Below are 50373 nucleotides of genomic sequence, written 5' to 3'. Positions count from 1 at the left end.
CGTGTGAAAGTAGGTAATCGCCAGGCTCTCCCTTGAAACCCCCCAGTACGAAAGTACTGGGGGGTTTTGCTTTTGCGCGATCGAAATGCGCAGCGTATCAGCCAGTGTTGCTGGCTCCCGTCTCTCCAGGCCAACCTCCCTCTAAGCCGACGTTGCCTGAGCATGTGCCGGCCGACACCATCCGTGCCGGCACCGGGCATGGCGAAGCACGAAGCCGGTAGATTCAGACCAATTTCGTCGTAAACTCGATATAATTGAGAATTATTCGCATTTAATTCTCAGAGGCTTGACGCCAGATTGCTCGAACCATGTCAGCGCCCGAAACCCCGATCCAGCCAATCGAAGTCCTATACAGCGAGCACCATGGCTGGTTGCGGGGCTGGCTGCGCAAGAAACTGGGCAACGTCTTCGATTCGGCGGATCTTGCGCACGACACCTATGTGCGCGTCATGGCCTCGGGCAACACGCCGCAAGCGGATCAGTCACGCCGGCATCTGACCCAGATCGCGAATGGCCTGGTCATCGATTTGTACCGCCGCCGCCAGATCGAAGCGGCATATCTGGATGCCATCGCGCTGCTGCCGGAAGCGAAAGTGCCTTCAGAAGAGACCCGGGCTGTGGTGGTGGAGGCCCTCATCGAGATCGACGTTATCCTGCACGGCCTGCCAGGAAAGGCGCGCCTGGCCTTGCTGCTATGCAAAGTGGACGGACTGAGTTATCGGGAAATCGCCGAGCGTCTCCACGTTTCGGTGTCGTCGGTCGAAAAGTACATCGCTGCCGGACTACAGGTCTGCTACCAGGCAATGTATGAGCTTCCCAACTGACAAGATGCGGCGGGAGTCCGCCCAAGCCCCCGTCGATCCCACCATCATCCGACGGGCCGCCGAGTGGATGGCCCGCCTCTGGTCCGGGGATGCCACTGACGCCGACAAGGCAGCCTGCGCCCAATGGCGCGCCGCACATCCCGACCACGAGCGTGCATGGAATCGCCTGCAGGTCATGGAGGGCAAGCTCGATAGCGTGCCCCGCGAGATCGCGAGGCAAGCGCTGCTTAAACCGGCGGTCGCTGGGTCTAGGCGACGCCGGGTGTTGCAGGTACTGGGGTTGGTCGCCGCGGGTCGCCTAGCCTATTCGGTGCGCGAGTCCGACATCTGGCACGCCGCCGTCTCGGATCACAGTACACGGATTGGTGAAATCCGCGAAATCGAATTGCCCGACGGTACCCGCGTCGTTCTCAACACCGATACGGCCATCGACGTGCGCTATGACGGGCAGGAGCGCCGGGTAATCCTCTATGCGGGCGAGATCCTGGTCGCGACCGCTCGCGACACGGCGATGGTCCACCGCCCATTTCGGGTGCAAAGCCGGCAAGGCTGGGTCCAGGCGCTTGGCACCCGCTTCACGGTACGACAGGACACCGATGTCTCACGTGTGGCCGTGTTCGAAGGCGCTGTTGACGTACACCCCGCGCGCGCCACTGATGCCGTCAGGGTGAGTGCCGGGCAACGAACGGTGTTCTCCGCCGATCAGGCCAAACCTCCTGTTGCAGGGCAGGAGAGCGCTGCTGCATGGGCCAGCGGCACGCTGGTGGCGGACAACATGCTCGTCGCGGATTTCCTGGCTGAACTTGGCCGCTACCGGCCTGGCCTGCTGCACTGCGACCCGTCTATCGCCAGCCTTAGGGTGACCGGGGTGTTCTCGTTGCCTGATACCGACCGGGCGCTGCTCAACCTGACCTTGGGTTTACCGGTCGAGATTATCTACCGGACGCGCTACTGGGTGACCGTTCAGGCGAGGTAGGCACGCCGGCGCCTCGCGCCAGGCGGGCGAGGGCCATGGCCTGATGGCGCCCGGTTCGTCATTCCGCCTACTGTTACAAACTTTTTGGGGATTGGCATTGCGGGTTTTGCCTTCTCGTTCGGAAGACGTAATGAGCAACACAAATCTTCCGAACTGAAAGGCCTTCACCATGGCATGTCGCCAAAAACAGAATCAGGCTTCACAACCGGCACGCAGGGCTGGCCGCCGCGCCCCTGCGCTCCAGATAACGACCACCGCCACAGCGGTCCAGGCGGCACTCTTGTTGGGGCTGGCGCTTGGCGTCCAGGCTATCGCGGCCCCTTCAGCACATGCCCAGCCGACAGGTCAGCGCATGGCGGAACCCAAGCGCGTCTACAACATCCCGGCCGGCTCGCTGGGCCTGGCGCTGACAAGCTTTGCCAGAACGGCGGGCGTGGAATTGTCGGTGGACGCTGCGCTGATTCAAGGCAAAGCCAGCGGGGGCCTTGCAGGGAGCTTTACGGTACCAGATGGATTTGCAGAACTGTTGCGCGGGCAGGGACTGCAAGTCGTTCGCGGGGCCAACGGCACCTACTCTTTGCGGGCTGGCCCCGCAGCGGCTCCCACCGCGACCGAAGCGAACGCCTCGACATTGCCCGTGGTAACGGTGATGGCCAGTGCAGGGCAGGAGAGCGCCTGGGGGGCGGTGCACGGCTATGTTGCCAAGCGCAGCGCCACCGCCACCAAAACCGATGCGTCCTTGCTAGAGGATCCGCAGTCCACCTCCGTGATTACGGCCGATGAAATCGGGGACCGAAAAGCGGAGTCGCTGGATGAAACGCTGCGCTACACCGCAGGCGTCACCCCCAACCAACGATCCCTGGGCAGCGATGATTCCTCCTTGTTGCGCGGCTTCACGATTGAGGACACAGGGATCTTTCAGGACGGGCTTCGCAATTCAGGGCGCACCTTTGCTACCGCGATCGAGCCATACGGGCTTGAACGCGTGGAGGTGCTGCGCGGGCCGGCGTCTGTCCTATATGGACAAGTCCCCCCGGGCGGTCTGGTCAACGTCGTCAGCAAGCGCCCGACCGCGGAGACCATTCGCGAGATCGGCGTGGAGTACGGCAGCTATGACCGCAAGCAAATCAAGGGCGATTTCGGCGGCGCGATCGATGCCCGGGGTACCTGGACCTACCGGCTCACGATGCTGGGCAGGGAGTCGAACACCCGGCTGGACCATGACCAGGACAAGCGGCTGTACATCGCCCCTGCGTTGACCTGGCAGCCCAGTGCAGACACCAGGCTGACATTGCTGGCACGCTACCAGAAGGACAATCAGCAATACGCCTTCCCCAATCAACTGCAATCCCCGGGATCGCTGGGGCAGGTCAACCCAGGTGTCAACATCACCGGCTACGACAATCGTTTTGATCGTACCAACAAAACGATCGGCTACGAGTTCCATCACCGGTTCAATGACACCTGGTCGGTGCGGCAGAACCTGAGATACAACGATCTCAACAATGACCGGACGGACCTTTTCCCGACTGCCTTGCAGTCCGATGGAAGAACCATTGACCGTTACTTCTGGCCAGTCAAGACCCAATCCAAGAGCCTCTATGTGGATACGCAGGTGCAGGCACGCTTTAGCACCGGGCCCTTGGCGCACAGCGTACTGCTCGGGGTTGACTATGCCAGGATACGCAATACCGACAGCTATCCCTATGCTGTGGGATTCGTGGACCCCATCGATCTCTACAACCCTGTCTACGCCAGGCTGCCGCTGTTTCCCGCTGACAACCCGACCCGCCAAGACACGCCCTCGCGGCAGATCGGCCTGTACGCACAGGACCAGCTCAAATGGGATCGCTGGGTGGTGACCGCTGGATTGCGGCACGACAACGTGCAGCAATCCAGCAGCACGACCTCCCTGGACACCGGCGCGCGCACCGTCGGTTATGACCAGTCCGCGAATGCGATGACCGGGCGCTTGGGTGCCGTGTACCTCTTCGATTCCGGGTGGGCTCCCTATCTCAGCTATGCAACCTCATTTGCGCCGGAGATTGGTACGAGCGTCTCGGGTGCGCCGCTCACGCCCTCGCGCGGCAAGCAGGTCGAAGCAGGCGTGCGGTATCAGCCTGCCAACAAGAAGAGCATTTACACGCTGGCGCTGTTCGACCTGCTTCGGCAGAACGTGACGACCGCCGCGCCGGGAAATCCGGGCAGGGCGCTCCAGACGGGAGAAGTGTCATCGCGCGGCCTGGAGCTTGAGGCACGCACGGAGCTGACCCGCAATTTCAGCGTCATTGCGCAATACACGTATCTCGATACGGACATCACGAAGAGCAACAATGGCGACCAGGGATTGCCGCAAAAGGGAGCGCCCAAGCACAGCGCGTCTGCCTGGGGTAAGTACGCGTTCACGATCGGGGACTCGTTCCGGGCGTTCACGGCGCTGGGGGTTCGCTATCTCGGGAAAATGCGCTCCAATTCGGATGGCGGAAACAACAACCTCACGAATCCGAGCCTGACCCTTTGGGACGCGGCAGCGGGGGTTGAGCGCGGTCCCTGGCGCCTTACGTTCAACATCAACAACCTGCTGAACCGGCAGGCCTTGTATGACTGCGGCTATCTGCCGGGTGTTTGCTATCGCAGCGCGGAGCGCACTGTCAACGTCAGTGCAGCGTATCGGTTCTGATGCGGACGGCTCTGGTCGCGCTGCATCGCTACGTTGGCCTGGTGATGGCTGGCTTCCTGCTCATCGCCGGGCTGACCGGCAGCCTGCTGGCGTGGGAGCACCAGCTGGACGACATGATCAATCCAGCGCTGTTCCGCGCCGAGGCGCCGGCACCTGGCGCGGCACTGCTGGATCCTTTGGTGCTGCGCGAGCGGGTCATGCGGCAATATCCGGATGCCAGGATGCCATACGCGCCGCTTAAAGTGGAGGAGGGGCGGTCTGTCGCGTTCTTCCTGCAGGCAGCGCAGGCCGCGGAACTGCCGAACGACGAGGTCTTCGCCAACCCATATACGGGAGCCGTGCAGGGCGAGCGCAAATGGGGCGACATCCGCCAAGGCATGAAGAACGTCATGCCATTCATCGAGCGGCTTCACTACTCTCTTGCGCTGGGGACGGTGGGCACTTACGCCTTCGGCATCGTCGCGTTGCTGTGGTCCCTGGACTGCTTCGTGGGCGCCTTCCTGACCTTTCCCGCACGCATGCGCAGGCCTGCGGGCAGAGGCGTGAAGGCAAGCGGCACATCCTGGCTGGCCCGCTGGCACACGGCGTGGACCGTGCGCTGGCATGGTGGCAGCCACAAGCTGAATTTCGACCTGCATCGCGCAGCAGGCCTGTGGACTTGGGCCATGCTCTTTGTCCTCGCCTGGAGCGGCGTCTCGTTCAATCTCGTGGAGGTCTATGAGCCGGTGATGAAGGCCGTCTTCGCGCACCAGCCGGGCGATGAGATGCTGGTGACGCCTGCGAATGCCCGGTCCGAGCCGGGCCTTGCCTGGGACGAAGCCCGCGAGGTCGGCCAGCGCCTGATCGCGCAACTGGCTCGGGCGCAGGGCTTCACCGTGATCGAGGAAACCGGCTTGTTCCATGACAGTGCCTTGGGCGTCTACCGCTACACGGTGCGAAGCAGCCGGGACTTGCGCGAGGATGGCGGCCTGACGACCGTGGTGTTCGATGCCGGGACTGGCATGCAGGTGGGTTCCTGGCTGCCCACCGGCGCAGCCAGCGGCGACACGATCCGGAGCTGGATCTCCAGCCTGCACATGGCCACGCTCTGGGGGCGGCCGTTCAAGGCCTTCATGTGCGTCTTGGGATTGTTGGTAGCCATGCTCAGTGTCACTGGCACGGTGATCTGGGTGAGAAAGCGCCGCGCCAAAGCGAAGGTGAAAGCCAGACGTGCCTGAGGCCAAAGGCATTGCAGCCGGCAAATCGCGCCGGCTGCAATGCCCCGCGGTTCAGGCTCAGGCTCAAGCCTTCTTCAACTGCTCCCGGATCGGCAGTGCGCGGATGCGCTTGCCGGTTGCCGCAAAGATCGCATTGCACAGCGCGGGCGCAATGGTCGGCACGGCCGGCTCGCCAACCCCCCCGAGCGGTGCGTCGAACCTGCCCGGCACCAGGTGCACATGGATCTGGCGCGGCGCCGACGGCGCGCGCATCACCTCGTACTGGTGGAAGTTGTCCTGCTGGGCACGCCCGTCCTTGAAGGTGATCTCACCCGTGGTGGCCAGGCTGATGCCCATGATGCAGGCGCCTTCCACCTGCGAGCGGATGCGATCCGGGTTGACCTGCGCGCCGCAGTCCACCGCCATGTCGATACGCGGCACGCTGATGCTGCCGTCATCGGCCACCACCACCTCGATCACTGCCGCCACGTAGGTCACGAAGCTGTAGCAGACCGCCAGCCCCAGCCCGTGCCCCTTCGGTAGCGTCTTGCCCCAGCCGGCTTCGCGCGTGGCCAGTTCGATCACGCCGCGCAGGCGGCCGGTATCGAGCGGATACTGCTGCGGCGATTCGCCGTAGTTCCAGGTGTCGGACAGTTGCGTTGGATCGATGCGGCGGTCAGGGCCGAGCAGCGCCAGCAGGTAGTCTCGATGGTCGCGCCCGGCCGCCGTCGCCAGTTCGGCCGCGAACGACTGGACGGCGAAGGCGTGGGGGATGTTGGACACCGAGCGGAACCAGCCGATGCGGGTGTGGGCTTCCACCTCGGGGTTTTCCACGCGCACGTTGGGGATGTCGAACGGCATGTTCACCGCCGACATGCCGAGTTCGAACGCGGCTTCGTTCTTCGCGCCGGCCACGAAGGTCGACGTGATGGTGGAAGCCGCGGTGCGATGCAGCCACGCCTGCGTCTTGCCGTCGGCGCCGAGCATGGCTTCCATGTGCTCGACGGAGACGGTGTGGAAGTAGTCGTGATGCAGGTCGTCGTCGCGCGTCCACGTCACCTTGACCGGCTTGCCGCCCATGGCCTTGGACAGCAGCGCCGCCTCGGCGGCGAAGTCCGGCTTGGACTTGCGGCCGAAGCCGCCGCCCAGCAGCGTCACGTGTACCGTCACGTCCTCCGGCTTCAGGCCGAGATGCCCGGCCACGGTTTCGCGCGTGGCCTGCGGCGCTTGCACCGATGTCCAGACTTCGCACTTGCCATCGGCGATGCGTGCGGTGGCAACCGGCGGCTCCATTGTGGCGTGCGCGATATGCGGCAGGTAATACTGCGCGGTGATGCGCTTGCCCGGGCCGGCCAGCGCGGCCATGGTATCGCCCTGGTTACGCACTACCTTGCCGGGCTGGCTCGCGGCTTTCTCCATCGTGGCGCGGAACGCGCCGGACTCGTAGCTGGCATTGGGGCCATCGTCCCAGCGCAGCTTCAGCGCCTCGCGGCCCTTGATGGCCGACCAGGTATTGGTGGCGATCACCGCCACGCCGCCCAGCGGGTGGAACATGGCGGGCGCAGGGCTGCCGGCCAGCTCGACCACCTGGATCACGCCAGGTACCTTCAACGCCTGCGTGGAATCGACGCTGGCGAGCTTGCCGCCGAACACCGGCGGGCGCGCGATCACGGCGTACAGCATGCCATCCAGCCGCACGTCGATGCCGTATTGCGCGCGGCCAGTGGCAATGTCGTGGCCATCGATGCTGCGCGTGCTGTCCTTGCCGATATAGCGGAACTGGGCCGGATCCTTCAGCTTGAGGCTGGCGGTCGCCGGCACGGACAGGCGCGCGGCATCCTTTGCCAGCGCGCCGAAGCCAAGGCTCTTGCCGCTCGGCACGTGGACCACGGCATGGTTGCGTGCCTGGACTTCGCTCACCGGCACATTCCAGCGCGCAGCCGCCGCTGCTTCCAGCATCATCCGGGCGCTGGCGCCCACGCGCCGCATGGGCTCGAAGAAATGCCGCACGCTGCGCGAGCCGTCGGTGTTCTGGTTGCCGTAGCGGATCTCGTCGCCGGGTGCCTGCACCACCAGCACCTGCGCCCAGTCGGCTTCCAGTTCGTCGGCCACCACCATCGGCAGGCTGGTGCGCACGCCTTGCCCCATCTCGGAGCGGTGGCAGACGATGCTTACCTTGCCATCTTCGGCAATGGAGAGGAACACCAGCGGGCTGTCCACGGCGCCGCCGGGCATGCCGTCGCGGCCGTATTTCTTGGGCTCATCGGCTGCCAGCACGATGCCGTCCAGGCCAACGGTCAGCGTCAGGCCGGCGAGGGCTCCCATGCTCTTGAGCCAGGTGCGGCGCCCGGCGGATTGCAGGTTGCTCATTGGGTGCTCCTCTTGCCGGTCGACTGGGCAGCCGGCTTTGCGGCCGGCTTGGCAGCTACGTTCGATTTGGCAACGTGCTGGATGGCGGCGCGGATACGCGTATAGGTGCCGCAGCGGCAGATGTTGCCGCTCATGGCGCCGTCGATGTCTTCTTCGCTCGGGTGGGGGGTGGTGTGCAGCAGGGCCGTGGCGGACATCAACTGGCCCGCCTGGCAGTAGCCGCACTGCGGCACGCCGAATTCCTCCCATGCCGCCTGCAAGGCCTGCCCGATCTTGTCAGCCGACAAGCCCTCGATGGTGGTGATCTTCTTGCCAGCGACCGCCGAGATCGGGGTCACGCAGGAGCGGATCGGCTGGCCGTCCAGATGCATGGTGCAGGCGCCGCACAGGGCCATGCCACAGCCAAACTTGGTGCCGGTCAGGCCGAGGTGATCGCGCACGGCCCACAACAGCGGGGCGTCGTCGGGCAGGTCGATCTTTTGCGGCTTACCGTTGATCGTGATGGTTCTCATGTTTTTGGGGGGAGATGGTGCAACGAGGAAGGGGGCTGGCGGACGAGCCAGGTGCCTGCGCTGCTATGCGCAAGGCGCATTGTGATCCCGGCGGCAAGCGTGCGGGAATGGCGGTGTCGGGATTTGTTAATTCCAGGAAATGGAATTGTGGCGTGGCGGGAGGGAGAGTGCAGGGCGGGGCGGGGGAGGGAGGCGGTCTTTTATGCGAGGGGAAATGTCATGCCGTGACACCGCATCTCAGGCGGTGTCGCGGCGGGCGGCCAGCTGCGGGTACGGCATCAGGCATTGGCGCCTTCGGTGAAGACGTCGACCTTGCCGCTGCGCGCGCCATCGGTGTAGGTATCGAAGCGGCGTGCCGGCGAAGCCGAAACCCCCGAGCGATCCAGCCCGGCGATGCGGGCGCCTTCGGTGAAGGTGTCCAGCTTGCCGCTGCGGGCGCCGTCGGTGAAGGCGTCGGTTGCGCGGAACTCATAGCCGTACTTGTCGGCGGGCACCGAGGTGCGGAACTCATAACCGTACTTGTCACCGGCGTGGGTGTCCTTGGCGGAAGCGGCCTGGGCGGCGCCGATGGCGGCGAGCGACAGCACGAGGGTGGAAGCGAGCTTGAGGGCGAAGGTCTTGGTCATGATGTTCTCCAGTATCTTAAAATTCGTTGAATTTCATTGATTGTTCGCTGCCACTGCCAGAACGTTGCTTTGTTTATGCGCGCCGTCCATGTAACGAACTATAGGAGAGTCATCGGTGCGTTAGACCAGTCATATCCGGATAGGTTATTCAGAATTTTTGAATTCGCATCGGTGGCATCGGGCACCTGGCGTAGCGCAGCCCGGACAAGGCGTCTTGGCGATGTTCCGGCTCTCCGCAATTAGGCGCTTGTCGCGCTTGTCGCCCTCCTGGTTATCGTCTTTGCAATTAAAAGCCGATGATCGGGAGGGAGTCCCGTTATTTGCAACGCGTGTGCGCAGCCGGGCGCTAAGGCCTGAGCAGCGGCATCACCTGCGTTTCAAGTTGCGGCAGATCGACGGTTGGCTCCGCGTGCCAGCCGTCCCGTTGCAGGACGCCATTCCGATCGATGACGAACGTGACCGGGATCCGCCATAGCCGGCCAAAACCCTTCACGTCGGCATCGCCGACAAAGGCCAGCGGAAAGGAGAAGGATTGCATCACCGACAGTGCCTCCGCCCGATCGCTGGCCTTGTCGATGTTGACAGCGATGACGTCCACCCCCAGCGCGTGATATTTCTCGTAGAATCCCTCAAGCGCGGGCATCTCCTTGCGACACGGCGCGCACCAGCTTGCCCAGAAATTGACGATCGTAACGCGGCCTGCCGCAGTGGCTGGCGTGATGTGTCGCCCGTCAGTGAGCTTGATGTCGAAGGCCGGGACCGGCGCGCCGACCTTTAGCCCGTCCGCAATAGCCGGCGGCAACACCGACAACAGCGCAGACAGCAGCATTGGCAGCGCGCGCATCACTGGGCTCCCCGGTGCATTCCGGATGATGGCCTCGAGGCGGGATGCGGACTCACCGGCGCGAAAAGGCCATGCACCACCCGTGAGGACTGATGGGGCCCTCCAGGATCTTGCAAGTGCCAGTATCGGACTCCGGCGTTGTCGAGGGCCTGAACGAACTACAGTCAGAGCACGAATGACCGTCCTTAGGGCTCTCCTGGTAATGGAGCATCCCTTTCGTCGCGGACCCGGCCTTGGCGGCCGGCGAGTGAATCGCGATTGGAATCAGGGCAATGGATCCCAGCATGATGGTGCCGCGACGAAGCAAATTCCTGCGCGACAACGGTATGACTTTTTTCACGACGCATCCTCCCTAATACATGCCCTAGAACATGAACCACGCATAGAAGAACAGCGTGTTGTTATCCGCTGCGCGCCTGAGCGTCGAATCGTAGTTCGAGTGGCTGCCATTGAACTTCGTATAGCCCGTATATTGAAGGCCGAAGCGAACGTTCATCTGTGGGTCCCAGGCAAACTTGAACTTCGGCCAATAGTTCAGCTCGACGATATAGCCCGTCGTATCCGGCTTGCCGGTGGTCGTGCCAAACCTTGCGAAATCGACGTCGCCTGTCACCTTGAATGCGCCGGCGGTGATGCCGTAGGTGCGGTCGTAGAGATAGGTGATCTTTGCTCGGGTCGAACGCAGGTTCGAGCTGGGATTGTCATTGCTCCCGTTGGGAAAGCCGGATCGCCAGTCGGTCTTCTCGTTGATCATGGCAGCCTGTGCGCTGATGATGTGGTGATCGTCCTTGCTGAAAAACTGGTATTGGGCATCGAATCCAAGGTCGCGAAACCGGTCCGCGGGTGTGCCGCTGCCTGGTACCTGGACCGAGGCGATCGTTCCAAAGTGGCCGATCGTGAAATTCTGGTGTTCGTTACCGAGGGTATAGGCAATTCGCCAGTACGGATTGGCGCCGGAGAGTGAAACTCTTTGATCATCCGGGGTGCCCGCGCGCAAAACCGAGAGTGCCCCTTTCGCCGTTTGATATGAGGTCGCCTCAAGGTACAGCGAATCCAGCAAGTAGGTATAGCCACCAAACCCGGCTACCCGCGCACCCGACTCAAGGAACGTTGATTCGCCTCGGCCTGGGGCCGCGATACTCGGGCTCCAGTATGGAAAGCTCCACGCCGGTATCGTATTGAAGACGTCTTGCGAGGTGGGGTTGTTATGCAATGTCAGGCCGAAGATCGTTGGCTTTTCCTCCGACCCGAACAGTTTCACCAGGCGCAGATCGGTATTGTCGAGCGCGCTATGCCCAACGAAGGTCTGGTTATCCGTTGTGGTGACATTGTTGTAGGTCCACTGGATGAAAGCCCCGGCGTTGTCTGTGATCTTTCCGCCGGAAAACAGGCTGATGGCCTCTGCAACAAACTCCTTATTCTTGCCGAAAAGCTTCTCGCCGGTCGACTTGTCGGTATTGTCGTTGATGGAATTGCGAGAGGCGACCGCCATCAGGGCGAGCGGAATCGTCTCGCGTTCACCCAGTGTGTACCCGCCCAGCTTGAACTTCCGCCCGAATGGTGTCAGCTCGGGATAGATCGTGTGACAGGACGCACAGTTCAGGCCTGTTTGCCTTGCAAAGAGCGGATTAGCTTCAACCCGCGGAACGAAGCCAAAACTGACGATCAACCAGAGCGTAAGTATGGCGTTTCTAATGACAGCACAGAGGGTCTTCATTGTGGTACTCCCGTCTGCCTTCGGTTCGGCTTTTAGTCATATAGGAAACTCTAGGTCAGCCACGCGCAGTCTTTAAGGGGGAGATCTACTCCCGCGCGCTTGGGTGCATCTACTATTGGCTTGGAGTAGAGGCGCCCAGGCGGACTGGCGGCAAGGCAACGGCGGAGTCGTTGAGATCGTGCGCGGCACAGGTGCTATGGGGCGTACCGGAATGCGATGGCTTGTCCTACCGCAGCAGTAGGGAACCAACCCATGCCGCATCGCATTGCTCATCTGCACAATGCAGTCTGGGGGAGATCCAGATGCGTGCTCGCGTGTTGCCGCCCTTGCTGAGAGCCGGCTTTTTCATTGCGTCCTTCGCACTGGGGCTGGCTTGCCCGCGCGTGGCAAAGGCCCAGATCTTCGGCGCCGTCAGTGCCGATGGATCGATCATCCTGACAGACAGGCCGGGCAATCCGGCGCTGCACCTGGTGGTCACCTCCAGCGAGCCGGCGGCGCGGGGCGCAAGAAAGGACAATGCAGCCGCAGCCTCCGCCGCGATAGATCCCGCTCAGTATGCCGAGATCATTGCCGAGGCGAGCCGCAATGCCCGGGTGCCGCCGGAACTGATATCGGCGGTGATCGTGGTCGAATCCGGATACAACCCGAATGCGGTGTCCAAGAAAGGCGCGCGCGGCTTGATGCAATTGATGCCGGAGACCGCCAGGCGGTTCTCTGCAGGCGACATACTCAATCCCCGCGACAATGTGCTGGCCGGCGCCAAGTACCTGCGTTTTCTCCTGGATCTGTTCAGGGACGATATTGAGCTGGCACTGGCGGCGTACAACGCGGGAGAGAATGCGGTGATCCGGGCGGGCTATCACATTCCGGCGTATGCGGAAACGCAAAGCTACGTGCCGATGGTCATGGCGCACTATCGGCGCCTGAGCGCAAGCAGGAGTTATCCATAGGCGTCGGGCGCGCTCGCATGGCGCTCGAGGCGAAGGACAAGCCGCCTCCCGCCGGTTGCCGGCAGGAGGCGCCTGCCATCGCTATTGCTGAATCGTCGCGCGTTGCATCTGGGCACCGATGAACCCAGCGCTCGCGTTCTTGAGGGCGAGCACTTGCAGCTGCTGGCGAATTGCGCCCTTCATCTGATCGAATGTCGGCACCTGAGTCGCCCGCTTGGCATCCAGCTTGACGATCACGCGCACGTTATCGACGACAACCGGCGCCGGCGTAACGCCGCCGGCGGATAGTCGCGTTGCGGCCTGCGCGACCGCTAGCGGCACGCCTTGCGTCTTTCCCTCGCTCACCGGCGTCTTGAAACTGACCCATGGCATTTCACCGCCGTCTTCCTTGCTCGCTGCAATGCTGTACTCGCGCACGAGCGCATCGAAGGCCACGCCTGAACTCAATCGTTCAAGCACTTTCGCTGCCGTCGCATCGTCAGCCACGGATAGAATCCGCAGTTTGTACTCCTCATCGCCCAACGAGCCAACGATCTCCTGGTAGCGCGCCTTGACCTGCGCGTCGGTGATCGGTGCGGGACGGATGTTGTCCCGCAGGTAGAGTTCAGTCTCCGCAGCAGCCTTGCTTGCATTGACCGCTTCCTGTACCGCTGGCTTCATGCCGTAGGTCTGTTTTTCGGCACCCTGGCGCAACACCTCGCGCGCAATGAGTTCCTGCTTGAAGATCCGGCGCAGCTCCGGCGTATCCGGCTGACGCGCCGCGCGCATGGCGTCGTCGAGCCGCGCTAGCGGAATTGCCACGCCATTCACGATCGCCAACGTGTCCGTTGGCAAGCTGCCGTTGTCCTTGCTGGTGGCCCCTTGGGCAAAAACGGGTACTGCCTGGCCAAGCGCGCAGGCGAAGGAAACGGCTACGAGGGCCAAGGAGTGCGTTTTCATTTGCATATCCCGGTTGAGTGTCGTCAACAAGATTGCTGTCGTGGGTCGAGGATGGCGGCGGCACGCCGCGGTGCTTGATGCCTCCTGGCCCTTGCATTTTGGTGGCGGCCGGCCACGCTTGCCATGGGTCAACACCCTACAGATGAGGTAGGGCGGCCCACCAAGGCGCCGCATCGCACTGGTGACGAACGATGGGGTGCCGTGACCCGCTCCGCCCGACATAGGGGGATTCTACCCATGGCTTTTGGCGTGGATTCCCACTTTTCTTACTGCCTGCCTGGCCGAGCATAGTGGTAGAGCCCCGGGACTGGCGTCGCCTCGCGTCGCCCCCCGGATGTCCCGGGCCGTCGTTGAATCGTTGAGGGAGACCATCATGAACAAGCTCACCGCCTCTGCACTTGCCTGCAGCCTGGCGTTCATAGCCGCAGGTGCCGTTGCTGCCGTTGCTGCCGATGACACGGTAAGCGATATCGCCATCCAAAGCCTGATGAATCGCGAAGTCACGGCGCAGGAAGGGACCCAGAGCGATGCGGCGAACTTCCGTGGCATGGTTGCCGAGCCGATGAAGGACGAGCCGGCGAGCCCCGACACCATGAGCGAGCAGCAGATGAAAGACGAGCCGATGAGCCACGACAGCATGGCCGAAGATGGCGCAAGGAATTCGACGGATCAGTAGTCCGAGTGGTTGATGGCGAAGAGCCTGCGTATCTTGCCCGGGTTGTGCCGGTATTCCGGCTCACCGTGGTTGGGACGTGACGTCTGGCATCTCACCTCAGCACAGCAAAATCGCCCGGGCCCGCAGGGATAGCGAGCCCGGCGCGTCTCTAGCCTTGGCGCGTACCGTTGTCTCCTGCACTGACGGCCGGGTGCGTCCACGCCATGATGCGAACAGGCATCGTTTTGGCCAAGTTATGGTAAGACCGCATTAACCATATGTAGACCAACGATAGCGGGATGTTATTGTATTGGAGTTAATGCATTGATCTTGGAGTCCGAATGAATTGCGCCAAAGACCACCCTAATCCATATGGGTGGTGTATCTCCGTGCGTTTCCTTCCTAGCCTTGTATTACAGAAAGTTACGAAACGCGAAGACAAGCCGGGAGCGACCATGAAGAGCAAGCGCTGGGAGGGCTGCACCCGCCTGCTGCGATATCTCCATGCCTGCGCAGAGTCGCGTCGAAGCCATCTGGCCACCAGGCGTTGGGGGAGCGACTCCCTGGCAGGCCCCTTGATTTCGCGACGGGGCTGGCCGGTCAATGCGTACTACAGGGGCACCCAAAGCAGTACCTGCAGCACTCAGATCAACCGCGTAGCGAGGCGATCGCGTGACGCAGAACAGTTTCGTGCTCCGTCCCCCGGCGGGCACTTTTTTCATGCCAGCGGCACGTACGGCTGCGCAGTGTCTTAGATCAATCAATGTTCCAGGGGAGGTTATCGCCGATTTTAGCCAATCGCGGCACTGAATAACAGAAGAAAATAGGGTGGTAAAGGGAGGGGGAAGTGAATATAAAATATAAAGTTTTGATCGTGGAAGATCATCACCTTCTACGAAACGGACTACGCTCGATGATATCCGGCATCGGTGAGTTCAACGTCGTCGGCGAGGCGAAAGATGGCAGGGAGGCATGTCATCTTGCTATCTCATTGAGTCCGGACCTGATCCTGATGGATTTATCGATGCCCGGCATGAACGGAATCGATGCGATCTCCGCGATCAGGCGCCGTACGCCAGCTGTTCGGATCATCGCTCTCACTGTTCACCAAAGCGATGAATACGTTCGGGAGGCACTGCGCGCTGGCGTGGATGGCTATGTTCTGAAAGATTCTTCATTCGAGGACCTGGTTTTCGCAATGCATGCCGTCATGCAGGGAAAAAAACATCTGAGTGCGGAGATGTATGGGAACCTGGTCGAATCGTTTGTTAGCGGCAATGACCATCCGGCTTCGAATAAAAATGCGTGGGATGTTCTTACGGCCAGGGAGCGCAGCGTCCTGAAGCTGGTTGCGGAAGGCCGATCCAATAAGCAGGCCGGGCAGTATCTGAACCTCAGCCCAAAAACGATCGAAAAATATCGTGCCAGTCTGATGCATAAATTAGGGATCACAAATCTGACTGGATTGGTTCTGATCGCCATCAACATGGGCCTGATCACTTCCCTGGCCAAGCGATACTATGATCCGAATCGCGACGAAGAGCCGCCGCTGACGCATGCGCATGAAGCGCCCGAAGACGGCGTGAGAGGCGGCGATGAAGTTCGGGATGGCCAGTCCGGCAGCGCTGCCGGAAACGAGGATCGCCTCGGCGGTCCTTGTACAGACGCTCAAGAATAGGCCGGCGGGCGGGTGCGGTGGTGGCACGCGGCGAGGTTCAAGGCAAAGCTGGCGCGGGCGACACGAGGAAAGCCGCCTCTCGGAACTTGCGCGGCAATGAGGCACGTGCCCGGACTACAGGTCGATGCGGGCGCGTTGCCATTGTCCCGCGGCGGATCACGTTCTCCACGTTGCCGAGACAAGGGTTCCGCTGGACTCGCTTGACTGGAGCGAGAGACTCCCGCCGTTCGATTCGACCCGCTCCTGCATCCCGATGAGGCCCAGTCCGGAGAAAGATGCATCGTCGGCTGACAGGGGAAGCTGCTCAAAGCCGATGCCGTTGTCCTGTATCGTCAACAGGATGTCGTTGGCGTCGCGTTGCAATGTCACCCTGATCTCGGTTGCCACCGCGTGCTTCACGACGTTGTTCATGGCCTCCTGGGCCACTCGGAACATATCCGCTTTGAGACCGTCCGGCACCTCGTCTTCCCTGACCCGACAATCGAAGATGACGACGACCTTCCCGCTGCCGTGCTCTACCTGCCTGCACAGGGATGCCAATGCGGGGGCCAGGCCCAGATCGTCAAGCAGCCTGGGGCGCAGTTCGTTGCAGATCTGGCGCACCTCGCCGATGGTTTCACGGATACGCAGCACCGTGGTGTCAAGTAACGCAACGGCCTCCTCGACGTTACCCCGCTCGATGCGCAGCAGGGAATCTTCAACCATCAGCTTGATCAATGTCAGTGCTTGCCCAAGGCCATCGTGGAGCTCGGATGAGACCCGTTTGCGCTCTTTCTCCTGGCCGATCATCAGGTGCGTGTAGAGGCGACGAATATCCGATTCAGGCCGGCTCAGCGCCTCGATGCTGCCATCTTGCAGAATGACGGGTTCCTCGAAGACAACCAGGAACGCGTTGAAATTGCCCTCGCTATCCGCAATGGGTTGCTTGTGCAACAGGACTTCGGTGTCCCTACCTCCTCTGCCGCGCAAGACCGCGCCAAAGGAGTGAAACGCACTTGACGCACTGCCGGAGAATCCCTCGCTGACGCGTTTTTGATCGCTGTCCCGAACCAGTTCGACAAGCGACTTGCCTATCAGGTCCGCAATCGAGTAGCCAAACATCGCCGCGGCGCTGCTGTTCGCCGACAAAAACCGCCCGCCCGGCGCGAGAATCGCCAGAGCGGTACCGCGAACATCCGTGATCGCGCGCAGGACCCTGTTGCTTGAATCGATCGCGGCCATCATCTTGCGCATCGCTTCGGTGACGTCACGCAGCTTCAGATGCTCTCCTCCCTGGGGAGTGCTTGCGTCCATCGGAACTCCTAAAGTACTGATGCGGCCGCGGTCCGCGCGAGATGGACGGAAAGCGCCAGTCACCTCCTTACGCAATGGCGATGTCCAGGAACACGGAAAGCCGCCGCCTGAAGGCATTTCCCTTCGGGTGTGTCTTATTGTATGTACCCGCAAAGCCAAATGCCAATACGGCTCATTGCCGTAGGCATGTGGAGGGTCTCTACCCATGTCGTTCGGCGGGTATCCCTACTTCTTTCCCATCGTTCCCTAGCCAAGAATGAGAAAAAGGCCGCGGTTGGGGCCAAGGCAATCGTTCCGAGGGCAAGGGGTCTTCCATGCGCATCGATACGCAACTGAATCGGCTGTGCAGGCGCACATGCGGGCGCATATGCAGGCGCGTGCACGGGTGCTTATCCAGGCCAGGTGGCGGGCGGTGCATCGGGACGATCAGGGCCCGAACCAGGGGCTTTACGCTGCTGGAACTGCTGGTCGTCCTGGTCATCATCGGCTTGCTGGCAGGCCTCGTTGCACCAAAGTACTTCGCTCAACTCGGTAAGTCAAATATCAGCATTGCCAAGGCGCAGATCAGTTCCCTGGGCAAGGCGCTAGACCAGTATCGCCTGGATGTGGGGTCATACCCGACCACGGAAGAGCGGCTCGAAGCCTTGGTGTCAAAGCCGCAGAGCGAGCCGCGCTGGAGCGGACCCTACCTGGAGAAGGCCGTGCCGCTGGATCCATGGGGCAGGCCCTATCAATACCACTCGCCAGGCGAGCACGGTGACTACGATCTGGTCTCCTTCGGAAAGGATGGACAAGCCGGAGGCGATGGCGAGAACGCGGATGTCACTTCCTGGTAAGCGTGCCCTGCCTGCGAGGAGGTAGCGCGCTGCTTGGATGGCCCGACAGGGAGAACAAGGTGAAGTACCTGATGCGCGTCTTTGATACCTGCGGTGAGGTGCAGTCGATCCACATCGACAGCGACTCGCCTGCCAGTGCGGCAGCAACCGCGCGCTCGCGCGGGCTGCGAGTGGTATCGATTCGGCTCACCGCCGGCGGCACGCGCGGGCCTGGCCGTTGGATGACGCTGCAGGTAACGAAATTCGACGTCGAGCTGTTTGCCAGAGAGCTGGCAGCCTTGCTCGATGCCGGTGTTGGTGTGATCGACGCTCTACGCACGCTGGGCAGCAATGAGCGCCGCGATGCCTCGGCAAAAATCTACCGGCAGCTGCTAAGGCAACTGGATGAGGGCCATGCGTTGTCCGCCGCGCTCGAGCATGCGGACAATGTCTTCCCGACTGTCCTGATTGCCTGCGTAAAGGCCAGCGAGCAAACAGGCGGACTTGCCGAAAGCCTGAAGCGATACTCACGCAATAGCGCCACGCTGAGGGAATTGCGTTCCCGGGTGGTCTCCGCGGCAATCTATCCGTGCGTCCTGATGGTCGTTGGTCTGGCTGTCGTCTTCTTCCTGCTGGCTTTTGTCGTCCCGCGCTTCGCGAACCTGCTCGAAAACAGCGGCCGCGAGCTTCCGCTGCTGTCGCGCTGGCTGATGGCGTGGGGCGGACTGGTCCACACGCACGGGTCTTCGCTGGCAACGGCCTTCACGGTGTTGCTGCTGGCATCGATCGTGGTACTTCGCCGGGAGGGCGTGCGCGACTGGATTGCCGATCGCATGCTTGCGCTGCCGGGCATCGGCATGCATTTCCGCGTCTATCGCCAGTCGCAGTTCTTCAGGACCTCGGCGATGCTGGTCGATGGCGGCATTCCGGTGGTCCAGGCACTCGATCTCGCCCGTGGCCTGATCGGACGTGGCGACCGCGCGGCGCTCGCCACGGCGATGAATGCCATCCGCAATGGCGGAAAGATGTCCGACGCATTCCAGGATTGCGGGCTGGCAAGCGCGATCACCTATCGATTGCTGACCGTCGCCGAGAAGACCGGCAGCCTGGGCCCCGTGCTCGACAAGATCGCCGGGTTCCAGGAGGCAAAGGTGTCGCGTGCCATCGACGTGATCTCGCGCCTGGTCGAGCCCATGATGATGATCTTCATCGGCGTCGTTATCGGCGGCATTGTCGTCCTGATGTATCTGCCAATTTTTGAAATCGCCTCCAGCCTCCAATAGGTAACGTCATGGACCCGAACGGCACGAACATGGAAAGCGGGAGTGTTCAGTTCCGGGCCACTCTGCGCGAACTCGGCGAGCGCCACGGTTCCGGGATACGCGCCTTGGAGGCATTGTTCGCGCAACAGGCCATAGGTGCCGAAGAGGTTCTCGCGCAGCTTGCGGCCGAGTTCAGGATGACCCCGGTGAGCATCCGTGAGCTCCATCAACTCGAGCCGGAGTTTGACGTCCTGCCTTTCGTCGAGGCGGCGACCAGGCTATGCGTAGGCTTCCGGCAGGGCACGGGCCTGCTGTTCGTGATCGCCGACCCGCTGGACACACGAACCCGCAGCTGCGTCGACCAGCGCATGCGCGCACGCCCCACCGTGCATTACAGCTGGGCGCTGGCCAGTGTTGGCGACCTGTCTGCCTACTTGGCCGCGCGCGAGAAGGATGTGCGCGCGCTCGATACGCTCGCGTTCGATGACCCGATCCAGCGCACCAATGACCCGTCCGCACTGGCCCTGACGCTGCAGGGCATCAGCAGCGATGACAGCGCGGTGGTGCGCCTGCTCAATTCGACGATCTACGACGCGTTGAAGATGAAGGCCAGCGATATTCACCTGGAATGCAGGGCGAACGGCCTGGTGATCAAATGCCGCGTGGATGGCGTGCTGACGGTCGTCGGCCGCGCGGAAGGGCGCGGCGTCGCCGACCAGGTGCTGTCGCGCGTCAAGGTGATCTCGGAGCTCGATATCGCCGAGCGGCGGGTGCCGCAGGACGGTCGTTTCAAGGCGCAGTACGCGGGGCGGGACATCGATTTCCGTGTGTCGATCATGCCGAACCTGTTCGGCGAGGATGCCGTGCTTCGTATTCTCGATCGCTACCAGCTATCGCAGGCGGCGGGAGGGCTGACGCTCGAGGCGCTCGGCTTCCAGGAGGCCGATATGCGCTTCATGCGCTCGGTCGCATCGATGCCGTACGGCATGCTGCTGGTGACGGGGCCCACGGGCAGCGGCAAGACCACCACCCTCTACGCAATCCTGACCGAAATCAACGACGGCCTCGACAAGATCGTGACGATTGAAGACCCGGTCGAGTATCAGTTGGGCGATATCCTCCAGATCCCGGTGAACGAAGCGAAGGGGCTGACGTTCGCTCGGGGGCTGCGCTCGATCCTGCGACACGATCCCGACAAGATCATGGTCGGTGAGATCCGCGACCCCGAGACCGCGCAGATCGCCGTGCAAGCGGCGCTCACCGGGCATCAGGTCTTTACGACCGTGCACGCGAACAATGTGTTCGACGTCATCGGCCGCTTCACCAATATGGACGTCGATCCCTATAGCTTTGTGGCTGCATTGAACGGCGTGGTGGCGCAACGCCTGGTTCGGCAATGTTGCGCCGAATGCGCGATCGAGGAGGCGGGAGACCCGGACGCGCTGGCACGTGCCGGGATCGATCCCGAGGCGGCGGCCGGCTTTCGCTTCCGACGGGGCCTTGGCTGCGCCGCATGCCGTGGCTCGGGATATCGCGGACGACGAGCCATCGCGGAAGCACTGCGGATGAACGACGAACTGCGCGAACTGCTGTCGGAGCGAGCACCGCTCGGCCGCATCAAGAACGCGGCGATGCGCCACGGGATGGAGACCCTGCGCACCGCGGCGGTCCGCCTGATGGCGATGGGCGAAACGACCCTCGAGGAGATCAATCGTGTCACGATCGTCGAATGATGTCCTCGCAATCGGGCTGGGAACCTGCGCAGCCGCGGTCGGGGTGCGCCCCACGCGGCTGCAGTATCTGCTTGGCCTGGCGCAGCGTGCCCGGCGCAGGGTACAGGCTGTAGGCGCGCCGCCGGCCCTGCCGCCGGTCATCGAGCACGCCAGCATCGCCATGGCCGAGGAGCAGCAATTCTCCGAGCAAGGTGCGCTGGACGTCCTCCGCCAGGCATTGGCGCAGGTGCCCGGTACTCCTGGACGCGGGACGAAATCGAAGCGCCGTGCGTTCATCGTGCTGGATGATTTCTGGGCCAATCACGGGATACTGCGGGGCGACTTCCGCACCATGCGCATGCGGGAGGTCGATGAAATCGCCCGGAGCTATTTCGCGGAAACGTTCGGGCTGGATGGCGATGCCATCGTGATCCGCACCGTGATGCAGCGCGGGGGGAGGGCGGTGTTCGCCAGCGCGTTGTCGAGATCGCTGCACGATGGCATCCGCGATGTCAGCGCGGCGGCGCGTGTGGAAGTGCAAGGCCTGATGCTGGGGCTGCCTCAGGCGATGAATCGGGCGCGGCATTCCGTCGACGGCAGCGCTTCGATGCTGGTGATGGTGGCCGAAACCGTACTGCACGCCGTGCTGATGGACCATCACCGCTGGGTGGCCTATGGCGCGCATCGCCTGTTTGCCGACGATGTCGCCGATACGCTGCGGCTCGCTGCCATTACCGAGCAAGTCTTCGAACGGTTCTCGAATACGCGACGAGAGGACTGCACGATCTACCTGGGCGGGATCGACCTCGATCCTTCCGCGTTCGAGCAACGGTTTGCCACCGTGCGCCGCTTGCAGGAGATCGTGTCGAGCGCCTCAGCGCCGCTGCGCTTGATGGGGTTCGCGCTATGATGCCGCCGCTCAAGATCGATTTCAGCCGGCGCCCGGCAACACTGGCGCCCACCGGCGTCGTGCTGCTGCTCCTGGCGGGATTGGTGCTGCTGCTCAGCGCCAGGGCCCTGTGGCGTGCATACCAGGACAACGATCGGGCTCGCACCCAGTTCGAGATCGCGGCGCGCGAGACATCCTCCAGCAAGCACCCGCCCAAGGCCGCTCCCCCCACGCCTGCCGCCAAACTGGCCGAAAAGCAGGGCGAGGCGATCCTGCGCGAGCTCACCGTGCCCTGGCAGAGCCTTCTGTCCATCGTGGAAGATTATCCTGCCCGCGACGTTGCGCTGATCGGTATTGATCAAAGTCCCGCGCAAAGCCAGATCCGCATCACGGCGGAGGCCAAGGATGCCGACGGGATGATCGCCTACCTGAAGTATCTGCAAGGCAGCGTGCTCCTGCACGAGGCTGTATTGAGCGGCCACCTGATCGAGACCAACGTACCCGGGACGCCGGTCCGCTTCCAGATCGTCGCAGTGTGGAGAAAGCCATGAAGACGCACAGGCTTGCCGACCGGCTGTTGACCCTGCATTTCGAGATGCGGCGCACATTTGGCGTGCCAGGCCTGCTTGGCGCGCTGGCGCTAGGTGTGGCCGCCGTGACATGGACCGCGATTCCCACCGTGGAAGCGCAGACGAGAGGCTTGCTCGACAGCACACGGCAGGCCCGTACCGCGAAAACGCGACATCCCGGCGATGCTAGCCGGGCGCCGGCCGACGTGAATTCCCTGGGCAAGCTGCCGGCCTTGTTCTCGACCTTCGCCGAGAGCGGGAACGACATCGCCGTGATCTTCTCCCAGGCGCGGGAGAGCCATCTGACCCTGGGGTCGGCACAGTACCAGATCGTCACGGAGCCAGGGGCGCGATTTACGCACTATCAGGTCGTGCTGCCGGTCAAGGACCAGTACGGCACGATCCGCCGTTTTGTGGCATCGGTTCTCAACAGCGTGCCGAACGCCGCGCTGCAGGAGATTCATGTCGAACGGCCGGCGGTGGATGGCAATGTTCTCGATGCGCGCATCCGCTTCGATCTGATCTATCGGGCGAGCCGGCCATGAACAGCGCTTTGGTCAGGAGGATGCTCATCGCCGGCACTGGGTTGGCGATCGCTGCATTGATAGGTTGGGACCAGGCGCCAGAGCACCGCGCGTCGAACGTGGTCTCCGCAATCAAGGCCGCCTATGGGCGCAGCATCCCGAGCAAGACAGGCGTCATGCCGGCCGCGCCTTCGGCTCCGACTGCGGCGACTCCGCGGCGCACGCAGGCAGCGGCGAGCGAACCCGCGGCACGCACGGTTGCCGAGATAGCGCCGCGCGAGCAGCTTGCGGCGTTGCGTGCCCCCCTGTCGCCAGATACGGCGCACGATCCATTCAGCGTTTCGTCATGGCTTCCCCCACCTCCGCCACCGGCGCCGCTTCCTGCGGCCCCGCCTCCCCCGCCACCCACGGCGCCGCCGTTGCCGTTTGCCTATGTGGGCGCGCTGGGTGCGGACGCTTCGAAGGAGCAGGTGTTCCTGAGCAGCGGCGACCGCCTGTTGATCGTCTCGCTGGGCGATGTGATTGACGGGCAATACCGTCTTGAGTCGATCACGGCAACAGGTGTGGCTTTTACCTATCTGCCGCTTAATGTGAAACAGGTCATGTCCACCCAGGGCGAAGGAAAGTAAATGAACTCCCCGCGCAGATCGGGCAATGCCTGCAGAGTAGACCACTGCAACGCGCCCTTCAGGTCGATAGCCGCGTCAAATTGCACGGCTCCTCCCGCGTCTTATGCCAGCTGCCACGCGTGCGGATTCGGCGCGGTTCTCATAGCGATGGTGCTCGGTGGCTGCGCGGTAGAGCCAGGCGCGCTGCGTACGGCGAGCATTCGTCAGCCCACCAATGCGGAAGTGCAGATGAACTACATGCACGAACGCAACGGCCAGATGAAGGCGATCCTGGATGAGGTGGATCGGCTGCGGGCAAGCGGCCAGTTTCATGAGGCCATCCTGAAGCTCGACGAGGCGAGCAGGATCGACCCGACCAGCGAGCGAGGGCGCAAACTCGGCGCAGCGCTCCAGATCGATCTGCGCGACCTTGTGATTCTGGCTGAAGCCGAACGGATGCTTCAACGCGGCTCGTATGACAGCGCGGCAGAACGTGTTCATGACGTGCTGATGGAGAATCCGACCAATGTTCAGGCGCAGCAGATGATGAGGCTGATCGAAGACAAGCGCCGGCAACTGCGGGCGGCGCGGGACGAGAAGAGCGCCGCCGCCTCCATCATGCGTACGCCGGTAACCCTGCAGTTTCGCGATGCGAATGTGCGGATGGTCTTTGAAGGGCTCTCCCGCACCTCGGGATTGAATGTCATTTTTGACCGTGATGTGCGCACGGACCTCAAGACGACGATTTTTGTCACCAACGCCGCGATCGAGGATGCGGTCAATCTGATCTTGCTGCAGAACCAGCTCGACAAGAAGGTCTTGAATGCGAACACGCTCTTCATCTACCCGGCCACGCCAAACAAGCAGCTGGAGTATCAAGAGTTGAAGGTCCGAACCTTCCAGCTGTCCAACATCGACGCCAAACAGGTGCAGGTACTTCTGAAGAGCCTGTTGAAGGTCAAGGAGATCGTGATCGACGAACACGCCAACACCGTGTCGCTTCGCGGTACGCCGGACATGATCCGGCTCGCGGAACAGCTGATTGCCGCACAGGACCTTCCCGAACCCGAGGTCATGCTGGAGGTTCAAGTCCTGGAGGTGTCTCATGAGCGGTTGACGGACCTTGGGATTGCTTGGCCAAACAGCTTCACGATGGCCACGCCAAGTACAGCGTCCACATGGGGGGCGCTGCACACGCTGCCTATCAACCAGTTGGTGGTCAGCGGGCTGTCGGCAACCGCCAACTTCAAGCTTAGCGATACTGACGCGAACCTGCTTGCCAGTCCGCGTATCCGCACCCGCAACAAGGAAAAGGCGAAAATCCTGATTGGCGACAAGGTGCCGGTGATATCGAGCTCGAGCACCCCAAGTACCAGCGGTCCCTCTTATGCGCAAAACATCCAGTACCTGGATGTCGGCATCAAGCTTGAGGTTGAGCCGCAGGTCTACCGCGACGACGACGTCGGCATCAAGATCAATCTCGAGGTCAGCAACATTACGAAGACGATATCGAGCAGCAACGCACAGACCGGCCTGAGCTCGCTGGCTTACCAGATCGGCACACGCAGCGCATCGACCAGCCTGCGACTGAGGGACGGCGAGACACAGGTGCTCGGTGGCCTGATTTCGGATGCCGATCGCACCACGGCGGACAAGGTGCCTGGCCTGGGCCAGTTGCCGGTTCTCGGCCGTTTGTTTTCGGATCACAACGGCGATCACATCAAGACGGAAATCGTTCTGCAGATCACCCCGCACATCATCCGGCCTCAACGCATCGCGGATGCCGACACGCGTGAGATCTGGTCGGGAACGGACGCCAATGTGCGCACCGAACAGTTGCGTCTCGATCCCACCCGCGCCGCGGCGCCCCCTGTTGATGCTCCCATCGCACCGGTCAAGCCAGGAAGGGTTGGCGGCGGTACTGTTGCGCCCGTGGCACCCGTCGCACCCGTGGTGTCCCTGGCGCCGGCGAGTGTCGGCGGTGCGGCCGCTGGAGAGGGTGCAAATGCGGCTGCCGCCGGCAGCGCATCGCCGGTCTCACCGCCTCCGCTGCCGCCCAGAGGCTCGCTCGGGCAGGCTCCCGTGGCGCCACGCACGACCCCGCCACCGGATCCGTATGCGGGGCGGTTCCCGGCCATCCAGGCCGCGCCGCCGGCACCACCGCCTGCCGCTGCCGCGCCGGCTGATGCGAACGCCGCGCCGGACGCCACTGGCGCGGCAGGCGCGGCGGCAGTGCCTGCACCCGCGGCGGGGGCCTTTCCTGCGCCACCGTCAATCCTGAAGATGCCGCCGGGCGATATGTCCAGCGACAACCCACTCTACCCGATCCCCGGCGGGACGCATTGACCCATGACACCCCAGGCTATCTGCGCACGATGCCGCGGCCGCCGGCTCCCGCAGGGCCGCGGTTTCACCTTGATCGAGCTCGTGGTAACGCTGGCACTTGTCGGCATTGTCGCGCTGGCCATCCTGCCCTTCTCCGAGTTGATGGTGCAGCGTGAAAAGGAGCAGGAGCTGAGGCTGGCGCTGCGACAGATCCGTACGGCGCTGGACGCCTACAAGGACGCCAGCGACTACGGATCGATCGAAAGAGAAGTCGGGGCTTCCGGCTATCCGCCGACACTGACCATGCTGGTGACTGGTGTAAAGGATGCGAAGGATCCGAAGGCCGGGCTGCTGATGTTCCTGCGCAGCGTGCCGCGCGACCCGTTCTTCAACGGCGACGCCACCACGCCGGCAGAGGACACCTGGAACTCGCGTGCCTATGGCAGTGTGGAGAGCAGCCCGCAAGGCGGCAATGACGTGTTTGACGTGACATCCAAGAGTGACCGCCTGGGTATCAACGGCATTCCCTACAAAGATTGGTGAGGCGCACGATGAAACCCGCTCGCAGCCGCAGGCTCAATGGGTTTACCTTGATCGAACTGGTGGTCGTGATGGCGATCATCGGTTTGCTGCTGACCATTGCGCTACCGCGTTACCTGCGCAGCATTGATCGCGGCAAGGAGCAGGTGCAACGGCAGAACCTGGCCGTGATGCGAGATGCGATCGATAAATACTTCGGTGACAACGGCCAGTATCCTGAGAATCTCGACGAGCTGGTGCTAAAGCACTATTTGCGCAGCGTGCCGGAAGATCCCGTCACGGGAGGCACCAGCTGGACGGTCATAGCGTCGCCGGATACGGATAAGTCCGGCGTCTACGACGTTGCGCCGGCGAGCGAAGCGGCGGCGGTTCCGGCCGCTACCGCGGCAACGGAAAAATGAGCCGCCTTCGCCGTACGCGTTGTTCGAGGCGGCATCGCCGGGGTGACGGCGCCCACGGCCTGGTCTTGCTGACGCTGCTGATCGCCCTGATCCTTGTTTCAGTGGCATTGCTGGCCGCGCTGGATGTCTGGGCGCTGCAACGGCAACGGTTGCAGGAAGAGGAGCTGCTGTTCGTCGGCAACCAGTACAGGCTGGCAATCCAGCGCTACTACATGGCCGGCCGGACGCTGCCGGCATCGGTCGACGACCTGCTGGAAGACAAGCGCTTCCCGGTGCCGCTACACCATCTGCGACGTGCCTACCCGGATCCGATCACCGGGAAGAACGACTGGCTGTTCCTTCATGACGGCGACCGTATCTACGGCGTCTATAGCAAGTCCACGGCGCCGACGGTCAAGCACGCGAATTTCCCACGCCGCTACACGGATTTCGCCAATGCGAAAACCTATGGCGAGTGGCAGTTTATTTATCTGCCGCCAGGCCGCCGAAGCCGCGCGAGCAATGCCAATCCGGGTACGCAAGATTCGACCGGTCAGGCCGATGCAGCTGCCCGGCGCACAGGCGTGAACAACGCCTCTCCATTCAGTCCCAATGGGCGTTCCAGATGATGCACGTCGGCGCAGGAGCCTTCGATGGATTGCCCTACCGCATCAGTAGGGTGTTGACCCATGCAAAGCTTCATCGGCGTTATCCACAATACAAGCGTGGGGAGAGAACGTAAAAAGGGCGTCCCGGGAGCGAGACGGTTCATGGGGCGTGGCACTTCGCATTGATCAGTGATGACCGGCAAGGACGGGTGTCGTTGCCGCGGGCGTGGAAATAGATGTCCTACGGGAATCGCGCTGGCTGACCCGCAGGAAGGAGGTTATATGTTTAGTACTCGCATATATCGCGGCGGCTTGTCGGCGCTGGTTTTGCTTCTCTTCGCCTTACCCGCGGTCGCCCAGTCATTTCGGGTGCAATGTCCGGAAGAAACGCCGCTTCACCCAAAGTCGGCCGCGGGCGTTGTCAGCGATGGCATCAAGTGTCAGCAGATCTCGGGCGGTGACGGTTATGCAACGATGGGTGACGGCACGCAGACCTACTTGTTTGCCTTCGGTCCATTATCAGGCCTTACCGACATCCAAAACGGCCTCCCTGGCACGCAGAAGGCGTCCGTTTTTCGCAAGCCCATAGATATAGAGCCGAATGCCGCGGTCGGCCTCGTCCCGGATCCGGATGCCGGCGGCGCGATCACGGGCCACGTCGATGCACGGGCGATCATGGATGTCGGCGTCATGAACGGCAACATGCCGGCCCCCACCATGGCGATCGACGAGGACGACGAATTCTTCCTCACCCTGACGAACGTCGGCATGATCATGCGCCCCGACCTGTTCGAGCAGCACACGGTGCACTTCCACGGCTACCCGAACGCCTCCTCGTTTTACGACGGAGTGCCGGATGCCTCCGTCGCCATCAACATTGGCGGGAGCTTCACTTACTACTACCTGGCGCCGGATGCGGGAACCTACTTCTGGCACTGCCACATCACCCCGCCGGAGCATCTCCAGATGGGCATGGTGGGTCAGATCTATGTACGGCCACGCCAAAACCGGGTCCCTGCCGGGGCGTCGCTGTATGCCGCGTTGAAAGACCAGCAGAACGATCCGCGCACGAAGTGCGGCGCCGACATTCTGTGTTCGACGCCCCTGCCGGCAAAGGACAACGGTGCTACTCACAAGCCCGACAAGAGTGGCTCGCCGACCCTGTATGCCTACAACGACGGCGATGGCTCGACCGCCTACGACGTCGAGTATCCGATCCAAATCCACGGTTTTGATCCGAACTTCCACTTCGTCGGCATGACCTTCAACCCGGAGCCCTTTACCGACATGAAGGACAAGTACTTTCTGTTGAATGGGCGGAGCTATCCGGACACGCTGACGGCGGGGGCGATGAGTACACCGGTAGCGGATGGCACCCCGCATTTTTCGCAACCGCTGCCAACGCTGATAAACATCCCGGTTGGTGGCAAGGCGCTGCTCAGGATCTCGGATCTCGATGTCAGCGAGTTCCAGACGCTGGCCTCGCTCGGCATCCCGATGCACGTGGTAGGCGTCAACGCCAGATTGTTGCGTGACATGGCGGGCAACAATCTGGCCTACGACACGAACTCAATCACGTTGGGTGGCGGTGAATCGATCGATGTGATCCTGGACGCAAGCGACATGATCCTGTACCCGGCGGGATCCACGTATTACCTGTACACGCCGAATCTGGATCACCTTTCGAATGACGCCGAGAACTTCGGTGGCTTGATGACCGAGGTCCACATCTGCAAGACGGTGGACCCGACTACCAAGGTCTGTGCCAATTAGTGGGAGAAGAGCCGTGGGCCACATTACCAGCAAAACGTGGATCGCGAATTTCGCGCGACTCGCCTCCGCTGTCCTCGCCGCGCTGCTCTGCGTGCCGGTGCAAGCCGCCGCGCCGGGTATCACCGGGACGCGTTTCGATCTGACTGCCGAGGCCGCCCGTATTAGCCAGCCCGATGGATCGAGTATCTATTCCTGGGGTTACGGGTGCCGGCCCGGCGGCGCTGCGCCGGCCGGCTTTTCGCCGGCGGCAATGCCCGGCGCGGCCTGTCCGAGTATGCAGATACCTGGCCCGACGCTGATTGTCAGAAAGGGCGACACCGTGACAGTGACGCTCAGGAACAACCTGCCGGCGGCCGCAGGCAACACCTCGATTCTCTTTCCCGGGTTCCAGGTCACCACGTCAAACGGCGTGCCAGGCCTGCTCACGAGGGAGGCCGCACACGGCGGGTCGGTCACCTATAGCTTCGTCGCAGCGACTGAGGGTACCCATGGCTACTACAGCGGCACGCAGGGCGACCTGCAGATAGAGATGGGATTGTATGGCGCGATCATTGTTCTGCCGACCACCGTACCTTCTGGCTGCCGTGCCGTCGGCAGCACGCTGCCGGACGGGCAGACTGACTACCGCAACGCCGCGGCGGCCTACTCTAACCCTGCCGCGTGCTACGACCGCGAGTACCTGTTCCAGTTCTCCGAGATGGATCCCCGCATCCATTCCCAGGCGGAACAGCAGGTCGGGACACCGGCCGGGAAGGCGTGCACACGGCCCAGCGGCTGCATGACGGTGGAGACCGAGCCCTACCATCCGGCTTATTTCATGATCAATGGCCGCTCCATGCCCGACGACATGGATCCGAATTATGCCGTGCAGTATCCGCACCAGCCATACAACGGCAATCCGCATATGCATCCCGGTGAGCTCGTGCTGCTGAGAATCATCGGTACCGGCCGCTGGCAGCATCCGTTCCATGAGCACGGCAATCACGTGCGGGTGCTGGCGCGCGACGGGAATCTGCTGCTCAGTCAGACCGACAATGCCTCGCCTGCCGGGCCACTGCTGTTCACCACGACGACCACGCCTGGCTTGGCGATGGATGGCATCTTCTACTGGACGGGCAGAGGCCTCAACTGGGACGTATACGGTCATGTCGAGGGCGGCGTGTACACCGACCCGAAGTTCCCCGGATACCTCGGCAAGCCAGTGGTCTGCAACCCGGACAAGAACGGATACTACACGGACGATCCGCTGGCGCCGAACTACTACGAGTGGTGCCAGGATCATAACAAGGCCCTCGAGACCCATCCGTTCGGCCAGGTCGGCAATGGCGGTCCTGTTACGCTGCCCGATGCGAACATCCTGACGAACGGTACCTGGTATGGCGGCAGTCCTTACCTTGGGCCCGATGCGACGGTCCGCGCTGTTGGCCCTACGGGCACCACGCCGCCCTCGGGCACGGTCGCGAACCCTCCGACGAGCGAAGCTGGGTTCGCCTTCATGTGGCACTCGCACAATGAGCGAGAGATCACCACGAACAATATCTTCCCGGGCGGGATGATGATGATGATGCTTGTCGATCCACAAGCCTTCAATATTAACGAAGCCAACTAGAGGTCAGGGGAAACGCGATGAGATCCAACCAGTTCAAGGCGAGCCTCTTCGACTTGGTCAAGACAGGCCTCGCGGCATCGGTTCTCTTCATGGCAAGCTGCGTGTCCTTCGCGCAGAGTGTCGACCTGACAGCGAACGCGACCAGTACCACGCTTCCCGACGGACAACTTGTGCCGATGTGGGGCTACACCTGCAATGGTCCCGGCACGCGCGCCACCTGCAAGGGCTTGAACCCGAATGCCGGGACGGCCTGGTCGCCTGTAGTGATTACCGTGCCTCCCGGCGACCTGACGATCAACCTCAAGAACAATCTGCCGGTTCCTCCGGGTGCTACCGCGGGCATACCCACGTCGCTGGTGATCGTTGGTCAATTGGGCGGTGGTCTGGGCGCCGAGCGAGCAACCGTGGCCAGCCCGGCCCATGCCATCCAGAGCGTTACCTGGCCGATCGCCGGGGACAGCAATGGCGCCACCTTCAATCCACCCACTCAGGGGGTTCGTGTCCAGTCGTTTGCAACCGAGGTGACGACCGGAAGCTCAGCAAAGCTGTTGTGGAAGGGTCTCAAGCCCGGTACTTACCTGATTGAATCGGGAACCCACCCCTCCATCCAGGGTCCCATGGGTCTTTATGGCGTGCTGGTGGTCACAACCGCTCCCGTGGTACCGGCGCTGGGCGTAGCCTATCCGGGCGTGACCTACAACGGCGAGGTTCCACTGCTGTTCAGTGAAATCGATGCCACGCAAAACGCCGCCGTGGATGCAGCGGTGAAGGCTGCGGGCTTCAGCGAGACCTCCGCCCGTGTTCTCAGGGATACGGTTAGTTCCGTGTCGGTGGCACTCGACAACGCCGGCAACCCTGTCGGCGGTACTGGCTACCAGGGCGGCGAGACCATCGCATTTTCCGGCGGCGGCTCTTCAGTGGCGGCGACGGCCCACGTCACAAGTGTGGATTCCACCGGCGCAATCACCTCCATCCAGGTTGACAGCGGCGGCACGGGCTATTATTCAATTCCCGACGCAACGGTAACGAGACAGTCTGGCACGGGCACCGACGCAAAACTCGCGGTGGCATTGGTGACGAAAGGCGTTCTTTGCAGCGATGGCGCCGCCGCGTGCTATCCGCCAGCCGTCAACTACGACCCGCGCTACTACCTGATCAATGGCGTCGCCTTTGACAGGACCAAGGCAGCGAGCTCGCTGTTCGCAACGAACCCTGCCAACGCCACCGGTACGGTCCTGGTGCGCCTCGTGAACGCTGGCCTGCGCATGCACGTGCCCTCCATTGTCGGGGCGCAAACCAGCGACAGTAGCTCAGGCACGCCGAAGGTTGTCTCCGGCCTTTCGTTGGTTGCGGAAGACGGCAACCTCCTTCCCGGCAACCGCCGGATCCAGAACGAAGTCTTCCTGGCAGCGGGCAAGACTTACGATGTCTTAATCAATGCGCCGGTACCCGTGGCGCCTGCGACCGCGCCTGCGGCCCTGGCGGTGTTTGACCGCCAGTTGAGCCTGTCTACCAACAATCAGCGTGACGGCGGCATGCTGGCCTACTTCGGTGCCAATGGCGCTACGCTACCCGCCAGCGGCGTCACTGCGAAGGCTAACCCTGACTCCTACTTCCTGGTTCCGGGCAGCAACGTGACCATTACGGACCCCGCCAAGGGTGTGATTGCCAACGATGTCGGTGTTTACGGCGTCCAGATCCTGACAGCGCCCACGGGCGGCACGGTCACCTTGAACATCGACGGTACGTTTGCCTATGCGCCCGGTTCCGGTACGACGTCCGACAGCTTCACGTATCAGGCGAACGGTAATCCTGCGCTCAAGGCGAAGGTAACGTTGTCCGCCTGCACGGGCAGCTGCCTGGGGCGGGCGCCGACGGCCGTCGACGACAGTTTCACCAGTAACGTCGGGTCCAGGCTGCAGATCAGCGCGCCCGGCGTGTTGGCGAACGATGGCGATCAATCAGGACTTCCGCTGACAGCCTCGCTTGTCAGCGCTACAGGCGGCACAGTTACGCTGAATACGGACGGGTCATTCACGGCAGTGCCCACAACGCCGCCAGGCCCCGGAACAACTGGCAGCATGAGCTTCAAGTATACCGCGGTGAATTCGCAAAAGACGCCGAGCAAGCCCGCAACCGTGACGCTGACATTCAAGGGTGGCAGCGGCCTTACCGTCAATGTATATGACGCGCCGAGTGTGCTGCCGGGGGCGAAACCGGTTCAGATCACCGACTACCGCTGGATTATCGAGGAAGACCGTACCTTCCAGGTTGACCCTGCATGCCAGGTGAACATTGCCAAGCGGCCCGCCAATTGTCCGCCTCTGCCGGTGCCGAGCCTAGGGACCAGTTTCCATACCAGCTACATGCCGGTCATCGCTGCGGGCTGCGTCGGCACGGTCGCTTGCGAGGGGGGCCAGACGGTCTTCGACCCGGCGAGCAATTCGCACATGCCAGCCGTATGCGACATCGGCAATGGCGTTTGTCGCACGGACGCCGGGCAGCAGACCCCGGTCGACCCGAAGGACGTAGCGCTCGACCCGACCAAACACTACTACATATCGATCCTGCCCGGCGATGCCGGCAATACATTCTCTGCCGGCTCTGGCGGTCCCCAACCGGTGGATCCAGCCAACCCCAATGGACCGAAGAGACCTTTCAGTATCGCCAAGGACTGCCCGTCCGGCCCCGGTGGCACGGATTTCACCGCCGGAACAGGAAGCTGTGGCCACGGCATGGGCGGCGCACCGATCGCGCCCGCGCAGAAAGTGGTCAACGTGCCCCTGCAGCAAACGCCACTGCAGACGGCGAAGGTTTCGGTGTTCGTGTTCGAGGATGACGCCCCTCTCAATGGCGAAGTGGACGTCAGCGGCGGAACCGATGCCTTTGGGACGGCCCGGGAGCCGGGACTGGGAGGCTTTGAGATCAAGCTCTTCGATGACGCTGGCGGCACGGGGGACCCGACCGGACAGATGACTTACGACATGTTCAACATGCCGTTGTCCAATTCCTTGCAGGGGATGATTGATCCGCGCACGGGGTTAAACGCGTGCCCGATTTCACCATCGCCGAAATCGGCGAAAGACGGACTGGTCGGCATGATTCCAACCTGCCCGAAATATGAGTCCGATGGCACGACACTCTCGCCCTTGGTCGGCCAGGCCATCATTGCTAACCTGATGCCCGGCAGGTACGGCGTGGTCGCAACGCCGGCCGCCGATAGAATTGCCAAGGGGGAAGAGTGGCTCCAGACGAATACGCTCGACGGACAGAAGGCCCATGACGCTTTCATCAAGGTAGGCGGGCCAGCGTACTTTCAGGAGTTTGGGCCGGCGGGTTTCCACGTCTCCGTGGGCTTCGCGAACGCGAAGATCATCAATGCGCGCAGGACCAATGGGAAGACTGGGGTATGCGATCTTCCCGGAGCCTCGTGCCAGAATTCTGTCAAGGGCAGAATCACCAACCTGCACTACAGCCGCCCGCCCAACCAGCATCTTTACAGCAGCGGTTCGCGTGACTCCCTGGCTTTCACTCAGTGCTTTGTGAGCCTGGGAGATCCGGACGGCGAGGATATTGCATTCGCCAAATGCAATGACAAAGGTGAGTTCAGCTTTACCGGGATTCCCGATGGCACCTTCAGATTGACGGTCCTCGACCAGTGGAACGACCAGATCGTCGACGGCCTTGCCACGGCAGTAAAACTGGGACCCGATGCAAGGAATGTCGATGTCAAAGACCTGGCGGTCCTGCAATGGCACACGAATCTCTATACCCGGACCTTCATCGACCTGAACCGCGACGGTGTGTCGCAAGACGGCGAGCCTGGTCTGACGCTGGTTCCGACCAACATCCGCTTCCGCGACGGCAGCTATTCCAATTTCAATAATACCGACCTCAACGGCTACGCCGCGTTCAACGAGGTATTCCCGCTGTTCAACTGGTATGTGGTTGAAGCCGATACGACCCGCTTCAAGCAGACGGGTGTACACGTGGTCTACGACGCAGGCGGCCCGCCGGATGGCACGAAAGATGGAGGTGGTTCGACCATTGCCAAGAATTTCGCCAACACAACGGAATCCGCGACAGCCCATCTCCCTCCCCACCTTCGGGTACCCGGGGCGGTGTATTGCGACAATGCGGACTGCACCGGTTATTCGATCCTGAATGGCCCGGGAAGCAGTGCGTCCAATCCTTCGACCGGCCGGATTGATCCCCCATCGGTGACCACCCTGGGCTGGCAGGGCTTCTCTGGCCAGAGCTCGTTCATCGAGTTTGGCAAGGCGCCGTTCGCCACGAATGAGAACGGCGGCATCAAGGGTGAGGTAATTTACGCCTCGACGCGGCCATTTGACGATCCCGCGCTGCTGATCCACACAAGTTGGACGCCTAACGTGCCGAACGTAACCGTCAACCTGTATCAAGAGGGCACCGCTCCGGATGGAACGTCCAGCTTGACGCTGGTTGACACCACCACGACCAGCAGCTGGGATGTTTGGGCGCAGGGCTTCCGCTCTGACGGCGTGCCTAATATGAACTGTCCAGGCCAGGAAACCACCGACCCATACTTCTTTACTTTGCAGAACAGCACCCAGTGGCTCGATCCGCAACATCGCTCCTTGCCCGCAAAATCTCAGTTCAAGTGCTACGACGGCATGCACATGTTCAATCAGCTGCAGCCGGCGCCTTACGATGGGATGTATCAATTCCCCAGCGTGACAGGCAGGAATCCGAGAACTGGAAAGCCCAACGGCACCAACTGCCGCATCTGTGTGCGCAATCCCGCGACTGGCGGAGGCGAGGAAGGCGGAACGCCCATGCTGCCCCCCGGCAAGTATGTGGTCGAAGTGGTTGTGCCCCCGGGCTACGAACTGGTGAAAGAGGAAGATAAGAACATCCTCATCGGCGACAACTACATCGCGCCGGTGACCCAGCAGTTTTTGGGCCTGGGCAGCATCTTCATCCTGCCTGACCAAGCGGCGGTGAATGCCACGTACAACCGGAACAATCCGCAGAACCCGACCACGGATCTGGGATCCTCTCCCCGGCATGAGGGCGACACGGGGAGCGTCGAGACCTTCTGGCCTTGCGTCGGTGCCTCGCGCATTGTTCCCGACTACCTCAGCCTGTTTCCCGGCGCGCAGGAAGTGGCGCCGTTCGCGGGAGCCAAGCGGCGTCTGTGCGACCGCAAGGAGGTGACGCTGACCGACGAGATGACTGTGCTGGCGAAATTCTGGGTGTTCAGCTCAACGCACGTCGCGGCGCACTTCACCGGCTTCATGCTGGACGACTTCTCTTCGGAGTTCGACCCGTATTCGCCGCAATTCGGCGAGAAGTTTGCCGTGCCCAACTTGCCGGTATCCATGAAGGATTTTGCCGGCAACGAAGTCGCGCGCGTGTATGCCGACCAGTGGGGCATCTTCAATGGCTTGAATTACTCCACCTGGCAGGTCAACCCGCCCAATCCGACCGGCTATGCGCCGACGATGATGGTCGCGTGCATGAACGACCCTGACATGCCGGACCCGGCGCATCCCGGACAGACGATCAAGGATCCCCTGTACAACCCTGCTTACAGCCAGTTCTGCTACGAGATCCCATTCATGCCGGGACAGACCCAGTACATGGACACGCCGGTGGTACCCGTCCAGGCTTTCGCGGATGGATATAACCAGCCTGACTGCGCGTACCCGGATGCCACGCCTGCGATCTCGACGGTAGTCGGCGATGTCAGCAACGGCGGTGCCGGCCCCTGGGTCAGCGCTGCGGGCCACACCTTGACGATCACCGCCTTGGGCGACCAGCAGGTACCCAACCATGCCTATAGTGGACCAGGAGCGAGCAAGGCCCCCTACAACCAGAAGTTCATCCAGCGCCACTATGGCTTCGGAAGCCAGTGCACCAGCGTGGGCGGTACGTGCGCTGTGGCTTCCAGCGTAACGATCGGCGGCGCACCTGCGACGATCCAATCGTGGAGCGACCAGACGATCACGGTTGCCGTGCCTGCCTTGCCGTCGTCGGATCACGGCGAACTGGTGATCACAGCCGGCAATGGCAAGAAGTCCGTGGACACGGTCAGCGTTACCATCGGCGGCAATACGCCGACCTACGTCGCTGGCGAGAACGCCACCAGCAACGCCATCCAGACCGCGATCGACAACGCCTTGCCGGGCGACCTGATCATCGTGGGCCCGGGTGTCTACAAGGAGATGCTGCTGATGTGGAAGCCGGTGCGGCTGCAAGGCGTGGGCGCTGCCTCGGTGACGGTCAATGCCAATACCCATCCCTCGGGCAAGATGGATCCCTGGCGCGCGCAGGTCAGCTGCCTGTTTGGCGTGTCACGCAACGGCGGTGCGATTTCGTCGACGAATCCCTTCGATCCGACGAATACCTACAGCTGCCGCACGGGTGCGTCGACCGATCCCTTGGCCATGCAGCGGCGGATTGACCCGATACCACTCGAGCCAACCGTCGGATGGGACAATACGCTCAACGGCAATCTGGGCGAGCTTCTGATAGAGCCCACGCTGATGGGTGCCTACGAAGGCGCGGCGATTACGGTTCTGGGGAAAGGCGTGCAAGACGTCGGTGGACAGGCCGACCCCAATTGCATCGCAAATGGCATCTGCGTGCCGCTGACGGCAAGTGCAACGGATTGCGCAAACAATCCCAGCAACTTCCTCTGCAACCCGTCGCGCATCGATGGCATTACCTTCACCAACAGCTCCCAAGGCGGTGGCGGCATCTTCCTGCACGGCTGGAACCACAACATGGAGATTTCCAACAACCGCGTCTTCGGCAATGCCGGCACGCTCACCGGGGGGATCACGGTTGGCCAGGTGGAAGTGCCGGACGGGACCATAGGCGGCGCGGACGGCGTGACCCAGATTCCGTTCGGCTATAACACGAACGTGAACGTGCATCACAACTCGGTCACTTCCAACGCTTCCTACGGCGACGAAATCAATTCGACCACGCCTTCGTCGGCCGGCGGTGTGACCTTCTGTTCGGGTGCGGACAACTACCGCTTCAACTACAACTGGGTGTGCGGCAATATGAGCAGCGGTGACGGCGGCGGCGTTGCCCACTTTGGGTTCAGCGCTGGCGGCGACATCTCGCACAACCTGGTGCTCTTCAACCAGAGCAACAACCCGACGCTACCCACCTATGGCGGCGGCATTATCGCCCAAGGTGTGCCGCCGGATGGCACCTTCTGCGAGAACCAGTTGGTCGACCTTGATTGCGCGCCACAGCTTTCCGACGGCGCCGGCCCTGGCCTGACGATCGATGGCAATCTCATCATCGGCAACACGGCAGAGAGCGGCAAGGGCGGCGGGCTGCGGCTGCAGATGATCAACGGCACCGATGTGCAACGCAGTCCCAACGATCCGACGAAGTGGTACCAGGTCTCCGTCACCAACAACATCATCGTGAATAACGTCGCTGGATGGGCGGGGGGTGGCGTATCGCTCCAGGATGCGGTGGCGGTCAACTTCATCAACAACACGGTGGTTTCCAACGATGCGACCGCGTCGGCGGGAGTACTCTTCAACACGGCCGCAGCCACTCAGGCCAATGTGCCGCCGCCGACGAATTGCACCACCGTGGGCGCGGAGACGACTTGCGATCCCATCACGACGTCGGCCTACCAGCCGGCCGGCCTGGAGACGGCGCGTCATACGACAAACTTTATCGGCGCGTTCAACAATTCGAGCGTTACCTGCCCGGGAGGCACCACGGCCTGTACCACGTTCTCGAACCCGGTGCTGTCCAACAACCTCTTCTGGCAGAACCGCTCGTTCTACATCAAGGTGGGTGACACCAATCCATCGATACCGGGCTTGCAGAACACCGTGACGCTAATCCCGACGCTGAACCAGGCAACGAAGACGACGGGCTATTGCGATCCCAAGGCTGTCTACTGGGACATCGGCGCCTTCGGCGACTCCGGGCCGAGCAAGCATGAGTCGGGCGTGACGCTCAACCCGCGATACTCGATCCTGACCGACGCCGCCGATTACCAAGGGGCAAACAACCAGGGTTCCGATCCCTCCGTGGTCAGCAAGTACTGCAATGGCTCGCGAGTGCCGCCTGAAGGTGGTGGGGTCGGATTCTCCGTGCCTCCGGGTATCGCGGACGCTGTCCTGCCCAACCCGCTTTTCGGCCTGATGCCGACTGCTACCCCGGATGAAGGCAACCAGTGGATCAATATGTCCTACGGACCGCTCTCCCTGGCCAACGCGAGCATCTCGTCGGGCAGCGCAGGCTACGGTGTCCCGCTTGGCGATTACTCCATCACGTCGGGTTCACCAGCAATCGATGCCGCCAACAGCGCGGGAGCGCCGAAGCAGGACTTTTTCGGCACCTCACGACCGCAAGGTAGCGGATTCGATATCGGGGCCGTTGAGTTCGTAGCCGGCGCCGCGCCCAAGGCGAGCCTGACGCCGCCCACGCAGGACTTCGGCAGAGTCGAGCGGGGCGAGGCGGGGCTAGTTCATATCTTCACGTTGAAGAACACCGGCAGCGTACGGTTGACAAACATTGCGAGTCCGGTGATCACGGTGGACAGCACGAACTACTTCATCGTTCCACAGCAGACGACATGCGGCACGGTCAACCCGACCGCGGCGAACCGTATCACTAGCCTGGATCCTAACGGTACCTGCGCGATCGCCGTGCAATTCAGGCCTCCCGGTCGGGATGCTGCGAATTCCGCGCAGAACGGCACGCTCAGCATTACCGATGGGGCCGGTACGCAGACGTCGGCCTTGACGGGAGTGGCAGCCCGTTAGGAAGGGTCCAAGCCGAAGTGAAAGAGGGAGGGAGGCGCGGCCTGTGGCGCGCCTCCCGTGGCAAAGAACCAGCAACAAGTGGCCACCAGGGTGAAGTACGAACATGTCCAGCCATGCAAGGAATTCAACGGCGATCGCGGCGCTGCTTGCGGGCAGCGTCTGGATGGGTGCGGCCTTGGCCGAATCGGCCTTCCCTCTGGAAGCCCCTTCGGCAACACCAGCGCGTGCGCCTTCGCCGCCGGACGGGACCTCGCCCTATTCCCCGGTGAAGGTGCCCAAGAACGCGAAGATCTACTACGAACTCTATCGCGGTGTCGGCGATTTGCACGTGCGTCGAACCGCGTCGGGCAACCTGATTCGCTTTAGCTATCGCGTTACTGACCCGTGGATCGCCAAGGTGCTGGGCGACAAGAATGCGACGCCCTACTTGCTTGGGCGAAGGAGCCAAGCCCTACTCCAGATTCCTGTGATGGATAAGATCGGCCAGCTTCGGCAGTCGGGCCCATTGGCCGTTGGTCAGGAGTACTGGATGGTGTTTTCCAATAAGGGCAATCTGATTAAAGCCGGGGACCGTGTCAATGTGATGATCGGTTCCTTTCATATCGACGGCCTGGTCGTTGAATGATCGCGCGGGAGCGCGATCTGTGGGGCATGGATCGAAGGGGGGTGTACTCATGAACCGTTTTCTCTTCCTGGCATTGGGCCTGGCTTCAGTGGCCGCATCGGCCGGCGCGGCGACGGAAGCCGCGCCGGCGGGCCGGCTGACGGCAGCGCAAATCGTCGACAAGAGTGTGGCGGCCCGCGGTGGGCTTGATGCCTGGCGGGCGGTTAGCAGCCTGACGATGTCGGGCCAGCTCGATGCCGGGGGCAAAAAAGATGTGAAGCTGCCGTTCGTGGCGACCATGAAGCGGCCGCACAAGAGCCGGTTCGAAGTCCGCTTCGAGGAGCAGACGGCCCTGCAGGTCTACGACGGCGCGCAGGGGTGGAAAGTCAGGCCCTTCCTGGGGCGCGACGATGTCGAGCCTTACACACCTGCCGAGGCCAAGTCCGCCGCAGCCTCGGCGGAACTGGACGGTCCGCTGGTCGACTACGCCAAGAAGGGCACCACGGTCGAGTTGCAGGGAATGGAGTCCGTGGAGGGGCACAAGGCCTACATACTCAAGCTGACGATGAAAGACCGCACGGAACGGCGCGTGTGGGTGGACGCAACAAGTTTTCTTGAACTGAAGATGGATGGCGAACCACGCAAACTGGACGGCAGAATGCACAACGTTGCCGTCTACTACCGGGATTACAAGGCGGAGGGCGGGCTGAAGATTCCGCATGTCCTGGAGACCGTTGTCGAAGGCGTCAAGAAGACTCGCCAGATGACCATTCAACATGTGGCGCTGAATCAGCCGGTGGACGATGTATTGTTCGCGAAGCCGCAGCTGGAGCCGGCCAAGGTACCCGGCAAGTAAGGGGATGGGGGGGCTATGACTATAAGACGGATTGCGGGGGTGCTCGCCGTTTGTATCTCGGCGATGGCGATGGCGGGGGACCCTGTCACGACGCCCGATCTGAGCGTGGCCCAGATCGTAGAGAAGAACGCCGTCGCCAGGGGAGGGCTTGAGGCATGGCGGAAGATCCAGACCATGGTCTGGGTCGGGCACGTGGAGAGCGCCAATGCGCCTGCGCACTTTGTGCTGGCGATGAAGCGTCCCAACAAGACGCGCTTCGAGATCACAGCGCTCAATCAGATGGCGGTGCGCGTTTTTGACGGTAGCCATGGCTGGAAGCTCCATCCGACCCAGGGCGGCAAGCCGAATCTGCAGCCCTACACGATGGAGGAGGTGAAGTTCGCGCATGACGAGCAGGTCATCGATGGGCCGCTCATGGACTACCAAGCCAAGGGTATCGCCATTACCCTCGACGGCGTCGATGAAGTCGAAGGGCACAGGGCGTACCGCCTTGCCATCAGGCTACCGTCGGGCGGGACCCGCCGCTTGTGGATCGACGCGAAGACATTCCTGGAAATCAAATACGACCGCGAATCCCGTAACGTGCTTGGCCAGCCGCACACTGTCACGGTGTTCTACCGCGACTACAGGGCCATCGACGGATTGCAGATACCGTGCACGATCGAGAGCGGCATTGCGACCGCTCAGGCAACGGATAAGCTCGTGATCGACGAGGTCTCGTTCAATCCGTCGCTGGGAGACTGGATGTTCGCCAAGCCCGGCACGCCGAGACAGGACAAGCCGGTTTCGATCGACGCCCAGGCGCGGCCAGGGTCGGGCGATATGGTCCGGCCGGCGCCATAGCGATGAGCCGGGGACCATCCGCCCTGCGGGCGCTCGTCGTGTGCTTCGTTGTCGCCGCACTGACGGGGTTTGGCGGCCAGGCCAGCGGCGCCTCGACAACGGATGCCGGCGAAGCGATTTTCCAGCGCGGCGAGCTGCCTTCGGGCGCGCCGCTTGATGCGATCCGCGAGGGCGGCATGCGCATGCAGGGGGCCGCCGCGGCCTGCGTCAACTGCCATCGGCGTAGCGGCCTCGGTGCCAAGGAGGGCTTTGGCACCGTACCGCCGATCACCGGGCGGTACCTGCTTCACCCGCGCGCCAGGAGCCTCGAGGACCTCGACCTGCCCTATGTCGAAGGCATGCGGGCCGATCGTGACCCCTATACCGATGACACCATTGCCAGGGCCATCCGCGAAGGCCTCGATTCGGAAGGCAGGCCCCTGAACTACCTGATGCCGCAGTTCGCGCTGAACGATGCCGACATGGCCGCACTGATCGCATACCTGAAGCGGATGGACCAACGCAAGCCGCCTGGGGTCACGGACACGGTACTCCACTTTGCCACCATCATCACGCCGGATGCGGATCCCGTGAAGCGGCGCGGCATGCTGGATGTGCTGGATCACTACTTCGCCGACAAGAACACGTTTCCGCTCGGACCGACCCCTGCGCTACGTACATCGCGCAAGATGATGTTCATGGTCAATCGCCGCTGGCAACTGCATGTCTGGGAGCTGACCGGCCCGGAAGCGACCTGGCAGGATCAACTCAGGAGGCATATGGCGGCGGAGCCTGTCCTTGCCGTGGTGTCCGGGCTCGGTGGCAGGAACTGGGCGCCGGTCCATGCGTTCTGCGAGCAGGAATCCGTGCCATGCCTGTTTCCGAATATCGAGGTACCGGTCAACAGCAGCACTGATTTCTACTCCCTGTATTTCTCCAGCGGCGTGCTGCTGGAAGCGGACCTGGTCGCGAAGAAAGTCCTGGATGCGGACAGTGGCAAGGTGGTGAAGTCGGTGCACCAGATCTATCGTGCGGGCGATAGCGGGGAGGCGGCGGCCAAGGCGCTAGCCGCCAAGCTGAAGGGGCACGGTGTCGCGGTATCCAGCCGCGTTCTCGCGAGCGGCGAGAGTGTGGCGCAAGCGCTGCGCGGCGCATCGGGCGCTCAGGCGCTCATGCTGTGGCTACGGCCGGGCGACGTCGCCGCGCTTGGCAGCGTGCCGCCGCCGCGCGCCGACGTGTTCATGTCAGGCCTGATGGGCGGGCTCGAGCGCACGCCGTTGCCTGCGGGCTGGCGCGGCGTTACGCGCCTCGCCTATCCCGTCGACCTGCCGGAGCGCCGGCGCGTGCGGGTGGACTATGCGCTGGGCTGGTTTGCCATCCGGCATATTCCGGTCGTCGCCGAGCAGACGCAGGCGGACACGTTTCTTGCCTGTGGCCTGCTGGCGGAGACGCTGAGCCACATGGTCGATGCGTTTGCCCGCGACTACCTGGTGGAGCGCATGGACGACATGATCGAGCGCCGGATCATCACTGGCTACTATCCACGCTTGACGCTTGGGCCAGGTCAGCGCTTCGCTTCCAAAGGGGGTTACATCGTCCGGTTTGCGGAGCCTGAGCGCACGCGGCTGGCTGCGGACGGGGAGTGGACAGTGCCGTAGGCAAGCAATGTGCGAGTTGTCAAAATCCGACATGCCATGCGGTCATGGGCAGCCATGATGGATCGCCCTACCGCCGCAGTAGGGGGTCGACCCATATCGGGCGCCCACGCGGGTCTACATAATTCGAATGCGGGCGAAAGCGAGAGCGCGTCATGGGAGAGGCAATCGACGCCAGACGATCGCGCTTGCGCAGCGTGTCGATGATTGCTGAAGGAGGTTTCCAATGAGAACGCTCAAAGAGCGATGGGGCAGGGCGCTGGTATCGGCCATTGCGGTGGGAAGCACGATCGCGGTGGTGGTGCCTTATGCAGTGGCGCACGAAGACGCCGATCCGCATGCCCATCACCACATGATGCGCGACATGCGGACATCGACCGTGGCCTACTCGCTGCCTGCCGTGACGCTGGTACGAGACGATGGCCGGACCGTCTCGCTGAAGGACGAACTGGACGATGGCCGCCCCGTGGTCTTGACGTTCATCTATACCACTTGCACATCCATTTGCCCGGTGATCAGCCAGACGCTCTCGCAATTGCAGGGCGAACTTGGCCCGAACCGTGACAAGGTGCACATGGTGTCGATCTCGATCGACCCGGAGCAGGACACGCCGTCGCGCCTGCATGAGTATGCGACGAAGTTCGGCGCGGGTCCCGAATGGCAGCACTACACCGGCGCTCTTGCCGCGAGCGTGGCGACGCAGCGCGCGTTCAACGTCTATCACGAGGACAAGATGAAGCACAGTCCCGTGGTCTTCCTGCGTGGAGCACCAGGGGAATCATGGCTGCGGATCGATGGCTTTGCTACCGCTGACGAGCTGTTGCATGCCTACCAGAAGCTGGTCGCAGCCAATTGATGGTGCTTGATCCGGCTTCCTTCCGGCTTTCGCCTTTTGCAGGGACCCTCGTCAAGTCCCTACACCTTGCTTCATGCTGAAAGTGCCGCCTGCCCGGGATGGCGGGGGCGGGTGACCGCGGTCCCGTCTCAATGGTCCGCTTGCACCGCCCGGCCGGCGGCCATCACCGCCGGCGCCACCATCTGCGCGAACAACCGCAACACGGCGACCTCGCCTGGCGTCCACGCACTGCGCGCCGCGAGGAAATTGAACGTGCCCACGCAACGTCCGCCCTCGCATACCGGCACATTCACCACCGCCGAAAGCGCAAGCCCGCGAATCGTCGAGATATCGTCAAACACGGCTTCAAGCGCCGCGTCCCCTTCGCCCACGAAGACCTCGCCCTGATGCAGCACCCTGCGGGTCCACGGCGTATCGGCCTTGCGCTTGCGGCCGCCCACGGGGTAGGCGGCGGTGTCCGAGGACCATAGCCGTACCACTTCCGAGTTGGCACGCTGGTAAGCGTTGATGGTGAGCAGCCCCGGGCCCAACAGCGCGGCAGTGGCGCTGCCGATCGCATCGAAGGCGACGGTGGGCTCGGCTGCGCGCGCCAGCGTGTCGCATAGCGAAGCCAGCAGTGGCACGGGCAAGGTCACGATGGCGGGCACGGCATCATTCACGAAATCGGTCACAGCCTTACTCCCCCTTGATGCCCAGGTCGCGAATCAGCTTGCCGTAGCGGTCCGCGTCGCGGCGCAGGATGGCGCCGAACTGCTGGGGCGTGGAGGTGGCGGTTTCCACGCCGATGGCGTTCATCTTCTCCTTCACGTCCGGCAGCGACATGATGCGGTTGATCTCCTGGTTCAGGCGCGTCACCAGCGCGGGCGGCATGCCGACCGGGCCGAAGGCGCCATACCAGACGGACAGCTCATAGCCGGGCACGGTCTCGGCCACGGTGGGCACGTTGGGCAGCAGCGGCGAGCGCTTGGCTTCGGTCACGGCGAGCAGGCGCAGCTTGTTGGCTTTGACGTGGGGCAGGGTCTGCGTGCCGGCGGAGAACAGCAATTGCGTTTGCCCGGCCACGGTGTCGACCACGGCGGGCGCGCCGCCCTTGTAGGGCACGTGCAGCATCTGCACGCCGGCCATCTTCTCGAACAGCACGGCGCTCAGGTGGTTGGTGGAGCCGGGGCCGGCGCTGGCATAGGCCAGCTTGCCGGGGTTGGCGCGTGCGTAGGCGATCAGCTCCTTGACGTTGTGCGCGGGTACCGACGGGTTGACCACCATGGTGTTGGTCACATAGGCCAGCAGGCCCAGCGGGGTGAAGTCTTCCACGCCGCGAAAGGGCATGTTGGGCATCAGCGCGGGGTTCATCGCGTGGGTGCTCATGGAGCCGACCAGCAGGGTGTAGCCATCGGGCCTGGCGCGCGCGACCATGGCGGAGCCGATATTGCCGGATGCGCCGGGCTTGTTGTCGACGATCACCGGCTGGCCGAGGGAGCGGGTCAGGTGCTCGGACAGCACACGCGCCAGGATGTCGGTGGAGCCGCCGGCGGCCCACGGCACGATCAGCGTGATGGGCTTTTGCGGGAAGGGGTCGGCTGCGCCGGCGCCCGAGGCAGCGGCAAACAGCGAGAACGTGGCAAGACCCAGCAAGCAGCGCTTCAAAACGGCTTTCATCTCTTTCCTTCTCCGATTGCTATGCGAACCGCACGGTGCGATCCGGCTTGATTCGATTACTGCTTGGGTTAGCGGTCTGCTGGTTTGCTCCCCTCTCCCGCAAGCGGGAGAGGGGAGCAAACCAGCGGCGGTTCTTAAGGGCCTCTATGCTGGCAACGTCCCTAACGCCTCAACGCCTCAACGCCCCACCGCATACCCCTGCATGCCGCGCGCATTAGCCCCGGCACGCAGCACCAGCCGTCCCTGCGCATCGCGCTCGCGCGTGCAGGCGGACATCCGTCCCTCCGACCACGGCTCGCCCACCTTGACTTCATGCCCGCGCGCGCGCAGCGCCGCGATGGTTTCCTCGGGCAGCCGGGACTCCACGCTGAGCCGGTTGAGCACCACCGAGCGCGGCCAGAACGAGCCGGGGAAATGGTCGATATGCCAGGCCGGCGCATCGATGGCCTCCTGCAGGTTCATGCCGTGCACCGCGTGGCGCAGGAAGAAGGCAACGGACCATTGGTCCTGCTGGTCGCCGCCGGGCGTGCCGAAGACCATGTAGGGCTCGCCGTCGCGCAGCGCAAGCGAGGGCGACAGCGTGGTGCACGGGCGCTTGCCCGGCGCGAGCGTGTTGGGCAAGCCCGGCTCCAGCCAGGTCATCTGCAAGCGGGTATTGAGCGCGAAGCCCAACTCGGGTATCACCGGGCTGGACGACAGCCAGCCGCCCGATGGCGTGGCCGCGACCATGTTGCCGTCGCGGTCGATCACGTCGATGTGGCAGGTATCGCCGACAAAGATCTCGCGTTCGGCCCATTCCGCCACCGGCGGCATGGCCGCAAAGGTGGGCTCGCCCACGCCGAAGCGCACGTCGGCGTGGCGCAGCGTGCGCTGCGCCGCGCCGAGGTCAGGCAAGCGGGGCGCGCGGCCATCGACCGTGCCCGGCCGGATGTCGAGCGAGGCGCGTTCGCCGATCAGGTGCGCGCGCGCGGCGAGGTAGCCAGGATCGAGCAGGCCGGCCAGCGGCGCGTCGCCAAAGCTGGGGTCGCCGTACCACGCCAGGCGGTCGGCCATGGCCAGCTTGGCCGCCTCGGCAATGCGGTGCACGAACTCGGGCGAGGTGGGCGCGTGGGCGGCGAGATCGGCGTGGCGCAGCATGCCGACTTGCTGCAGGAACGCCGGGCCCTGGCTCCAGATGCCGCACTTGGCCACCGTATAGCGGCCAAAATCCAGCGTAGCCGGCGCTTCCACGGTGGGCGCCCATTGCGCCATGTCCTCATGGCGCAGCAGGCCTTTGTGGCGCTCGCCAGTGGTGTCGCGCACCGCCTGGGTGCGGCAGAAGCTGTCGATCTCCTTGGCGACGAAGCCGCGGTACCAGCAATCCAGCGCGGCGTCGATCTGTTGCTCGCGGGTGCCGCCGGCGGCTTCGGCCGTCTCGACGATGCGCGCATAGGTGCGGGCCACGCCAGGCACCGCATGCAGGCCGCCAGGGCGCGGCACGCGGCCGTCCGGCAGCCAGACGTCGGCCGAACTGTGCCATTCGTTCAGGAATAGTTCGCGCACCGCCAGGATGGCTTGCGAGATGCGCGGCACCAGCGGGAAGCCATAGCGCGCATAGCCGATGGCGGGGGCCAGCACATCGGCCAGCGTCCAGGTGCCGTAGTCGCGCAGCATGGTCAGCCAGGCGCCGAAGGCACCGGGCACGGTGGCGGGCAGCAGGCCGATGCCGGGCACCAGGTCCAGCCCCATGGCGCGCATCGCGCCCGGGTCGGCCAGCGCGGGCGCCGGGCCTTGCCCGCAGATGGAGCGCACCGCGCGTTCGCGCTCGCTCCACAGCAGGATGGGCACCTCGCCGCCCGGGCCGTTCAGGTGCGGCTCCACCACCTGCAGTACAAAGCCGCCGGCCACCGCCGCGTCGAACGCGTTGCCACCGCGCTCCAGCACGCTCATGGCGGTTTGCGAGGCCAGCCAGTGGGTGGACGAGGCCACGCCAAAGGTACCGACGATTTCCGGGCGGGTGGTGAACATTGAAGCTCCGTGGCGGATCGGGCAGGGTGGCGGAGTACGGAAGTGCGCAACGCAAGCCGATTGAGGTTTGGTGCCTTGGAGTATAAGGTTCCCGGATAACCGTTTGCAGTCAATTAATTATCATTGCATAACGGATTGGTTATGCATAACGCGGGCCACGGCTACGCTCGGACTAGCCCGACGCCAACGCGAAGAGCAGAAGCAGGACATTCACAACAATCAACGCGTACAACACCAGCAGGGGCGCCGGTGCGGTCCGGTACTGCTCAACCACTTTGCGCAAGCGCCCGTCCCGTCCGCGTTTCAGCAGGTAGGCCAGGCTCATGCCGAACGCGCCAAACCAGGCCAGGTTGCCCAGCGCGCCCCTGGGGCCAGAAGCCTTCTTGTCAGCGAGAGGCGCCGCCGCGGCGACAGTCGGCGCCGCGCGCAACGATGTGTCCGTCGCGGTGGCGAGCATGGTCGGTTGCGGGTTGCGTTGCGCGGCGACCGGCTGCGTTGGCGCCTGCGGGTTCGGTTTGGGTGGCATCGGCGTTGCCGCTTCGCCGCGTCGTGGGTTGTTATGCGCCTCTAGCTTCTCGGGCTGCTTGCTAGAGCGATGGGCGTCCCAGGCGGATTTGCGCCGCGCTTCATACTGCGGCCATTGCGCGAAGACGCCGTCAAGACAGCGCACGGAGCCGCAAGCGTCCCGCTTCTTGCGCCAGGCCAGGATATCCGCCTGGCGAATGGCGCCGGAGCGCAGCAGCCGTTGCTGATCGGCATAGATGCGCTCATAGCTAATGGAGAGAAGGGTGTAGTCGCAGATGAGCCTCGCTGCGTGGGGGCGCTTCTGCGCTTGCGTCGGGCTCGCGTGGTGTGTCGTTTTGCAGACAATATCGGACGCTTCCGCGCCACGGATGACAAACAGACTCAATGCGAGGAGGACGGCCAAGTGGCCTGTGACCCTGTTCATCGCGTCTTCTCATAGAAGTGACGATTTCGGCGCTGAGGCCCGGGCGGGAACCACCAGACATTGTGCTACAACGTCACGACCGCAGTCCGCGCGCTAACGCACTTACGCCGGCGGAGCCGGTGACTCAAAAGTGCCCTAGTAGAATCAAAGACTTGCAACGCGCCCAGGTCCAGGACTTTCATTGCCGTCCCCAGTCGACAAACTTCAGCACAACCTCATCTCGCGCCTGCGCCTGAAGCACTTGGCGCTGCTGCTGGCACTTGACCGCCAGCGCTCGGTCTCGCGCGTGGCGGCCGAGATGGACCTGACCCAGCCCGCCGTGACCAAGGCGCTGCGGGAGATCGAGGAGATCTTCATGGTGCCGCTGTTCGTGCGCTCGCGCCGGGGGCTGGAGCCCACCGGCACCGGCGCGGCGGTATTGGCGCATGCGCGGCTGGCGATGGCGGATACGGAGGCGCTGGGGCGGGAGCTGGCGGTGATCGGCGCCGGGCTGCACGGGCGGCTGCGCATCGGCGTGATTCCGTATGTGGCGCCGGTGGTGCTGGACGCGGCCTGCTCGCACGGCCTGCGGCAGCAGCCGCGCGTGGCGGTGCTGGTGCGCGAGGGCACCACGGATGAACTGGTGGCGGCGCTGCGCGCGCACGAGCTCGATTGCGTGATCGCACGGTCCTTCTACGCGCCGGGCGACGACATCGCGCAGACGCCGCTGTACCGCGAAGAGCCGGCGCTGGTGGTGCCTAACGCCGCCGCTGCGCGGCTGGGGCGCGGCAAGCTGGACTGGCAGCGCCTGGCCGCGCTGGACTGGATCCTGCCGCCCGCGCACACACCGATCCGGCGCACCATCAACACGCTGTTCGCCACCGCCGGCGCGGTGCCGCCGACGCCAATGGTGGAAACCTATTCGATCAAGACCATCGCCACGCTGATGCGCAACCAGCCACGCGCCATCACCATCGTGCCGCGCGCGGTGGCGGCAGAACTTGCGGCCACCGGCAGCGCGGCTGTGTTGCCGCATACGCTGACTTGGGACTTGCCGGCAGTGGGCGCGATGTGGCTGCGGCGTACGGAACAGAGTGAGCCGTTGATGGCACTGGTGCGCGCGTTGCAGCAGGCAGTGTCAGCCAAGGGATGATGGCGGGCCTGAAACGCAGAAGGCCAGTTGCGCCATCTGCATGGCGCAACTGGTCCCCACGGACACTACAAAGCCGCTTTGGGATTACTCAATAATACTCAACATTAGACATGCGAATGGCTGCCTCACCGGCTGCGACGGTGGTCGTCAACGAGGCGATTTGGCAATGGAAA

39 protein-coding genes are annotated in these 50373 nt (G+C 63.0%); 27 read left to right on the top strand and 12 right to left on the bottom strand.

Going from position 1 to position 50373, the window contains the following annotated elements; translation table 11 throughout:
- Positions 1-308 precede the first annotated feature (308 nt).
- From ACGLHR_RS28490 to ACGLHR_RS28475, 4 genes are all read left to right on the top strand, one after another.
- A complete protein-coding gene (locus ACGLHR_RS28490; RefSeq protein ID WP_400097679.1) occupies positions 309-824 on the top strand; it encodes a sigma-70 family RNA polymerase sigma factor in 516 nt (171 codons plus the stop codon).
- The gene (locus tag ACGLHR_RS28485; RefSeq protein ID WP_400097677.1) at positions 808-1800 is read left to right on the top strand and encodes a FecR domain-containing protein; all 993 of its coding nucleotides are present in this window, start codon (positions 808-810) and stop codon (positions 1798-1800) included. Before ACGLHR_RS28490 ends, ACGLHR_RS28485 begins: the two co-directional genes overlap by 17 nt.
- Before the next feature lie 352 nt (positions 1801-2152).
- Positions 2153-4480 carry a TonB-dependent siderophore receptor gene (locus ACGLHR_RS28480; protein WP_400097675.1) on the top strand — a complete coding sequence of 776 codons (2328 nt, stop codon included), beginning with the start codon at positions 2153-2155 and terminating at the stop codon, positions 4478-4480.
- Positions 4480-5697 (top strand): PepSY-associated TM helix domain-containing protein, encoded by a 1218-nt coding sequence (locus ACGLHR_RS28475; RefSeq protein ID WP_400097674.1) that lies wholly within the window; start codon positions 4480-4482, stop codon positions 5695-5697. Before ACGLHR_RS28480 ends, ACGLHR_RS28475 begins: the two co-directional genes overlap by 1 nt.
- A 63-nt stretch (positions 5698-5760) precedes the next feature.
- Here the strand turns inward: ACGLHR_RS28475 and ACGLHR_RS28470 are convergent, their stop codons facing one another.
- The 6 genes from ACGLHR_RS28470 to ACGLHR_RS28445 all read right to left on the bottom strand — a co-directional run bounded on the left by ACGLHR_RS28470 (position 5761) and on the right by ACGLHR_RS28445 (position 11745).
- On the bottom strand, positions 5761-8046 hold the full coding sequence (locus tag ACGLHR_RS28470; RefSeq protein WP_400097672.1) for a molybdopterin cofactor-binding domain-containing protein: 2286 nt from the start codon (positions 8044-8046) through the stop codon (positions 5761-5763).
- Positions 8043-8558: a (2Fe-2S)-binding protein gene (locus tag ACGLHR_RS28465; protein ID WP_400097671.1), complete on the bottom strand. Its 516-nt coding sequence runs from the start codon at positions 8556-8558 to the stop codon at positions 8043-8045. Before ACGLHR_RS28465 ends, ACGLHR_RS28470 begins: the two co-directional genes overlap by 4 nt.
- Positions 8559-8836: 278 nt before the next feature.
- Positions 8837-9184, bottom strand: a complete 348-nt coding sequence (locus ACGLHR_RS28460) for a hypothetical protein (protein ID WP_400097670.1) — start codon at positions 9182-9184, stop codon at positions 8837-8839.
- A 346-nt stretch (positions 9185-9530) separates the two neighbouring features.
- A complete protein-coding gene (locus tag ACGLHR_RS28455) occupies positions 9531-10028 on the bottom strand; it encodes a TlpA family protein disulfide reductase (protein ID WP_400097669.1) in 498 nt (165 codons plus the stop codon).
- Between the two features lie 52 nt (positions 10029-10080).
- Entirely contained in the window at positions 10081-10239 is a 159-nt protein-coding gene (locus tag ACGLHR_RS28450; protein WP_400097683.1) for a high-potential iron-sulfur protein, read from the bottom strand.
- A gap of 153 nt (positions 10240-10392) precedes the next feature.
- The gene (locus ACGLHR_RS28445) at positions 10393-11745 is read right to left on the bottom strand and encodes a cytochrome C (RefSeq protein WP_400097668.1); all 1353 of its coding nucleotides are present in this window, start codon (positions 11743-11745) and stop codon (positions 10393-10395) included.
- Between the two features lie 302 nt (positions 11746-12047).
- Here ACGLHR_RS28445 and ACGLHR_RS28440 point away from each other — a divergent pair, with 302 nt between their 5' ends.
- Entirely contained in the window at positions 12048-12695 is a 648-nt protein-coding gene (locus ACGLHR_RS28440) for a lytic transglycosylase domain-containing protein (protein WP_400097681.1), read from the top strand.
- An 81-nt stretch (positions 12696-12776) separates the two neighbouring features.
- Here ACGLHR_RS28440 and ACGLHR_RS28435 read toward each other — a convergent pair whose 3' ends face one another.
- A complete protein-coding gene (locus ACGLHR_RS28435; protein WP_400097667.1) occupies positions 12777-13664 on the bottom strand; it encodes a peptidylprolyl isomerase in 888 nt (295 codons plus the stop codon).
- 343 nt (positions 13665-14007) lie between these two features.
- Here ACGLHR_RS28435 and ACGLHR_RS28430 point away from each other — a divergent pair, with 343 nt between their 5' ends.
- Positions 14008-14310, top strand: a complete 303-nt coding sequence (locus ACGLHR_RS28430) for a hypothetical protein (protein ID WP_400097665.1) — start codon at positions 14008-14010, stop codon at positions 14308-14310.
- An 892-nt stretch (positions 14311-15202) separates the two neighbouring features.
- On the top strand, positions 15203-15967 hold the full coding sequence (locus ACGLHR_RS28425) for a response regulator (RefSeq protein WP_400097663.1): 765 nt from the start codon (positions 15203-15205) through the stop codon (positions 15965-15967).
- Between the two features lie 156 nt (positions 15968-16123).
- Here ACGLHR_RS28425 and ACGLHR_RS28420 read toward each other — a convergent pair whose 3' ends face one another.
- Positions 16124-17260, bottom strand: coding sequence for an ATP-binding protein (locus ACGLHR_RS28420; protein WP_400097662.1), 1137 nt, complete (start codon positions 17258-17260; stop codon positions 16124-16126).
- A gap of 314 nt (positions 17261-17574) precedes the next feature.
- Between ACGLHR_RS28420 and gspG the strand changes: the two genes are divergently transcribed.
- From gspG to ACGLHR_RS28325, 19 genes are all read left to right on the top strand, one after another.
- A complete protein-coding gene (gene gspG, locus ACGLHR_RS28415) occupies positions 17575-18096 on the top strand; it encodes a type II secretion system major pseudopilin GspG (protein WP_400097660.1) in 522 nt (173 codons plus the stop codon).
- Positions 18097-18155: 59 nt separating this feature from the next.
- Positions 18156-19358 carry a type II secretion system F family protein gene (locus ACGLHR_RS28410; protein WP_400097658.1) on the top strand — a complete coding sequence of 401 codons (1203 nt, stop codon included), beginning with the start codon at positions 18156-18158 and terminating at the stop codon, positions 19356-19358.
- Between the two features lie 8 nt (positions 19359-19366).
- Positions 19367-21070 (top strand): GspE/PulE family protein, encoded by a 1704-nt coding sequence (locus ACGLHR_RS28405; protein WP_318235427.1) that lies wholly within the window; start codon positions 19367-19369, stop codon positions 21068-21070.
- Complete coding sequence (locus ACGLHR_RS28400) at positions 21051-21959, top strand: hypothetical protein (RefSeq protein WP_400097656.1); 909 nt, start codon at positions 21051-21053, stop codon at positions 21957-21959. The genes ACGLHR_RS28405 and ACGLHR_RS28400 overlap by 20 nt, the downstream gene beginning before the upstream one ends.
- Positions 21956-22489: a hypothetical protein gene (locus tag ACGLHR_RS28395; protein WP_400097654.1), complete on the top strand. Its 534-nt coding sequence runs from the start codon at positions 21956-21958 to the stop codon at positions 22487-22489. The genes ACGLHR_RS28400 and ACGLHR_RS28395 overlap by 4 nt, the downstream gene beginning before the upstream one ends.
- Positions 22486-23052, top strand: a complete 567-nt coding sequence (locus tag ACGLHR_RS28390) for a hypothetical protein (RefSeq protein WP_400097653.1) — start codon at positions 22486-22488, stop codon at positions 23050-23052. Before ACGLHR_RS28395 ends, ACGLHR_RS28390 begins: the two co-directional genes overlap by 4 nt.
- Positions 23049-23660, top strand: a complete 612-nt coding sequence (locus ACGLHR_RS28385; RefSeq protein WP_400097651.1) for a hypothetical protein — start codon at positions 23049-23051, stop codon at positions 23658-23660. Before ACGLHR_RS28390 ends, ACGLHR_RS28385 begins: the two co-directional genes overlap by 4 nt.
- A complete protein-coding gene (locus ACGLHR_RS28380) occupies positions 23661-25985 on the top strand; it encodes a secretin N-terminal domain-containing protein (RefSeq protein WP_400097649.1) in 2325 nt (774 codons plus the stop codon).
- 3 nt (positions 25986-25988) lie between these two features.
- Entirely contained in the window at positions 25989-26507 is a 519-nt protein-coding gene (locus ACGLHR_RS28375) for a type II secretion system protein (RefSeq protein ID WP_400097647.1), read from the top strand.
- Between the two features lie 8 nt (positions 26508-26515).
- The gene (locus tag ACGLHR_RS28370) at positions 26516-26905 is read left to right on the top strand and encodes a type II secretion system protein (RefSeq protein WP_318235434.1); all 390 of its coding nucleotides are present in this window, start codon (positions 26516-26518) and stop codon (positions 26903-26905) included.
- A gap of 65 nt (positions 26906-26970) precedes the next feature.
- A complete protein-coding gene (locus ACGLHR_RS28365) occupies positions 26971-27513 on the top strand; it encodes a type II secretion system protein (RefSeq protein WP_318235435.1) in 543 nt (180 codons plus the stop codon).
- Positions 27514-27774: 261 nt separating this feature from the next.
- Complete coding sequence (locus tag ACGLHR_RS28360) at positions 27775-29265, top strand: multicopper oxidase domain-containing protein (protein ID WP_400097644.1); 1491 nt, start codon at positions 27775-27777, stop codon at positions 29263-29265.
- Positions 29266-29278: 13 nt separating this feature from the next.
- Positions 29279-30874 (top strand): multicopper oxidase family protein, encoded by a 1596-nt coding sequence (locus ACGLHR_RS28355; protein ID WP_318235437.1) that lies wholly within the window; start codon positions 29279-29281, stop codon positions 30872-30874.
- Between the two features lie 17 nt (positions 30875-30891).
- Positions 30892-39663 (top strand): choice-of-anchor Q domain-containing protein, encoded by an 8772-nt coding sequence (locus tag ACGLHR_RS28350; RefSeq protein ID WP_400097642.1) that lies wholly within the window; start codon positions 30892-30894, stop codon positions 39661-39663.
- A gap of 103 nt (positions 39664-39766) precedes the next feature.
- Positions 39767-40288, top strand: a complete 522-nt coding sequence (locus ACGLHR_RS28345; RefSeq protein WP_400097640.1) for a hypothetical protein — start codon at positions 39767-39769, stop codon at positions 40286-40288.
- Positions 40289-40337: 49 nt separating this feature from the next.
- A complete protein-coding gene (locus ACGLHR_RS28340; RefSeq protein WP_400097638.1) occupies positions 40338-41123 on the top strand; it encodes an outer membrane lipoprotein-sorting protein in 786 nt (261 codons plus the stop codon).
- A gap of 15 nt (positions 41124-41138) precedes the next feature.
- Entirely contained in the window at positions 41139-41966 is an 828-nt protein-coding gene (locus ACGLHR_RS28335) for a hypothetical protein (RefSeq protein ID WP_400097636.1), read from the top strand.
- Between the two features lie 2 nt (positions 41967-41968).
- On the top strand, positions 41969-43603 hold the full coding sequence (locus tag ACGLHR_RS28330; RefSeq protein WP_400097634.1) for a c-type cytochrome: 1635 nt from the start codon (positions 41969-41971) through the stop codon (positions 43601-43603).
- 223 nt (positions 43604-43826) lie between these two features.
- Positions 43827-44456 (top strand): SCO family protein, encoded by a 630-nt coding sequence (locus ACGLHR_RS28325; protein ID WP_400097632.1) that lies wholly within the window; start codon positions 43827-43829, stop codon positions 44454-44456.
- Positions 44457-44584: 128 nt separating this feature from the next.
- Here the strand turns inward: ACGLHR_RS28325 and ACGLHR_RS28320 are convergent, their stop codons facing one another.
- The 4 genes from ACGLHR_RS28320 to ACGLHR_RS28305 form a co-directional block, all read right to left on the bottom strand.
- Positions 44585-45127 carry a GAF domain-containing protein gene (locus ACGLHR_RS28320; protein WP_400097630.1) on the bottom strand — a complete coding sequence of 181 codons (543 nt, stop codon included), beginning with the start codon at positions 45125-45127 and terminating at the stop codon, positions 44585-44587.
- Positions 45128-45131: 4 nt separating this feature from the next.
- A complete protein-coding gene (locus ACGLHR_RS28315; RefSeq protein ID WP_318235444.1) occupies positions 45132-46112 on the bottom strand; it encodes a tripartite tricarboxylate transporter substrate binding protein in 981 nt (326 codons plus the stop codon).
- Between the two features lie 177 nt (positions 46113-46289).
- Complete coding sequence (locus ACGLHR_RS28310; RefSeq protein WP_400097628.1) at positions 46290-48119, bottom strand: gamma-glutamyltransferase family protein; 1830 nt, start codon at positions 48117-48119, stop codon at positions 46290-46292.
- Between the two features lie 172 nt (positions 48120-48291).
- Complete coding sequence (locus ACGLHR_RS28305; protein ID WP_400097626.1) at positions 48292-49068, bottom strand: hypothetical protein; 777 nt, start codon at positions 49066-49068, stop codon at positions 48292-48294.
- A 181-nt stretch (positions 49069-49249) separates the two neighbouring features.
- Here ACGLHR_RS28305 and ACGLHR_RS28300 point away from each other — a divergent pair, with 181 nt between their 5' ends.
- Positions 49250-50200 carry a LysR family transcriptional regulator gene (locus tag ACGLHR_RS28300; protein WP_400097624.1) on the top strand — a complete coding sequence of 317 codons (951 nt, stop codon included), beginning with the start codon at positions 49250-49252 and terminating at the stop codon, positions 50198-50200.
- Positions 50201-50373 lie beyond the last annotated feature (173 nt).

Origin of the sequence: Cupriavidus sp. CuC1 (assembly GCF_044627735.1) — a bacterium.
In the GTDB taxonomy this organism is placed as follows: Bacteria; Pseudomonadota; Gammaproteobacteria; order Burkholderiales; family Burkholderiaceae; genus Cupriavidus; species Cupriavidus ulmosensis.
The sequence above is the reverse complement of the archived record's forward strand: the minus strand, read 5'-3'. Positions and strand labels throughout refer to the sequence as shown.

Bases quoted from the DNA above. Each gene is read 5' to 3' on its own strand.
- ACGLHR_RS28440 (WP_400097681.1), top strand. From the start codon at position 12,048: ATGCGTGCTCGCGTGTTGCCGCCCTTGCTGAGAGCCGGCTTTTTCATT.
- ACGLHR_RS28325 (WP_400097632.1), top strand. From the start codon at position 43,827: ATGAGAACGCTCAAAGAGCGATGGGGCAGGGCGCTGGTATCGGCCATT.
- ACGLHR_RS28450 (WP_400097683.1), bottom strand. From the start codon at position 10,239: ATGCTCCATTACCAGGAGAGCCCTAAGGACGGTCATTCGTGCTCTGAC.
- ACGLHR_RS28370 (WP_318235434.1), top strand. From the start codon at position 26,516: ATGAAACCCGCTCGCAGCCGCAGGCTCAATGGGTTTACCTTGATCGAA.
- ACGLHR_RS28390 (WP_400097653.1), top strand. From the start codon at position 22,486: ATGAAGACGCACAGGCTTGCCGACCGGCTGTTGACCCTGCATTTCGAG.
- ACGLHR_RS28350 (WP_400097642.1), top strand. From the start codon at position 30,892: ATGAGATCCAACCAGTTCAAGGCGAGCCTCTTCGACTTGGTCAAGACA.
- ACGLHR_RS28380 (WP_400097649.1), top strand. From the start codon at position 23,661: ATGAACTCCCCGCGCAGATCGGGCAATGCCTGCAGAGTAGACCACTGC.
- ACGLHR_RS28475 (WP_400097674.1), top strand. From the start codon at position 4,480: ATGCGGACGGCTCTGGTCGCGCTGCATCGCTACGTTGGCCTGGTGATG.
- ACGLHR_RS28405 (WP_318235427.1), top strand. From the start codon at position 19,367: ATGGACCCGAACGGCACGAACATGGAAAGCGGGAGTGTTCAGTTCCGG.
- ACGLHR_RS28455 (WP_400097669.1), bottom strand. From the start codon at position 10,028: ATGCGCGCGCTGCCAATGCTGCTGTCTGCGCTGTTGTCGGTGTTGCCG.
- ACGLHR_RS28480 (WP_400097675.1), top strand. From the start codon at position 2,153: ATGGCGGAACCCAAGCGCGTCTACAACATCCCGGCCGGCTCGCTGGGC.
- ACGLHR_RS28310 (WP_400097628.1), bottom strand. From the start codon at position 48,119: ATGTTCACCACCCGCCCGGAAATCGTCGGTACCTTTGGCGTGGCCTCG.
- ACGLHR_RS28445 (WP_400097668.1), bottom strand. From the start codon at position 11,745: ATGAAGACCCTCTGTGCTGTCATTAGAAACGCCATACTTACGCTCTGG.
- ACGLHR_RS28465 (WP_400097671.1), bottom strand. From the start codon at position 8,558: ATGAGAACCATCACGATCAACGGTAAGCCGCAAAAGATCGACCTGCCC.
- ACGLHR_RS28375 (WP_400097647.1), top strand. From the start codon at position 25,989: ATGACACCCCAGGCTATCTGCGCACGATGCCGCGGCCGCCGGCTCCCG.
- ACGLHR_RS28385 (WP_400097651.1), top strand. From the start codon at position 23,049: ATGAACAGCGCTTTGGTCAGGAGGATGCTCATCGCCGGCACTGGGTTG.
- gspG (WP_400097660.1), top strand. From the start codon at position 17,575: ATGCGCATCGATACGCAACTGAATCGGCTGTGCAGGCGCACATGCGGG.
- ACGLHR_RS28430 (WP_400097665.1), top strand. From the start codon at position 14,008: ATGAACAAGCTCACCGCCTCTGCACTTGCCTGCAGCCTGGCGTTCATA.
- ACGLHR_RS28460 (WP_400097670.1), bottom strand. From the start codon at position 9,184: ATGACCAAGACCTTCGCCCTCAAGCTCGCTTCCACCCTCGTGCTGTCG.
- ACGLHR_RS28420 (WP_400097662.1), bottom strand. From the start codon at position 17,260: ATGGACGCAAGCACTCCCCAGGGAGGAGAGCATCTGAAGCTGCGTGAC.
- ACGLHR_RS28470 (WP_400097672.1), bottom strand. From the start codon at position 8,046: ATGAGCAACCTGCAATCCGCCGGGCGCCGCACCTGGCTCAAGAGCATG.
- ACGLHR_RS28315 (WP_318235444.1), bottom strand. From the start codon at position 46,112: ATGAAAGCCGTTTTGAAGCGCTGCTTGCTGGGTCTTGCCACGTTCTCG.
- ACGLHR_RS28360 (WP_400097644.1), top strand. From the start codon at position 27,775: ATGTTTAGTACTCGCATATATCGCGGCGGCTTGTCGGCGCTGGTTTTG.
- ACGLHR_RS28345 (WP_400097640.1), top strand. From the start codon at position 39,767: ATGTCCAGCCATGCAAGGAATTCAACGGCGATCGCGGCGCTGCTTGCG.
- ACGLHR_RS28425 (WP_400097663.1), top strand. From the start codon at position 15,203: ATGATATCCGGCATCGGTGAGTTCAACGTCGTCGGCGAGGCGAAAGAT.
- ACGLHR_RS28485 (WP_400097677.1), top strand. From the start codon at position 808: ATGAGCTTCCCAACTGACAAGATGCGGCGGGAGTCCGCCCAAGCCCCC.
- ACGLHR_RS28335 (WP_400097636.1), top strand. From the start codon at position 41,139: ATGACTATAAGACGGATTGCGGGGGTGCTCGCCGTTTGTATCTCGGCG.
- ACGLHR_RS28305 (WP_400097626.1), bottom strand. From the start codon at position 49,068: ATGAACAGGGTCACAGGCCACTTGGCCGTCCTCCTCGCATTGAGTCTG.
- ACGLHR_RS28395 (WP_400097654.1), top strand. From the start codon at position 21,956: ATGATGCCGCCGCTCAAGATCGATTTCAGCCGGCGCCCGGCAACACTG.
- ACGLHR_RS28490 (WP_400097679.1), top strand. From the start codon at position 309: ATGTCAGCGCCCGAAACCCCGATCCAGCCAATCGAAGTCCTATACAGC.
- ACGLHR_RS28340 (WP_400097638.1), top strand. From the start codon at position 40,338: ATGAACCGTTTTCTCTTCCTGGCATTGGGCCTGGCTTCAGTGGCCGCA.
- ACGLHR_RS28330 (WP_400097634.1), top strand. From the start codon at position 41,969: ATGAGCCGGGGACCATCCGCCCTGCGGGCGCTCGTCGTGTGCTTCGTT.